The following is a 49,369-nucleotide window of genomic DNA, read 5'->3' as shown; positions in this document are numbered from 1 at the left end:
AACACGGCAAAGGTCGAGCAAGGCGCGACCGCGGTGGTCTTCGGCCTCGGCGGCATCGGGCTGAATGTCATCCAGGGCCTGAGGCTTGCCGGCGCCGACATGATCATCGGCGTCGATCTCAACAATGACAGGCGAGCCTGGGGCGAAAAATTCGGCATGACGCATTTCGTCAATCCGAAGGAGATCGACGGCGACATCGTGCCTTACCTGGTCAACATGACCAAGCGCGGCGCCGACCAGATCGGCGGCGCCGACTACACGTTCGACTGCACCGGCAACACCAAGGTGATGCGCCAGGCGCTGGAGGCTTCGCATCGCGGCTGGGGCAAGTCGGTGGTCATCGGCGTCGCCGGCGCCGGCCAGGAGATTGCGACCCGGCCGTTCCAGCTGGTCACCGGCCGGACCTGGATGGGCACCGCCTTCGGCGGCGCGCGCGGCCGCACCGACGTGCCCAGGATCGTCGACTGGTACATGGACGGCAAGATCGAGATCGACCCGATGATCACCCACACGCTCAAGCTCGAGGACATCAACAAGGGTTTCGACCTCATGCATGAGGGCAAGTCGATCAGGAGTGTCGCGGTGTATTGATGGCACTTACGGCACCTTACAAACGAACAATTCGGCCCTTTTTGAATGGAGGATACAAGCCGAATAACGGAGCAATGTCGTTCGTTCGGATGGAGAACTATGCGCGGAAACCGAGAGCGTATGTTCGAGGATTCGAGATTCTTCAGCGGGAAATCCGAGATATATTTGAATATATTGAACCCTCGGATAACAATTTAAAAACCCATTCCGAAATTATTGGCAAACTTTTAACGAGCGCCTGCTTCGAAGTCGAAAGCAATCTGAAAGCAATTCTAAAAGAAAATTCATATCCAAAACCTGAAAAATCGATGACTATGGCCGACTACAATAAAGTAGAGGCATCCCATCATTTGTCTAAGTACGAAATTATGCTTCCAGAATGGACCGGCACTAAAAACATTATCAAGCCGTTCGAGGCATGGGCGAGCGGAGGATCGCTGAGATGGTATCAAGACTACAACAAATATAAACACGACCGCGTAACAAATTTCGAACTAGCGAATTTCGAAAATCTGATAAATTCTTGGTGCGGTAATTGCGTTTTATTAAGCAGCCAGTTTTTTGATACAGAATTCTCCGTCGATGCGGAGATCAACGGATTTTCCTCTTATTTCGACGAGAATGACTACAACCATGGGATCGGTGGATATCTAAAAATAAGATATCCGAATGATTGGTTAGATAGCGAAAAATACGAATTTTCTCTTAGCAAAGCGAACTGGGACGACAGTAATTTTTGTCAAACGTACAGTTACTGAGCGCTTCCAAAAAAAATGTTATAGAAGCTAGCAGATGACAACATGGGAGGAATGACAATGCCTGAAAAACTGCATCCGAAAATCGACAATGGGTTGCCCAAGGAGAGCGCGAGCTTTACCGGCGGCACGCTGGTCTGCGCCTGTACCAGCAATCCGGTCAAGGTGAAGGTAAAGGGTCAGATCGCCCATAACCACGCTTGCGGCTGCACCAAGTGCTGGAAGCCCGAAGGGGCGATCTTCTCGGTGGTGGCGGTAGCCGGCACCGGCGACGTCACCGTAACCGAGAACGGCGACAAGCTGAAGGTGGTGGACCCGAGCGCGTTGATCCAGCGCCATGCCTGCACCGGCTGCGGCGTCCACATGCATGGACCCGTCGAGCGCGACCATCCGTTCAAGGGCCTGTCCTTCATCCATCCCGAGCGCTTCGAGGAGGATGGCTGGTCGCCGCCGGGCTTTACCGCCTTTGTCTCGTCGATCATCGAATCCGGCGTCGACCCAAGCCGCATGGACGGCATTCGCGGCCAGCTGAAGTCGATCGGGCTCGAACCTTACGACTGCCTCAACCCCGGCCTGATGGACTATATCGCCACGTGGACGGCGAAGAGGTCGGGAGCGCTTCCGGCCTGACGATCATGAGATTTGAGGCATGGGGCCGGACGGGTTACCGGCCCCATGCTCATTTGGAGAGACAATGCCCGCACCCGCCATCCTCGTCGACGCAGACGCTTGCCCGGTCAAAGCCGAAGTGGAAAGGGTTGCCGAGCGCCACGGCGTCGTCGTCACCTACGTTTCCAATGGTGGCCTGCGCCCTTCCCGCGACCCGATGATCCGCAATGTCGTCGTCTCCAAGGGCGCCGACGCCGCCGACGACTGGATCGTCGAAAACGCAAAACCCAACGACATCGTAGTGACCGCGGACATTCCACTGGCCGCACGCACGGTGGCGCTCGGCGCCCATGTATTGGGGCCGACCGGACGTCCCTTCACGCCGGAAACGATCGGCATGGCGGTGGCGATGCGCGACCTGAAGCAGCATTTGCGCGAGACCGGCGAAAGCAAGGGCTACAATGCGAGCTTCGCACCGCAAGACCGCTCGCGGTTTCTCGGTGAACTCGACCGTATCTTGCGGCGGGCGCTGAAATCCGCCACACCGCAGTAGAAGCCCAGCGCCATTCGGAACCATCATGGCCGCCGAAATCCCGTCAAGGAAACCCATGCACCGGCACATGCTGTTCGCGGTGTCGGCTTGTGTCGGCGTCTTTGCGCTTCTGATGGCGCTGCTGCTTCATGCGCCGCTCGCCTATTCGATCGGCGCCAACGCCTTTTTTGCCGCCTATGTCACGCTGGTTGTCGCCCAGATGCCCAAATTCACCGGCACTTATCTCAGCAAGAATGCGCGGGCCGCCGATCAGCCCGTGCTGGTCATCTTCGCCGTAACGCTGGTCGTCGTTGGCGTTGCCCTTGTCTCATTGTTCCTGCTGATCAACCAGAAGGACAAGGGCCATCCCATCGAACTCACCTTCGCGCTGCTGTCGATACCCCTCGGCTGGTTCACAATCCACGCCATGGCGGCGTTGCACTATGCGCATGTGTACTGGATGGACGGCGACCTGGTCGATGCCGGAACCAAGAAGAAAATCCCGGTCGGCGGGCTGCTGTTCCCCGGCGACAAGCGGCCGGAAGGCTGGGACTTTCTGTACTTCTCGACGGTCATCGGCATGACGGCGCAGACCGCCGACACCAACATCTCGACGACCCACATGCGCCGGGTCGTCCTTGTTCATTCGATCCTGTCGTTCTTCTTCAACACGGTCATCGTCGCCGCCGCCGTCAATCTCGCCGTGAGCCTGGGCGGGCCTTGAGCGCCGATCTGATATTTTCGTGATCGATGAAACATCGGCTTGGCTGGCGACGTATCAGGAGGAGAATGATGCGAATAGCGGCCGCGCCGGATGGGCGGCCAGGAAGCGAGACCAGATGGAATCGATTGCCATGAACCAACCCGCCGCCAGCGCGGACAGTGACGCTCCGAAGGCCACGACATTGATCTACCGGCAATCGGCCTGGACGCGGCTGACGCACTGGCTGTGGGCCATCTCGCTGTTCTTCATGCTGCTTTCCGGCCTCCAGATCTTCAACGCCCGTCCGCAGCTCTATCTCGGCAAGCAGTCCGGCTTCGACTACAACAACACCGTCTTCGCCATCGGCGCGGAGAACATGAATGCCGGGCCGCGCGGCTATACAGAAATCCTCGGTCACCGCTTCGACACCACCGGCGTGCTCGGCTGGTCCGGGCCGGCGGGACAAGAGACGCCCCGCGCCTTCCCATCCTGGGCGACCATCCCCTCCTATTACGATCTGGGCACGGCCCGCGTGGTGCATTTCTTCTTCGCCTGGGTGCTGACGACGACGCTGCTTGTGTGGCTGGTCGCCAGCCTGGTCAACGGCCACATCAGACGCGATCTCGCCCCACGCCTGGACGATCTCAGGCGCCTGCCGCAGGATATCGCCAATCACGCTAGGTTGAAGTTCCACCACACGCGCGAATACAACACGCTGCAGAAAATGGCCTATGGCGGCGTGCTGTTCGTGCTGCTGCCGCTGATGATCCTCACCGGGCTCGCAATGTCGCCCAGCATGAACGCGGTGCTGCCGTTCCTCAACGACCTGCTCGGCGGCCGGCAGACTGCGCGCACCATCCATTTCACCGTCATGGTGCTGCTCGTCGGTTTCTTCATCATCCATATTCTGATGATCGTGGCCGCCGGCCCGATCAACGAACTGCGCTCGATCGTCACCGGATGGTATCGGACCGATCCGCCACATGACGCAAAATCCTCCGAAAGGAGCGCCTGACATGGCAAAATTCGAGATCAACCGCAGGAAATTCCTGACCGCGGCCAGCCTTGGCCTTTCCGGTATCGCGCTTTCAGGCTGCGACGCCTTCGACAGCCAGCTCGGCGTGGGCGGCGGGCTGCGCAGCTTCCTCGAAAATGCCAACGATCTCACACACCGCGCGCAACGCCTGCTCGCGGGCCGCGATTCGCTGGCGCCGGAGTTCACTGAAGCCGATATCCGTCAGCCGATGCGCCCCAACGGGGTGACGTCACCCGACGACGATACCTACAAGACCCTGCTCGCCAACAACTTCGCCGACTGGCGGCTGGAGGTCTCGGGCCTGGTCGAAAAGCCGCTGTCGCTGACCCGCGAGCAGCTCATGAACATGCCGAGCCGAACGCAGGTCACCCGCCATGATTGTGTCGAAGGCTGGAGCTGCATCGCCAAATGGACCGGCACGCCGCTGTCGCTGGTCCTCGACCAGGCGGTGGTGAAACCCGAGGCGCGCTACGTCATGTTCCATTGCCTGGACACGATCGACCGCAGCCTGTCGGGCGACATCAAATATTACGGCAGCATCGACCTCATCGACGCCCGCCACCCCCAGACGATCCTGGCCTACGGCGTCAACGGCAAGCCGCTGCCGGTCGAGAACGGCGCGCCGCTGCGTGTCCGGGTCGAGCGCCAGCTCGGCTACAAGATGCCGAAATATCTCTACAAGATCGAGCTGGTCGACGGCTTCGCCGCCGTAGGAGGCGGACGTGGCGGTTATTGGGAAGACAATGGCTACGACTGGTATGGCGGGATCTGATCGCAATCGGCACGATGCCGCCATTTTATTTTGCACGTCGCATGCAGGTGACAATCCGTCGTTGACGGGCTATGGATGACGAGTCGAGGGCTTTTGCGAGCCCTACCTGTTTGCGGGAGAGAGCAGCGAGAGCTGCCGCCGAAGGGGAAATCGCCCGAAATCTCTCAGGCAAAAGAACCGTAGACGGGAAAGACACTCTGGAAAGTCGGGGCCTGCCCCCGCGCCGAAGGTGTAAGCGCTGCCGACAGAGTTACGGGGCGCGAGTCTCTCAGGCTTCAGACAGAGGGGCACGGACTGGTCGCCATTCGCGGCCGATTGCGTGCGACTCTGGAGAACACATGACGGGCGACACCAAACACCTTCCTCTCGAAGACGTCAACGCAGCTGCCGGTGCGCGCTTTGGCGCCTTTGCCGGCTGGTCGATGCCGCTGACCTACCCGGCCGGCGTCATGAAGGAGCATCTTCACACCCGCGAACATGCGGGCCTGTTCGACATTTCGCACATGAAACTGTTCAGGGTCAGCGGGCCGGGCGCGATTCCCCTGCTCAACCGTGCCTGTCCGCTCGATGCGGGCGCGCTCGAAATTTCACAGTCGAAGCTGACGTTTTTCCTGAACGAGGCCGCGGGCATCCTGGACGATCTGATCGTCACCCGGCTGGGCGATACCGACTTCATGGTCGTCGCCAATGCCGGCAACGCGGTCGCCGACGAGAAGCATTTGCGCGATCTTGCGACCGACTTCGATGCCAAGGTCGAACCGCTCGATCGGGTCTTCCTCGCCATCCAGGGTCCCGAGGCCTGGGCGGCGCTTTCGCGCGCCGGTATCGAGACCGGGTCGCTGCTGTTCATGCATGGCATCGAACCGCGAGAGAACTGGTTCATGAGCCGGTCCGGCTATACCGGCGAGGACGGCTTCGAGATCGGCCTGCCGGAGGCAGACGCGCGCGGTCTCGTCGCGAAACTGCTCGAAGACGAGCGCGTGCTATGGATCGGCCTTGCCGCCCGTGACAGCCTGCGGCTGGAAGCCGGCCTGTGCCTGCACGGCCAGGACATCACCGCGCAAACCGATCCCGCAAGCGCGGCGCTGATGTGGGCCATCCCGAAGGACATCCGCGCCAACGGCACTTTCATCGGTGCCGGTGCGCTGCGCGCCGCCGTCGAGCGCGGCTCCGCCCAGAAGCGCGTCGGCCTGAGGCCGGATTCCCGCCAGCCGGTGCGCGCCGGCGCCACGCTCTTCGATGCCGACGGCAATCCCGCCGGCCACGTCACCTCGGGCGGCTTCGGTCCGTCTGCCGGCCATCCCGTCGCCATGGGTTACGTCCCGACACCGCTGGCAAAACCCGGAACTCGGGTTTTCGCCGACGTGCGCGGAACGAAGATACCTGTCGACGTCTCTTCCCTGCCCTTCGTCCCGCACCGCTATCGCAAAGGATAATTTTCAGATGGCAAAGACCTATTTCACCGCCGATCACGAGTGGCTCAGTGTCGAAGGCGGCATCGCCACCGTCGGCATCACCGACTACGCGCAGGAGCAGCTGGGCGACCTCGTTTTCGTCGAACTGCCCGAAACAGGCAAGAAGCTCGCCAAGGGCGACACCGCCGTCGTGGTCGAATCCGTCAAGGCGGCCTCCGACGTCTACGCGCCGGCCGACGGCGAGATCACCGAGGCCAACGCAACGCTGTCGTCCGATCCGTCGCTGGTCAATTCGGCGGCGACCGGCGCCGGATGGCTGTGGAAAATGAAGCTTGCCGACGAAAGCCAGCTCGCCAGCCTCATGGATGAGGCCGCCTACAAAGCCCATATCGGCTGAAATCAGGACGCATTGACATGACCGCAGCACCCTACCCCTTCTCGGCCCGCCATATCGGACCCGGCATTGCCGATGTGAGAGCCATGCTGGCCGTCATCGGCGTGCCCTCGGTCGAGACGCTGATCAGCCAGGCCGTGCCGAGATCGATCCGCCTCGACCAGCCGCTGTCCCTGCCCGCGCCGGCCAGCGAAGCCGAAGCGCTGGCCGAATTGTCGGCGACCATGGCCCGGAATACGGTGCTGAAGAGCTTCATCGGCGCCGGATATCACGGCGTCCACGTGCCGCCGGTCATCCAGCGCAATCTGTTCGAGAACCCGGCCTGGTACACGGCCTATACGCCCTACCAGGCGGAGATCAGCCAGGGCCGCCTGGAAATGCTGTTCAATTTCCAGACCTTGGTCGCGGAATTGACCGGCCTGCCTGTGGCGTCGGCTTCGTTGCTCGACGAGGCGACAGCGGTCGCCGAAGCGATCGGCATCGCATTGCGCCATCACCGCGACAAGCGCAGCAAGGTGGCTCTCGCCGGCACGCCGCATCCGCAGACGCTGGATGTGGCGCGCACCCGCGCCGAGCCGCTCGGCATCGAGATCGACGGCGAGACGATCGACGACAACACCGCTGCCCTGCTCGTCTCCTGGCCGGACACTTTCGGCGTCTATGGTGATCACAAGGCGGCCATCGACAAGGCGCGCGCGGCCGGCGCGCTGGTCGTCTTCATCGCCGACCCGCTCGGCCTGGCGCTGACCGACGCGCCTGCGAAACTCGGCGCCGACATTGCCGTCGGTCCGATGCAGCGCTTTGGCGTGCCGATGGGCTTTGGCGGCCCGCACGCCGCCTACTGCGCCGTTGCCGACAAATTGACCCGATTGATGCCCGGCCGCCTGGTCGGCCAGTCGACCGACAGCAAGGGCCGTCCCGGCTACAGGCTTGCCCTACAGACGCGCGAGCAGCACATCCGCCGCGACAAGGCGACGTCCAACATCTGCACCGCCCAGGCGCTGCTTGCCAATATGGCGACAGCCTACGCCATCTGGCACGGCCCCGCCGGCCTGCAGGCGATCGCCGGGCGCATCCACGCGCTGGCCAACCGCCTGGCGGCCGGTCTCAAGGCGGCCGGCTTGCCGGTCATCGGCACGAGCCGCTTCGACACGGTGACGGTGGAGACGAAGGGCAAGGCCGCACAGATCGCCGCCGCCGCCGAAAAGGGCGGCCGGCTTCTGCGCGTCATCGATGCCGACCGTGTCGGCGTCGCCTTCGACGAGACCTCTGACGAAGCCGACCTGGAGGCCATTGCCGCCCTGTTTGGGGCCAAGCCGAGCGCGGAGGCCACCGCCACCATGGCAGGCAAGCCGCGCGGCAAGGAGTTTCTCACCCAGCCCGTCTTCCACGAGAACAAGTCGGAAACCGAGATGATGCGCTTCCTGCGCCGGCTGGCCGACAAGGACCTGGCGCTCGACCGCGCCATGATCCCGCTGGGATCCTGCACGATGAAGCTCAATGCCGCGGCCGAGATGATGCCGGTGAGTTGGCCTGAAATCGCCAACATGCATCCATTCGCACCGGCCGCGCACTCGGCAGGCTACCGCGCCATGATCGATGACCTCGAAGGCTGGCTTTCGGAGATTACCGGCTTCGATGCGGTAAGCCTCCAGCCGAATGCCGGCAGCCAGGGTGAATATGCTGGATTGCTGGCCATCCGCGCCTATCACCGCTCGCGCGGCGAGGGCCATCGCACGGTCTGCCTGATCCCGTCCTCAGCGCACGGCACCAATCCGGCGAGCGCGGCGATGGCCGGCATGAGCGTGGTCGTCGTTCGCTGCCTGGAGGACGGCAATATCGACATGGACGACATGAGGGCCAAGGCCAACGAGCACTCCAGGAACCTCGCGGCGCTGATGTTCACCTATCCCTCGACCCATGGCGTCTATGAAGAGGGCGCGCGACATCTCTGCGCCCTCATCCATCAGCATGGCGGGCAGGTCTATTTCGACGGCGCCAACCTGAACGCCCTGGTCGGCCTTGCCCGCCCGGGCGACATCGGCGCCGACGTCTGCCACATGAACCTGCACAAGACCTTCTGCATCCCCCATGGCGGCGGCGGCCCGGGTGTCGGCCCGATCGGCGTCAGGGCGCATCTGAAGCCCTATCTGCCGGGCCATGTCACCGAAGGCTCCGCGCATGCCGTGGCCGCCGCCCCTTTCGGCAGCGCCTCCATCCTGCCCATCACCTGGATGTACATCCGCATGATGGGCGCTTCGGGCCTGAAGCAGGCGACCGAGACGGCGATCGTCTCGGCCAACTACGTCGCGACACGGCTCGCCCCACACTTCCCGCTCCTTTACAAGGGCAGGAGCGACCGCGTTGCCCATGAGTGCATCCTCGACACCCGCGTGCTCAAGGAGAGCGCCGGCATCAGTGTCGAGGACATCGCCAAACGCCTGATCGACTATGGTTTCCATGCGCCGACCATGTCGTTCCCGGTCGCCGGCACGCTGATGGTGGAGCCGACCGAATCCGAGCCCAAGCGCGAGCTCGACCGTTTCTGCGAGGCGATGATCGCCATCGCGGGCGAAGCGGCCAAGGTTGCGAGGGGCGAGTGGCCCCTGGCTGACAATCCGCTGGTCAATGCGCCGCACACCGCCGCGGAGGCGCTGGCCGGCCAGTGGAGCCATCCCTATTCGCGCCTGGAAGCGGCCTACCCCGCCGGAGACATGGCGGCGAAATACTGGCCACCGGTATCGCGCATCGACAATGTCGCCGGCGACCGCAACCTGGTCTGTTCCTGCCCACCGCTGTCGGACTATTTGGGGGCCGCCGAATAGTCTCGCAAACTATGCTGAGCGCAAGGCCGGCTTGATCGGCTCGGCCTTGCCCATCCTTTTGTGGCTGACGACGCAATTGCGGCCCGCGCGCTTGGCCGCATAGAGCGCTGCGTCCGCCTCGGCCAGCACCTCGCCGAGGCTGTTGCCGTTGGCGCCGCCAAAGCCGATGCCTCCGCTGACGGTGCTGCGCAATGGGCCGTGAGGGGTGGCGACGATCTCGGTGCCGAAGGCGACGCCGATCTTGCTTGCGAGCTCGTAAGCCCTCTCTTCGGTCACCCGGGACATGACGATCGCGAATTCCTCGCCGCCGAGACGAAAGGCGTCGACGCCCGTTCTGGCGTATTTTCTGATGACGGCGGCGAACCGGCACAGAACCTGATCCCCAACCGGGTGACCATAGATGTCGTTCGTTCTCTTGAAATGATCGAGGTCGAACATGACGACCGCCATGAAAGGACCGAAGGTCCGTTCGCCATGGAGCGACATCAATCCCCGGCGGTTCATCAGCCCGGTCAACGGATCGGTCATCGTCTCGGCCTTCAGCTCGATCTGCGCCTGCAAATGATGCAGGGAAAGCGTCAATGCGCCGAGGCCGGTCATGCAGGCCACGGCCACGACCGAGTTCAGGCGTTCGGCCCAATTATCGGGGGCTGCCCCGAGCGTCCATTGCCCCTTGGCTATCAGGACGACCGCGCAAAGCGCAAACGACACCGCACAGGTGCCGCCCAGGAACGAAACCACCAGCAGGATTTTGCGATCGTGACTGCCGTTGAGCCAGAACATGGTTCCGATCGCCGAGAGCAGCACAGTCACCGTCGCATAGGTAACGATGAAGCCTACCCCGTCGAGACCGAGGGAAGTCACCGCCGCGCAGACCGTCATGGCGGCTAATGTCGGCAAAATGGCACGCCGGTAATCCGGCACGCCGAGATACTGCATGGCCGACAGGCAGATGACCAGGAAACCGAGGCTGAGCAGCGCCAGCGCGATCTGGCAAAGCAGCGGATCAGGCTCCTTCGTGTATCGCCAGAACAGGATGACATGCACAACGAGCACGAGAATGCCGCACCCCACCGTCAGCACGAAGCTGGCCCGGGGCGCGGCGAACCAGATCGCGAACATGGTGATGCTGAGGCAGATGCCCGACAGCGCGGCTGCGAGCAGGAGCGAACTGAAATCCAGCATATTGGGCGGGGGTTCCCTGAGCGTCGGCCTTACCGCTGCATTCTAGGTCAGCGGCAGCCATCGGACATGTTTTTAAGCCGACCTTTCGGCCGAGACTGCGGATAGGGTTTATAAAGCGTCGACGCCGGGTGTTCCAAAATCGTCCTCGCGAGGATCATGGCCGCCGGACAGCCGTCAGCCCTTGTTCAGGAGGGCAAGATTGGCATCGACGACCGTGGGGTCGGCCATGCCGGCCTTGGCTTCGAGCAGCAGCGCCCTTGCCTTTTTCCTGTTACCGCGCAGCAATTGCGAATAGCCCATATTGTTGACGATCTGCGGCTTGCGCCCGGCGACCTTGAGCAACTGGTCGTAGGCACGATCGGCGAAGTCGAAGCGGCCGAGTTCGTCATAGGAAGCGGCGAGCCCCATCCAGGCTTCCGCATTGTCGGCTTTTAACTCGACGGCCTTACGGAAATGCTGTTCGGCAAGACCGTAATTCGCGTCGCGAAACTGGGCCTTGCCTTCCGCCAGATCGGATGTGCTGACGTCCTTCGCGGCCGGTTGAATGGCGGTGGTTTTGGTGGTGTCGACGCCACTCGTCGTGCAACCAGACATCATCAAGATGGCCGCCATCGCGGCCATTGCCGTGAAATTACTGTGATGCATGTCCCTGCCCCATCGCCCGATTTTGCCGGGTCGTTCTTCAGGAAACACACTATACGAGAGCAATTAAACTTGGGTGCCGAAACGCCGCCAAAATTAGGCCTCGGGTACACCAGCTGTTAACCACCAGGCCGCAACGCCTCAATCACGGCCAGCGGCGTTCTCACGGTTCCAGAGCCTTGAGCTCCGCCGGCACCGTATACCGGCTGCCGTCATAGCGCAGCCGGTAGGTTTGGCTCACGGACTTGCCGGGATGGGACTGGCACTCGCCATTGCTGTCGGGCAACGGATTGTCGGTATCCATCCGTTCGAGCACCGTGATGTCGTGGTAGCCATGATGTTTGGCCGGGCTCATCGCCAGGCTCACCTGACTGGTGTGGAAGGATCCGGCGCAATTGGTATCGCCCTCGCCGCCATTGCCCGCCACGGCCAGGCCATCGAGCACCATCCGCAGGGCATCGCCGTCGACGGCATAGAGCCTCAGGTCGGTTTCACTGAAGGGGTTAGGCAGCGAATTGTTTGCCATTTCGATGCGCAGGCCGAAGGCGGAGACATCGGGCGCCAGCGCATACCGGCCGGTATCGAGTTCGACCTTGCGGATGGCGATGGCATCATCATTCATCAGCCCGGGCTGCAGCAGACGCTGGCGCACCTGCCGGCTCTTCCGGTCGATGACCAGAAGCTCGATATCGCCGGCATGCGCGTAGTCGCTGGGCTGGGAACTGTCCATCAGCGGCACGGCGACCAACAGCAGGTCGTCATGGGCCGGCCAGATCTTGCAGACCAGCCCCGGCGGGTCGCCATATGCAGACGTCAGGGCGATGCTGGTGTGGGGTTCGAGCGTGAACGAGGCGCCGTCAGCGTTCTTGCGGGCCCTGGGGTAGGCCTGCTGCACCAGGGCAGCGGCATCGCCGCAATCGTCGGCCGCAGCCCAGGCGGGCGACAGACTGGCCGCGGCAAGACCGAGGACGAGGACGCGCGACAGCATTCGCATGGGGTTCTCATTCATTTCGCGGACTTTGCAGATCGACTCAGGCCGGCTTCACTGAATATCAGCAAATACTAATGGCCGGTCATTTTGACTATGATCGGAATGACCGCGATCATCAGCACCACCGGCAGGATGCAAACCACGACCGGCACCGACATCTTGGCCGGCAAGGCATGCGCCTTTTCCTCGGCCAGCGACATGCGCTTGTGGCGCATCTCGTCGGAAAAGACGCGCAGCGCCCCCGACAGGCTGGTGCCAAGCTCCTTGGACTGTTGCAGCAGCGTAGCGAAGGAACGCACCTCGTCCAGGCTCAGGCGGTCGGCGAGCGCCTTCAGCGCATCGTCGAGGCTGCGCCCGGCCCGCAGCTCCAGCGACACGAGCTGCAAGTTCTGGCTGAGCGACGGATAGGTCCTGGCGAGTTCCTTCGAAACGCGCTCGACGCCCGCTTCCATGCTCATGCCGGCATCCGAACAGACGATCATCAGGTCCATGAAATCGGGGAAGCCGTTGCGGTATTCGCGCATCTTTTCCCGTATCTTCTGGGTCAGCACCAGCCCAGGCAGGAAATAGCCGGCCACGCCCGACAGCACGACGAAGGCCCAGCGGCTGGCCATCGTGGCGTCGGGGCTGGCCATCCAGCGGTTGAGCACGAAGACGGCGAGCGCGATGCCCACCATCGCCGTGAAACGGATGAGGAAGAACATGCCGACGGCGCGCGGCTCCATGTAGCCCGCCTGGATGAGTTTCAAGCGCAGGCGGGCGACATTTTCGGGATCGCTTTTGGCGTAGAATTCCTGCGCCTTCTTCACCGCCTTCTCGCGAACGACACCGGTATTCTTCTTCTGGGCCGGTTCCGGCCTGGCGGCCACTGGACCGTCGTCGACCTTGAGCCTGCGCCTGACTTCGTTGCGATCGCCCTTGGCCACCACCATCGGCCAGGCAAAAGCGGCAGCGCCCACGGCCAGCAGCAGGACAGCCACCGGCATCAGCGAGGTTGGCGCGAGCGAGGCGAGGAATTCGACGACCTTCTGCATGTCAGAATTTGAAGTTCGACATTTTGAACATGATCAGATTGCCCAGCATCAGCCAGGTTACCGAGCCGCCAACCATGTACCACGTCTTCGGCACGCCCCAGACGTCGCTGTAATATCCAGGCATGAATGCCATGATGGTCGTGAACAGCAGCGCCGGCACGGCCGTCAGGATATAGGCCGACAGGCGGCCTTCGGTTGAAATGGCGCGTACCTTGCGGCGCAGCTTGCCGCGCTCGCGGATCGTCGTCGACAGCCCGTCGAGGATTTCGCGCAGATTGCCGCCAGAACTCGTCTGGATTGACACGGCGGTGACGAACAGCGGCAGATCCTCATGGCCGACCCTGTCGAACAGCGAATTCAGCGCCGAAACCAGATCCGAACCAAAGGTCACCTCATCGGCAATCACGCCGAACTCGGTGCCGATCGGGTCGGGCATTTCGCGCGACACCATGGCGATGGCCACCGGCACCGGATGGCCGGCCTTGAGGCCGCGCGTGATCAGTTCCAGGGCTTCCGGCAACTGCATGCCGAACCGTTTCAGCCTGCGCTTGCGCATGGAGCGCATCGCCATCACGGGCAGCACCGGCACCAGCACGACAAACAGAATGGCGCCCATCAGCAGCGGCAAGCCATACCAGATGGCGACAAGGGCCGCCGCCAGCGCCATCCCCGAAGTGATCATCAGGAACTTCGACAGCGGCATGATCATGCCCGACTGGGCGCGGAGCGCGCGAAAACGGTCAGGCGAGAACACCGACGTGCCCGCATCGAGACCACGCTCCTTGCGCAATTGGATCAGCACCTGTTCCTGACTGATCCTGTTTTCCTGCAGCTTCATGCGCCGGTTGATGGCGGTGCGCCTGTCGCTGCGGCCGGCATAGAGCAGGTAAACGGCCTCGGCGATCATGATGCCGGTCAACGCAGCCCCGGCATAGACGACATAGATCGCGCTGAACCCATCCAACACCGGGTTACTCCTGCGGCCGGCCGGGTTCGAAATAGCGCCCGGGAAACTCGATGCCCATGGCGCGCAGGTCCTCCAGGAAGCGCGGCCGGATCCCGGTCGCCTCGAAATGGCCGAGGATTGTGCCATCGGCGTCCATGCCGGTACGCACGAAGCGGAAGATCTCCTGCATCTGGATGACGTCGCCTTCCATGCCCGTCACCTCGGCGACGCTCGTCACCTTGCGCTTGCCGTCGGAGAGCCGGGTCAACTGGACGATGATGTCGATGGCGCTGGCGATCTGGCTGCGGATCGACTGCACCGTCATCGGCATGCCGGTCATGCCCAGCATCTGCTCGAGCCGCGAAATGGCGTCGCGCGGCGTGTTGGCGTGAATGGTTGCCATCGACCCTTCATGGCCGGTGTTCATGGCCTGAAGCATATCGAAGGCCTCTTCGCCGCGGCACTCGCCGAGGATGACGCGATCGGGCCGCATGCGCAGCGCGTTCTTGACGAGATCGCGCTGCTTGAGCTCGCCATGGCCTTCGATGTTGGCCGGCCGGGTTTCCATGCGCGCGACATGCGGCTGCTGCAACTGAAGTTCCGCCGCGTCCTCGATGGTGATCAGCCGCTCGTCTTCGGGAATGAAGGCCGACAGCGCGTTGAGCATGGTCGTCTTGCCGGTGCCGGTGCCGCCCGAAATGATCGTCGTCTTGCGGGCATGTACTGCCGCAGCAAGCACTTCGGCCATGTTCTGGGTGATGGCGCCGAATTCGACCAGCCGGTGCAGGCCGAGCTTGTTCTTGGAGAATTTGCGGATCGATACCAGCGGCCCGTCGACCGCTACCGGACGGATGGCGGCGTTGAAACGCGAGCCGTCCAGCATGCGGGCGTCGACCATCGGCTGCGATTCGTCGACGCGGCGGCCGACAGCGGCAACGATTTTGTTTATGATTCTAAGCAGATGCGCCTCATCCTTGAACGGGATGTGGACCTGCTGCAGCTTGCCCTTCTTTTCGACGAAGCAGTTCTGATGGCCGTTGATCAGTATGTCGTTGATGTCGGGGTCCTTGAGCAGCGGCTCGAGCGGGCCGAGCCCGACCATCTCGTCGACGATGTCGTCGACCAGGGCATCGAGTTCGACGGTGTTGATCGCCATCCGCTCTTCGCGCGTCTTTTCCGACACGAAATCATGCACCTGCCGGCGCATCTCGTCCCTGGGCAGCCGCTCCAGCGCGACAAGATTGATCTCCTCGAGCAGCAACCGGTGGATGCGCACGCGCGCATCGAGCACCTTGTTGGCGCTCTTGCCCGGCACGGCTTCTGCTTTCGCCGGCACTATCTTCCGGCTCGTCGGGATGACGACCGCGTGATGCGCGACCGCCGTCGGCTCGGCGGAGCGCGGCGGACGCGCATCACGGTTCTGCAAGGTGGAAAAGCGGCTGCTCATCCGGCCTTCCTCTTCAAAAGGCTCTTGCCGAAGCCGAACAGCGACTTCGATTTGCCCGGCGCCGCCGCCACTTCCTCCGGAAGGATGATCTTCTTCAGGTCGTTGACGACGTTGGCATTGGCATCGATCTCGTGCAGCGGCACGCCGCGATCGACGGCCTCGCGCACCAGCCGGTAATTGTTGGCGATGCCGCCGACGAAGTGCTCGCCGAGGATTTCCTGGACATCCGCCTGCTTGATGCCGCTGTCGAACATCTTCTGCTCGAAACGGTTGACGATGACGTTCGGCTTCACTTCCTTGCCGGCGGTCTCGTAGACCGCCTGGATCAGCCGTTGCGTGTGGCGCAGGCACGGCACCGTCATTTCGGCGACGATGTAGAGCTTGTTGGAGCCGAGCAGCACCGTCTCCGTCCACGGAAACCAGGTGCGCGGCATGTCGATGACGACATTGTCGAAATAGGCCGAGACGAGGTCCAGCATCCGCACCACGACATCGGTCTTGAACGAGCGCATCTCGGCCGGCTGCGTCGGTGCGGCCAGCACGCACAGCCCGCTGGCATGCTTCGACAGCATCACGTCGAGCAGTTGCCTGTCGAGACGCTCCGGCTGGTTCTCGATTTCGGTGATGTCGAAACGCGGCTCCAGGTCGAGATATTCGGCGCAGGCGCCCTGCTGGAAATTGAGGTCGACCACGCAGGTCGAGGCGCCCCGCGTCACCGAATGATGCAGTTGGAACGCGGTCTGCAAAGCCAGCGTGGTGGTGCCGACGCCGCCTGCCGCGGGCATGAAGGTGTAGATTTGCGACTCGGTGTTTTCCTCGCGCCCCGGCCCTTGCAGCGCACGCACCACCGAACGTACGAGATCGGCCGTGGTGATCGGCTTGACCAGGAAATCCGCGACCTTGAGCTGCACGAGGATGCGCGCGGCGGCGGCGTTGAACTCCTGGGTGACGACCACGACCGGCGCCTTGCCTTCCAGCCGACGCATAACGCGTTGCAGCGCATCGATCTCCTCAAGCTTCGCCGCATCCATATCGACGATGATCGCGCCGAGATCGGCCTCCTGGACCTCCCCGCGCAGTTCGGTGATGTTCTTTTCCACCGTCGAGAGCTGGATGATCTCCGAGGCGGCAAACGCCGTCCGCGTGTCCTGCGCGAAGGTCCTGTCCGTCGATACGAGCAGGATTTTCCTGGTCTTAATGCCGTTTGCCATTTCTTGTCAGCCTGTGATCTCGGATCAATTGTCGGCGCTGGCTTGCGAGGCCTTGGCGCTGGCCGCCTGCTCGGCGGTGACGGCTTCCGTGCTGCCGCGCTCGGCGGGCACGAGGAGCCTGGTGTTCTGGACGCCGTATTTCCAGGGATCGACCATCTGCATCACGGTATTGGCGGCCTGGGCCTCACCGGCGCCACTCGTCACGCCTTCGCTGCGCATATAGTCGTCACTCGTGCAGCCGGCGGTGAAGCCGGCAAGCAGCAAGGCGACGCTCGAGCTCAAGACCAGACGCATGGCTTCAGTCCTTCGGCAGGTCGAGAAAATGCCCGACCTTGGTGGCGGGAGCGGCACGCACGGCGCCGCCATCAGCCAGCGCCAGCGCGCGATTGGTGTCCGACGCCTTCACCTCCTCGGTATTGTTGAGGAAATAGTCGACATTGCTGGCAGGCTGCGTGCCATCGGTCGGCTCGGCCATTTTCTTCGATGGATCCACCGGCTTGACCAGGTAAGGCGTGACGATGATCACCAGGTCCGTCTCGCGCCGCTGGTATGATTTCGACGAGAACAGGGCCCCGAGCACAGGCATCTTGCCGAGGCCCGGTATGCGCGAGGTGGTGATGTCGTTCTGCGACTGCAGCAGCCCCGCGATCATGAAGCTCTGGCCATTCTTCAGATCGACCGACGTCCTGGCGCGGCGCACGATGAAGCCGGGCACCGAGATGCTGCCGATATTGTAGGAAGCCGATGCGTCGATCGAGGAGACTTCCGGCGCGATGTCGAGGCTGACCAGCCCGTCCTTCAGAACCGTGGGCGTGAAATCCAGGCTGACGCCGTACTTCTTATAGCTGACGGAAATCTTGCCGTTGTCTTCGGAAACCGGGATCGGAAACTCGCCGCCGGCCAGGAAGCTCGCCGTCTCGCCGGACCGGGCGATCAGGTTCGGCTCGGCCAGCCGACGAGCCAGGCCGCGCTCTTCCAGTGCCTTGATGGCGATGTCGATGGAAACGCCGTTCGACAGCAGCTTGCCGATGATCTCGCCGGTCCCCGCCGGCTCAATGGTGCCGGGAGCAATCGTAACGTCGCGTCCGCCCATGCCATAAGCGAAATTGGCGCTGTATTTGGCGCCGAGGTCCTGCCCGGCCTGACGGTTGATCTCGACGAAGCGGACATTGAGCTGGACCTGCTGCGAGGACGAGATGTTGACCGAATTGATCACCTCCTCATTGCCGGAGAAGCGGGTGGCGATCTTGTTTGCCTTTTCGGCGGCGACCGCGTCATCCGCCTCGCCCGACAGCACGACACGGCCATTGGCGGAGCCGACCTTGATTTTGGCGTCCGGCACGCTGGCGCGGATGGTGTCGGCCAACTGGTCGGTATCGAGCGTCACTTCGATGTCTACGGTGCCGACGAGTTGCTTGTTCTCGTCGAACAGGGCGATGCCGGTGGTGCCGAGATTGTTGCCCAGCACATAGAAGGATTTGTCGGTCAACGGGTTGACGTTGGCGATCTCCGGATCGCCGATGACGATCTGGTAGAAGGCAGCACTGGTCATGATCGTCTTGGGCTTGCCCTTGGCGACCTTGATCGAGGCGTTCTTGGTCGCCGAGACATAGACGATGTCATTGTCCGCCCTGGCCGGGCCGGCGAAGATGCCGGCCCCCGCCACCGTCATCGCCAACGCCACGGCCCGCGCGACGTGCAACCGGCCTGCCATTCGATATTGAAGTTGCCTGAACATTGTTCCCGTCCCGTCCGGTCCCCACCGGTCCTGCTCTGGTCCCACTCAGGAACCTGATATTCTTATTTCTGGTCCCGCGCAGGAACCTGATATTCCTCGGCCGTCGTTCCACGTGTCACGATGACCGTCTTGAATTTCGGCTGCTCCGGCTCCTTTGCCATGGCGTCGAACAGCGAGCCGGCCGCGGCTTGCGCCTTGCCCGCCACCGATCCGCCAAAGGAGGAGATGGTGGTGACACCGTTCTTGCCGTCGCCGCCTTCGCTGGCGGAGCGAAGCGACAGCGACAGCGTGCCGACAGTGCGGGCCAGCGCCACTTTCTGCGCGCCTTCGGTGGTCACCTCGATGGTTATGGAATTGGCCACCTGCGGGGTCGTTTGGCGCTCGTCGGCGCCCTGCCCGACGCTCAGCACCTTCGCGTCGGCAACGACGATCTCTGAGGTAATCGTCGAACCGGCGGCGCCTTGCGCATTCTTGGCCACTTCCTGGATTTCGCCGGCATCGCGCGTCAGCACGACATCGACCCGGTCGCCCGGCGTGACGAAGCCGCCGACGCCCGCGATCTCGTCGGTGCGGATGGTGACGGCCCGCATGCCGGGCGTCAGCATGTTGGAAAGCGTGGCGCGGCCATTCGGGCCGGACAGCTTGGTAAGCAGCACCGGTTCGTTGACTTCGATCGGCGACAGCACCACGCGGCTGCCGTCCTCGAGCAGTCCATCGATGGTGGCGAAGGCGCCCTGGGGCAGCGAATCCTGCGGCCACGGGATTTCGTTGAGTTTCGCGCGGTCGAGATCCATGCCGTACCGCAATGGCGCATTCGCCACCACGATGGTCTTGAATTCGACCGTGGGCGCTGCGGGCGCCGCGATCGATGCGGTTTTCTCCTCAGCATCGGCCCTGGCCTGGCGCTTGACCCAGAAATCCGCGGCAAAGATCGAGATCGCGCCGAAAACGGCGGCGATGCCGATCATCGTTATGGCCTTGCCCCTCACGCCCAAACCCCTGATGCCCGCAGTTTCTTGTTATGTTGGCTCACGCTAAGCGGCATTGTTAAAGAATCAGGAATCTTCTCGCTGGCTATCCGCCCGATTTCCGCCGGCTTGGTTATCGAATGGTTTTAGGATAAGAGGGAGTTAATCCCCGAACGTAACAGGAACCTCCGTCGCTTGGCGCTGAAAAGCGTGGCAGTATCGGCGAGTGATTCGCAGCTTGGGCTCTATGGCAGGCATGGACGACAACAACGATCTTTTCGGCAATCTGGAGAAGCAGCCGCAACCGGTTCGCACACCGGCGCGTCCGGCCGATCCGCTGGTGCAGGCGGCAACCAAGCGTCCGGCGGCCGCGTCTCGTGACGGCTCAGAGGGTTACAGCGCCGCCGATATCGAGGTGCTCGAAGGCCTGGAGCCGGTGCGGCGCCGTCCGGGCATGTATATTGGCGGCACCGACGACAAGGCCATGCACCATCTGTTCGCCGAGGTCATCGACAACTCGATGGACGAGGCGGTAGCCGGCCATGCCACCTTCATCGATGTCGAGCTTTCGGCCGACGGCTTTCTCACCGTCACCGACAATGGCCGCGGCATTCCCGTCGATCCGCATCCGAAGTTCAAGAAGCCGGCGCTCGAAGTGATCATGACGACGCTGCATTCGGGCGGCAAGTTCGATAGCAAGGTCTATGAAACCTCGGGCGGCCTGCACGGCGTTGGCGTCTCCGTGGTCAACGCGCTGTCGGACCATCTTGAAGTCGAAGTCGCGCGGGGTCGCCAGCTCTACCGCCAGCGCTTCTCGCGCGGCATTCCGGTCAGCGGCCTCGAGCATCTTGGCGAAGTTCACAACCGGCGCGGCACCAGGACCCGCTTCCACCCCGACGAGCAGATCTTCGGCAAGGGCGCGGCGTTCGAGCCGGCGCGGCTCTACCGCATGACGCGCTCGAAGGCCTATCTCTTCGGCGGCGTCGAAATCCGCTGGACCTGCGATCCCTCGCTGATCAAGGAAAAGGACACCACACCGGCCAAGGCCGAATTCCATTTTCCCGGCGGCCTCAAGGATTATCTGAAAGCGTCGCTCGGCGACGAATTCCAGGTGACGCGCGAAATCTTCGCCGGCAAGAGCGACAGGCAAGGAGGCCATGGCTCGCTGGAATGGGCAGTAACCTGGTTCGGTGGCGACGGCTTCATCAACTCCTACTGCAACACCATCCCGACCGGCGAAGGCGGCACCCACGAGGCCGGCTTCCGCAACGTCTTGACGCGCGGCCTGCGCGCCTATGCCGACCTCGTCGGCAACAAGCGTGCCTCGATCGTCACTTCGGAAGACGTCATGATCTCGGCGGCGGGCATGCTGTCGGTGTTCATCCGCGAGCCCGAGTTCGTCGGCCAGACCAAGGACAGGCTGGCGACGATCGAGGCGATCCGCATCGTCGAGACGGCGATCCGCGACCCGTTCGACCATTGGCTGGCCGACAATCCGCAGGAAGCCTCGAAGCTGCTCGATTGGGTGATCGCGCGCGCCGACGAGCGGGTACGACGCCGCCAGGAAAAGGAAGTGTCGCGCAAGAGCGCGGTGCGCAAGCTGCGTCTGCCGGGCAAGCTTGCCGATTGCACCCAGAATGCGGCCGCCGGCGCCGAACTCTTCATCGTCGAAGGCGATTCGGCCGGCGGCTCGGCCAAGCAGGCTCGTGACCGCGCCAGCCAGGCGGTGCTGCCGCTGCGCGGCAAGATTCTCAACGTCGCCAGCGCCGGCAATGACAAGCTGGCCGCCAACCAGCAGATTTCCGACCTGATCCAGGCGCTTGGTTGCGGCACGCGGTCGAAATACCGCGACGAGGATTTGCGCTACGACCGCGTCATCATCATGACCGACGCCGACGTCGACGGCGCTCACATCGCCTCACTGCTGATCACCTTCTTCTACCAGGAGATGCCGAACCTGGTTCGCGGCGGACATCTCTATCTGGCGGTGCCGCCGCTCTATTCGATCCGGCAGGGCGGCAAGGTCGCCTATGCGCGTGACGACGCGCACAAGGACGAATTGCTGCGCACCGAGTTCACCGGGCGCGGCAAGGTGGAGATCGGTCGCTTCAAGGGCCTGGGCGAAATGATGGCCGCGCAGCTCAAGGAGACCACCATGGACCCGAGGAAGCGCACGCTGCTCCGCGTCGATGTGATCGATGCCGAGGCCGCCACCAAGGACGCGGTCGATGCGCTGATGGGCACCAAGCCGGAGGCTCGTTTCCGATTCATCCAGGAACGTGCCGAATTCGCGGAAACGGAAGTGCTGGATATCTGAGCGCAGGCCGGTCGATCAAGGCTTGCGGAGACGCGCGTGTGAGCTGGCAACGGCTGAAAGGCTATTTCGAAGCGGGTCTTGCCGGGCTGACTCAGCCGACCCGGTCGGACTGGATCTTCGCCTTGCGTACGGTCTCGGCCGGCCTGATCGCGCTTATGGCCGCCTACGCCCTCAAGCTCGATCACCCGCAATGGGCGATGATGACGGTGTTCATCGTTGCCCAGCCGGTCGCCGGCATGGTGCTGGCGAAAGGCTTTTATCGGTTGCTCGGCACGCTGGCGGGCGGCGTCGCGGCAATTGCCATCACCACTGTCTTCGGCACGAATCCCTGGGTGCTGGTGACGGTGCTTGCCCTCTGGATCGGCATTTGCACCTTCGTCTCGTCGCTGCTGCGCAACCCGGAAGCCTACGGAGCGGCGCTGGCCGGCTACACCGCCATGATCATCGGCCTGCCGGCGTTTGGACAGCCGCATCTCGTCGTCGATCTGGCGGTGGCGCGCTGTGCCGAGATCGTGCTCGGCATTGTCTGCGCCGGCCTGACCAGTCGGCTGATCCTGCCCAAATTGGCTAGCGAGGCCATCATCTCGCGGCTGAAGCGCTGCATTCTCGACCTTGCCACCTATGCCGGCGGCGCCTTTTCCGGCGGGGACACGGCAATGCTTTCCGGCCTGCATCGGAAGTTGGTCGCCGACACCCAGACGCTCGCCGAGATGCGCGCCTATGCCAGGCTGGAGGCCCCGAGCTTCGCGCCGCGCGCCCATCCGGTCCGGCGCACCATTGGACAACTGCTTTCAGCCCTGTCCGCGGCCCGCGCGCTGCACTCACACGCCGCACCGAAGAACGCGGCGCTCATTCCGGTGCGCTCGGAGCTGCAAGCCCTCGTCACTGAAATGGCGGCGACGCCGGGCGCACTCGACGACACGGCGCCCTGGCTGGCACGGCTCGACGCGATCGGCGCCAAAGCGAAGCATATGCCCGACGCCTTGACCGACCAGGAAGGCGACAGGGTCGGCACCGTCACCCGGCTCACGATCGCCGCCGATTTCGCCGAAGCGCTGAAGCAGGCGCTGCGCGGTCTCGATGCCTTGCGTGCGCCCGTCACGCAGCCTTCACGCGAACGCAGGCCCCCGGCGCTGGTGGTGCATCGCGACTATCACGGCGCGAGCCGCAACGCGGTCCGCGCGGCACTTGCAACGCTGCTGGTCGCCGCTTTCTGGCTGACGACGAGATGGTCGGAAGCCGCCGGCACGGTCATTCTGGTTGCCGTCGTGTCGAGCTTGTTTGCCGCCCGCCCCGATCCGGTGCGGGTAGCCTGGGGCTTCTTCGAGGGAACGCTGTTGGCCCTGCCCTTTGCCTTTCTCGTTGGCCAGATCGCGCTTCCCGTTTTTCCTGGTTTCGGCTGGTTCATGTTGTTCGTCGTACCGATCCTGGTGCCGGCGGCGCTCGCCATGGCAAATCCGCGCTATGTCGGCGTGGCGACGGCCTTCGCCATCAATTTTCTTGCTTTCCTCAGTCCGCACCAGGCGATGTCCTACGACCCCGGCCCGTTCTTCGCCGGCTCGGCCTCGATCCTGGTCGGCATCCTTTTGGCAATCGGCGTCTTCATCGTCGTGCTGCCCGCCGACCCATGGCTCGCGGCGCACCGCATCGTGCGGGCCATGCGCGAGGACCTGGCGCGGCTTTGCCTGCACGAGCGCGTGCCGCGGCGTTCAGCCTTCGAGAGCCTCGCCTATGACCGCATCAACCAGTTGATGCCGCTGGTGCAGACCAGCGGCAGGAAGGGTGAAGCGGTTCTGGGCGGCAGTGTCGCCGCCGTCACCGTCGGTCTGGAGATCCTGCGGCTGCGCGCTGCCCAGCAAGGTTCCGCGATCCCGTCCGAAACCGCGCTTTCCATTACCAATTTCCTCAAGGGGTTGGCGCGCGAACTGCTTTTTCGCCAGCCCGGCGATCCGCAGACATCGACCGTCGCCGTCGCCCGGCAATATGCGGCGGGCATCGCTCAGCGCAACGGCGCCGGCGACATGCTGCAGATCGCAGCGTCACTGCGCATTATCGCCGCGGCAATGGAGGATTTTCCCGAGTTCTTCGCCAGGCAGCGAAGCTAGGCCCGTTCGCCGATCCTATGCGGCGGCGATCGCCAGCGCATGGCCGCGCGCATTTTCACGCAACGCATCGAGATGGATCGACTTGACCAGCGCGGCGAGATCGCCTTCCGCGGACTGTCCGCCCAATTCCTTCAGCATCAGCCAGCTGACTTCCTGCACGCCGGCGACGCGCTTGCCGTTGGCGACCTCCCGCCAGATTTTCAGCGCGCGCAAGATGACCGCGTGCGTGGCGGCAGCCAGGCCGGCACTGCGGAACAGCGCCTGCAAGGCCACGTCGTGTCCGCCGGCCAGCAGCGCCCTCACTCTTTGGGCGGACTGCTGGCTGAGCGCGACCAGCGCCGAGCCGAAAAAATCGACCTTGCCATGCGCGATGGTGCGGATGAGGAAGCTCGCGGTGAGATCGCCGCGCAGCCTGAGATGCTCGATCAGTGCTGCATGTTCTTCCTGGCGCGTGCCCTCGATCAGCGTCACGCAGGCCTTAACGCAGGCGTCGCGCATGACGCGGTCGGCCCGGGCGGCTCCCATCAAGGCCATGACCAGCGGCGAGGTCTTGAGCATCTCACCGAGCTTGACGAGCAGCATGTGCCGGCAGTCGGCAGGCAGGCGTGAATCCGATATAAGCGCCTCGCGCACCAGCGGCAGATGGCCGTGGCGCTCGGCCATGCGGCGGAAACTCAACGAAGCGATATCGGCGCCGCTGTTGGCCAAAAGCACGGCGCAGGCCTCCGCCTCGCCGACCTCTGCGATAGCCGCCGACAGCGCCATCGAGACCAATGGCCGATCGGCGATCAGTTTTTGCGTCGCCTTCGGACCTGAAGCCACGCGATTGATCAGGTCTGCGTCGGTAAGCAGTGGCGATCGCGTCAGCACGACGCCGGCGACTTCCGGCTGGTCGCAGGCAAGCGCGCTGATGATCTGTGGCGGTGCGTGATGACTCATGGACAACGCCTCGGCCATCGCCAGCCGCACCTTCGACGATGCATCGTCGAGCAGCAAGGTCAGCGCCGCTTCGGCGGCGCAGCGGTCTTCGAAAGGCAATTCGGCATCGACATAGGCGCGGGCCAGCGCGCTTGCCGCCGCGGCGCGCTCCGACACCCTGGCCGTGTAAATCCATTTCAGGAAATGCGAAACAACAACCATACCGCCTGCTTACGCCCCTTGCCGGAAGGCTTCCGACCCCGTGCCGGACGTTAGGCTGAATTGGTTTATGAAGCGTTCACCATGTTCGTTAACTGGCTTGCGAGCGCTGGATGCAGCGCCTATCAACCGTCCAGCAGCGGAGGAGAATTAAATGGCTGGGCTTTATCTCGAGGAGTTCGTTGTCGGCCATGTCTTCCAGCACACGCTGCGCAAGACCGTCACCGAGAGCGACAACATGCTGTTCTCAGTGATGACGCTGAACCCGCAGCCGCTGCATATCGACTTCGATTTCGCCGCCAGGAGCGAATGGGGCAAGCCGCTGGTCAATTCGCTGTTCACGCTCGGCCTGATGATCGGCATTTCGGTCAACGACATCACCGTCGGCACCACGGTCGCCAATCTCGGCATGAAGGAAACGGTGTTTCCGCATCCGGTCTTCCATGGCGACACCATCCGCGTCGAGACCACCGTCGTCTCGGTGCGCGAATCCAGGTCGAAGCCCGATCGCGGCATCGTCGAGTTCGAACATCGGGCCTATAACCAGAACGGCGACCTCGTCGCCAAATGCACGAGACAGGCCATGATGCTGAAGAAGGCAGCCTGATGCGTTCGCTGCTGTTCGTTCCAGGCGATTCCGAGAGGAAGCTGGAGAAAGGCTTTGGCGCCGGCGCAGACGTGGTCATTGTCGACCTTGAGGATTCGGTGGCGCCCCACAGCAAGGCATCGGCGCGAAAAATCGCGGCGCGCTTCATCGTCAACCACCGGGCGCAAACAAGATCGGCGATCTACGTCAGGGTCAACGACCTGTCGACCGGACTGACGGACGACGACCTTGCGGCGCTCATCCCGGCAAAGCCGGACGGGGTCATGCTGCCCAAATCGGCCGGCGGCCAGGATGTCCAGCACCTCTCGGCAAAGCTGAGGGTCCGCGAAGCGGAAAGCGGCTTGGCCGACGGCGCGACAAAAATCCTGCCGATCATCACCGAAACACCGGCCGCCGTGCTGGCGGCGGCGAGCTACGCCGGGGCAAGCGCGCGGCTTGCCGGCCTGACCTGGGGCGCAGAAGACCTGTCGGCGGCCATTGGCGCGCGCACCGCCCGCAACGAGCACGGTCGCTATACCGACGTGTTTCGCCACGCTCGCCTGATGACCATCCTCGCAGCGGGCGCGGCGGAAGTCGCGGCGATCGACACCGTCTTCCCGAATTTCCGCGACATGGCGGCCTTCGAGGCCGAATGCAGGGAGGCCGAACGAGACGGCTTCACCGGCAAGATGGCGATCCACCCTGATCAGGTGCCGGTCATAAACGCCGCCTTCACGCCCTCGGTGGAAGCGGTGCAACAGTCGGCGGCAATTGTCGCGGCATTCCAGGCGGCGGGAAATCCCGGCGTCGTCGGCATCGAGGGCAAGATGTATGACCGGCCGCATCTGCGGCTGGCCGAGCGGCTTCTGGCACGCGCCCGGGCAGCCGGAATCTCCGCCTGACCGCTACCAGACCAGCGGGATCAGGCGGTAGCGGACATGGGCCGCATAGTCGTCATAGCCGCGCAGGCCGGTGCGAAGTGTTTTTTCCTCGATGAATGTGCGGATGGCCAGGAGAACGATGAACACGACGACCAGTGCCAGCCCCCACCAGGAGCCGAGCAAAAGAGCCGTGCCGGCAAAGAAGAGGATGGCGCCGGCATACATGGGGTGGCGCACATAGCTATAGGGACCCGTTGTGATCACTTGCTGTCCGCGCTCGGCCTGGATCTTCACGACGGGCGCCGCGAAACTGTTCTCCAACATCGTCAGATAGCTGATCCATAGTCCGACCAGCAGAACCAGCGCACCGATCACCTGTACCCAGACAGGAACCGCGGACCACCCGAAGCGGTGATCGAAACCCATGAAGGCCAGCCAGGCAAAGATGCCGAGCAGGAGTATGCTCAACAGAACCTTGTCGGCCGCGGTCTGGTTCTTCTGGATGGGAGAGCTCAGCCGTTCGTTCATCAGGCCGGGATCGCGCCGGGCCAGCGTCACGCCAAGGGTCAGGCTTAGCCCGATCATTACCGCCAGATATCCCCAGGCTCCCGGCCAGGTCAGCGTGCCCGCTGTCAGGAAAAGCAGCGCGCCCATGGCGCCGAACCACACGAACGTCTGGAGGATCAATCTCGAGACCATGACCAACCTTCCACAATATTTGCCGCAGGCATCTACCAGCAACAGACTGCCGCCGACGCTCAGCGGACTATCGCCGATCACGCGCCTGGACGAAACGGTCCTGGGGTGCAGAAGGTTTCGTCATGCCGTGTCATCAAGCTCAGGGCGCGTCGTGATGACGGCTCGCCGCCAGGAAAGTACAATGACTGGGCGCCCGTCGCGGGCTAATCCTTGCCCCAGCGCGGCCGGCGCATCGAAAACACTTCGTTGACGCTCGCATAGTCCATGTAGCCGAGGCGAGCGACATTGCCGGCCTTGCTGATATCGAACAGGCCGTCCTTCAGGTAGGCATCGTCAATATGCACGCCGATCACCTCGCCGGCCACGACGACGGCGCTGGTCGGCGTTCCGTCCAGGGCCTTTGGCCGGAACACTTCGGTCACCTTACATTCGAGTGCGGCGGGGGCGGCCGCCACGCGCGGCGGCGCGACAAGACGCGACGGCGCCATGGCGAGATCGGCATAGACGAACTCGTTGACGCCGCGCGGCGCGTCGACCGACGTGCGGTTCATTTTCTCGGCGAGACCGCGGCCGACCAGATTGGCGACGAACTCGCCGGTCTCCTGGGCGAAGGAGGCGCTGTCCTTCTCGCCCTCGGAGGAAAACCACACGATAAAAGGCCGTGTCGAAACGGCATTGAAGAAGGAATAGGGCGCGAGGTTGATCTCGCCGGCCCCGTTCAGGGTCGAGATCCAGCCGATCGGGCGCGGCGCCACGATCGCCTTCGACGGATCGTGCGGCAGTCCGTGCCCCTTTGACGGCTCGTAGAACACTTAGCCCGCCCAGGGCCCGGCATAGTCCGCATAAAGCTTTGCCGGATCGGGGCGCGGCCGCTCCGGCGCCGGGCCGCCATAAGAGCCGATATGGACGAAGCCGACGACGCGCTCCTGCGGCGCCAGCCCCAGGATCGCCCTGCCCTCCGGCACGTCCGAATACCAGTTGCTGATCATGTTGGTGCCATAGCCCAGTGCGTTGGCGGCAATCATCAGGTTCATCGCCGCCATGCCGCCGGACAGGAACATCTCCCATTGCGGGATTTTTGGATTTTCCTTCGGCGCCGACACGACGCCGATCACCAGCGGCGCGCGCGAGAAGCGCGCCAGCTCCTGGTTGCGGCGGCCATCCGGTAAAGGTCCCTCCCGCTGTTCGGCAAGGGCCGCCAGCTTTCTGCCGATCTCGATGCGGGCATCACCGCGATAAAGAATGAAGCGCCAGGGCTCGAGCCGACCATGGTCGGGCACGCGCGTGGCCGCGGCGATCATCGTGGCGATCTCGGCGTCGCCGGGCGCAGGCTCCTTCAAGTCTGGAATCGGCGCTGAATTGCGGGTCAGCAGGAAGTCGATGATCGGGGACGCCATGGGCGCAAGTCTCCTAAGTTCAATTTTGAGCTGAAGCGCGCCATGGGGATGCGGGGCGGCTCGGGCATCGACGCGGGCGCGCCAGGCTGGAGAGTCGTATCGGTCGGACTCTTAAGCCTTGAAATTGCCACCGCCATGGGCTTCAACGCAAGGCATGTTTGAGGGGACTTTGCGTCTTTTCCTGATCTGGGTCTGCACCCTGCTGCTCATGGCGCCGGTTTCCTTTGCCGTGGCGCAGAACGTGGATGGCGTCAGCGACCTGAAGCTTCCCGGAATTTCGAGCTACGCGACGCCGAAAGGCGAGACATCGCTGGCGCTGGGCGGCGGCGGCGCCATCACCTTGTCCGCGCAATTGACCGACAAGGGAGGCGACATCACCCGCGGCATCGTCTGGCGTGTCTTCAAGCCGGAGGCCGTAAACGGCAAATTGCCGATGGTGGCTTCCGCCCATGGCGGCACGGCGGTCTTCCAGCTCGAACCCGGCAGCTATCTGGTTCACGCTTCCTACGGCCGGGCCGGTGCCACCAAGCGCATCACCGTCGGCAAGGACGCCAAGCGCGAGAGCCTCGTGCTCGATGCCGGCGGCCTGAAGCTCGACGCCGTCCTTTCCGGAGGGGCGCGCATCCCGCCCAAGAAGCTGCGCTTCTCGATCTATGAAGGCAATGCCGAACCCAATGGCGATCGTGCGCTGATCATTCCCGATGTCGAGCCTAACAGCGTGGTGCGTCTCAATGCCGGCGTCTACCACGTGGTCTCGACCTATGGCGCGGTCAATGCCGTCATCCGCTCCGACATCCGCGTCGAGGCCGGCAAGCTGACCGAAGCCACCGTCGAGCATCACGCCGCCGAGATTACGTTGAAGCTGGTGCGTGAAGCGGGCGGCGAAGCGATCGCCGACACGTCATGGTCGCTGCTCAACGAATCCGGCGATCCGATCAAGGAAACCGTCGGCGCCTTCGCCTCCATGGTGCTGGCCGAAGGCGACTACACCATCATCGCCAAGAACCGCGACCGCATCTACCAGAAGGATTTCACTGTCGTGGCCGGACAGAACCAGGAAATCGAGGTTCTCGCGACGGAAGCCGCCGCGATGGATCCGGAAGAAGGTGCGGATTAGTCAAAATCCCGGGTAAGCCTGAAGCGGTTCCCTTCGGATCGTCGACGAAATGGACCTAGGCCGCCAGCTTGGCCCGTGCCGGCAGGAATGGAATCCGGCGACGAGGCACCGGTGGCGCCAGATCGAAAACGCCTTTATAGAGGCGCTCGAGCAGCGCCTTGCGATCGCGCACGGGCTCCAGTTCGTTCCAGCTCAGCACATCGCCGACACGCACGTCGATCGACTTGCCGGAAAGCCGGGCGAACTCGTGGATAAGCAACGAAATGCGCAGCGTCAGCGATGCCTTGCCGACGAACTTCGCCACGCGCCCGTCGCGCTCGGCCATGTTCATGGGACCGCTGACCAGATGGAACAGCCTGCCGTTCTGGCCGGAGAAATGCATCGGCACTACGGAAGCCTTGGCATCCTGCACCAAACGGGCCGGAAACATCTTCCATGGCAGGTCGCGTGCCTGGCCAAAACCTTTCGGCGCGGTAGCGACGCCGCCGGCCGGAAATACCACGATGGTGACACCTTCTTTCAGGAGCCGCACAGCCTCGTGACGCACCGCCATGTTGTTCTTCAGAGCGTCCTTGGTCTCGGAAAAGTCGATCGGTAGCGAATAGGGCTCCATCTCGCTGATCTTGAGCAGATCCTTGTGGATCATGACCCGGAACGGCCGCCCAAGCTGCTCGGCCAGCGACAGCGCAGCAATGCCGTCGCCGATGCCGAAGGGATGATTGGCGACGATCACCAGCGGCGTGTCGGGCAGGTTCTTCGGGGGCCATTGATCGGGGGTTCGCACCCGCACGTCTATCAATTCGAGCATGCGACTGAACACGCGCTCGCCGGTCGGGACCACCTGGCGGCGCCAAAAATCATAAAGCGCTGCAAAACGGTCGCGTCCGGACAGGCCCTCGATGGAATGGATGACCCACCGCGTCAGCACCGGCTGTCGCGGATTGGCATAGGAAAGCTCGGGAAACGGTTTTTCCCGCAATTTCAGCTTGAGCATAAGGCTTGTTACAAGACTGCCGTGACAAGGATGTGAAAACGGCGGATATGAAAATGGCGGTGGCCTGGTCCACCGCCATTTCGGCTTCAAATACTGTCTGCTCAGGCGGCGCGCTGGCGCCGGCGATCGGGCGTGATCGCTTCTTCGGTCAGCTGCGCGACCGCTTGGGCGAGACCCAGCGACTCCTGGTCGCGCGATCCGAGCCGGCGCATGTTGACCGTCTGCTCCTCCGCCTCGCGCTTGCCGCAGACAAGAATGACCGGAACCTTGGCCAGCGAGTGCTCGCGGACCTTGTAGTTGATCTTCTCGTTGCGCAGATCCGCCTCGGCGGACAAGCCTGCGGCTTTCAGCTTCGCCACCACTTCGTTCGCATAGCCATCGGCGTCCGAAGTGATCGTCGCCACCACCACCTGCAGCGGCGCGAACCACAGCGGGAAATGGCCGGAATAGTTCTCGATCAGGATGCCGAGGAAGCGCTCCATCGAGCCGCAGATGGCACGGTGCACCATAACAGGCTGTTTCTTCTCGGAATCCGAGCCGATGTAGAAGGCGCCGAAACGCTCCGGCAGGTTGAAGTCGACCTGCGTGGTGCCGCATTGCCATTCGCGGCCGATGGCATCCTTCAGCACATATTCGAACTTCGGCCCGTAGAAGGCGCCCTCGCCAGGATTGATCGAGGTCTTGATGCGGTTGCCCGATCGCGTCCTGATCGTCTCCAGCACGCCGCCCATGATCGCTTCGGCGTGATCCCAGGCCTCGTCGGTGCCGACGCGCTTGTCCGGCCGGGTCGACAGCTTCACGCTGATCTCGTCGAAGCCGAAATCAGCGTAGGTCGACAGAATCAGATCATTGATACGCAGACACTCCGACGCCAGCTGCTCCTCGGTGCAGAAGATATGCGCGTCATCCTGCGTGAAACCGCGCACGCGCATCAGCCCGTGCAGCGCACCCGACGGCTCGTAGCGATGCACATTGCCGAATTCTGCAAGCTTTACCGGCAGGTCGCGATAGGATTTCAACCCGTGCTTGAATATCTGTACATGGCCAGGACAGTTCATCGGCTTCAGCGCGAAGACGCGGTCGTCATCGGTATCGTCGCCCGCGACCGTCACCTTGAACATGGCGTCGCGATACCAGCCCCAGTGACCGGAGGTTTCCCACAGGCTCTTGTCGAGCACCTGCGGCGCGTTGACCTCCTGGTAGCCCTGCTCGTCTAGGCGGCGGCGCATGTAGTTGACCAGGTTCTGGAACATCTTCCAGCCCTTGGCATGCCAGAAGACGACACCGGGCCCCTCTTCCTGGAAGTGGAACAAATCCATCTCGCGGCCGAGTTTTCGGTGGTCGCGCTTTTCGGCTTCCTCCAGCATTGTCTGGTAGGCGTCGAGCTGCGCCTGATCGGCCCATGCCGTGCCGTAGATGCGCGTCAGCATCGGGTTGTTCGAATCTCCGCGCCAATAGGCGCCCGCCACCTTCATCAGCTTGAAGGCATTGCCGATCTGCCCGGTCGAGGCCATGTGCGGACCGCGGCAAAGGTCGAACCAGTCGCCTTGCGCATAGATCTTGAGATCCTGATCGTCAGGAATGGCATCGATCAGTTCCAGCTTGTAGCGCTCGCCCTTGTCGGCGAAGACCTTTTTGGCCTTGTCGCGCGACCAGACCTCTTTGGTGAACGGCTTGTTGCGCGCAATGATCTCGCGCATCTTCTTCTCGATCACGGGGAAGTCGTCCGGAGTGAACGGCTCGTTGCGGGCGAAGTCGTAGTAGAATCCGTTCTCGATCACCGGCCCGATGGTCACCTGCGTTCCCGGCCATATCTCCTGCACGGCCTCCGCCAGCACGTGTGCCGCATCATGGCGGATGAGTTCCAGCGCGCGCGGATCGTCGCGGGTGATGATCTCGATCTTGCCGGACTTGCCGAGCGGATCGGAGAGATCGCGCACGGTGCCGTCGATGGCATAGGCAACGGCCTTCTTGGCCAGCGACTTGGAGATCGATTCGGCAAGCCCGGCCCCGGTCATCGCCGCGTCGTAGTCGCGCACGGAGCCATCGGGAAATGTCAGAGAAACGGAATTCAGCATCAGGTATCTCCTATCCAGTCCCGCAAACGAGCGCGGGTGGTGAAATGCAGGTCGTCAGCGGTTCGAAGGCCAAGACATGCGCGGGTAAGCCGGAAGCGTCCGGCGGCGGGCTGTCTTTTATGGGCAGTTTCCGCCGCCGTAAAGCCGGATTGGCACCCAGCGTTTCATTTGATGAGTTGCGGCAGGTCCTTCAGGAAGGCCGCACGCGTCGCGAGCCCCTTCGGCATGTCGCTCCGCTTCGTATCGACGACAAGTCGGGCAAACACGATCTGGCGGCCGTCTTTCTGCGCCCAGCCGACAAACCAGCCGAGCGAACGCCTGTCCTTGCCACCCTCGCCGAGCCTGGTGCTGCCGGTCTTGCCCTGAACGGTCCAGTCGCCGGCCTTGAAGCTCGGTATGATGGCTTTCGTCATGTCGTGAGCCTTGGCCGAGACCGGGATCTTGCCGGCGAGCAGCTTACGCAGGAAATCGACCTGTTCGACCGGCGTGATCTTGAGCGAGGAGTTCACCCAGGAATGGGTTAGGCCGTCATTCTTGCCGGGATCGCCGGAAACATCCGCATTGCCATAGCCGAACTTCGAGACGTAGCCGGCAAAGCTTTCCGGTCCAAGCCGGCGGGTGATCTCGCGTGAATACCAGAGCACCGAGTCCCGCTCCCAGATCGTCGGATCGACGGTCTTGTGGTCCCGCTTGACCGCCTTGAATTCAGGCTTGTAGTCCCAGCTCGGCGTGTGCTCGTCGCTCAGTATGCCGGCATCGTAGCCGATCAGCGACAGCGCCACCTTGAATGTCGAGGCCGGGCTGAACCGCTGGTCGCAGGCGCCGTCCTGGTAAAGCGTCTTGCCGCTCTGCGCGTCGGCGATCAGCGTGCATTGCACATCCCCGAGCGTCGCCGATTGCGCGCGCATCGGAAATCCCAGAAGCCAGGCAAGCAGGAACAGGACTCCGGCAAGGATGAAGGGAAGACGGTCGACGTTGCGCATTGGATGCTCGCTCCAGAGAGGGTTCGGCGAGCGGCTTAGCGGGGTCTCTTGTCTCGATTTTGTCTCAAATTCGCAGTTGTTGTGCAGGCTGCCATTAACCCTACCGGATCGTAAGCGGTCGGCTTGAAAACTGATCGGGAGTCAGCTTCGCGCATCGTCGCGATTGCCGCCGATCCGCCAATATCGCCACGGCGTAAACCAGACATACCGATCCGCCAGAACCTCCGGAACAAGGTCGACGCCGTGGGTGCCGAATGGCCCGCAGCGCAGAACCCTGAAAAACCCCATCCAGCCGCCGGCCCAAAGCCCATGGCGGGCGATCGCCTCATGCGCATATTCCGAACAGGTCGGCAGGTGACGGCAGGAACTGCCGATGAAGCCGGACAGCGTCAGTTGATAGAGGCGCACCAGCGACGTGCCCAACACCCGGCCGGGGGTCTTGCGCCACGGGCCGGACCAGTTGCGGCCGTGCCGCGGCGGCCCGGCTGTATGTGCATGCCCATGCTGGTCGCCCACTGCGATCTCCGTCTTTCCACACGATAGATGTGGGCTTCATCGGGAGAACGCAATCCCGCCCCTGCTTGCTGAGCTTTCACGGGCGGAAGCGGCGGAGTGGCTGCCGATCAACCGGCGGTGCCCACCGGCAGGGGCTGGACTGCTCCTCGTAGTGCTTTCGACAGGTTCTTTCGTCACGCCACTGAAAGGTTGCAATCCGCATCACATCACCAAAAATCTCCAGCAACTGCATCATGGCCGCATCTCCTTGGCGACGAGTAGACCGCCGCTGGCCTTCGCCTTCAAACGAGTATAATTTCCGCTTCGGATAATCCTGGGTTATGTGAATGAAGCGCGGGCGACTGCCGCTGACGGCCTTGAGGAGCTTTGAAGCAGCCGGGCGGCACCTGAGCTTCAGCAGGGCGGCCGAGGAGCTTTTCGTCTCGCAGGCGGCGATCAGCCGGCAGATCCGCGAGCTCGAGATCTTTCTGCGCCGGCCCCTGTTCGAACGTCGCCATCGCCGCGTCGAACTGACCGATGCGGGCCGCCGGCTGCTCAGTCAACTGGTCAGGAGTTTCGACGCCATCGACGCCCTGCTTTCCGAGTTGGTGGCGGCTCCGGCGCAGACAGTGGTTCGTGTCAGCGTCGAGCCGTCGCTGGCATCGGTATGGCTGGTGCCGCGGCTCAACCGTTTTCGCCAATTGCGGCCCGATATCGACGTCGCGCTCGAAGTCGATCCAAGGCTGATCGAGTTTCGCGGCGACCAGCCAGAACTCGCCTTGCGCTTCAGTGCGCATGCTGTCTCATGGCCGCGCAGCGAGGCCGAGCGGCTTGCCTCGACAGTCGATTCACCGGTTCTGTCGCCGGCGCTGCTTGCCGCGGGACCTCCCCTCGACAAGCCGGCCGACCTTGGCCGCTACACGCTGTTGCATGAGGAAAACCGACAGGGTTGGGCGCGCTGGTTCGAGGCGGCCGGCGTGCCTGCCGATGTAGTGCCCGCGCGCGGTCCCATGCTGGCGGATGCCTCGCTTTCGAAGCAGGCCGCCCTGCTCGGACACGGCGTGGCGCTGGGCGATCTCCTGCAGATCGGCGAAGAGCTCGCCTCCGGCACGCTGGTCAAGCCGTTCGACATCGACGTCGCGTCCGGCGCCTATTGGCTGGTGGCCAGAAGCCTGCGTGATCTCCCCGAGCCGGCCGCCGCTTTCGCCGACTGGGTGAGAAGCGAATTCGCCGAAAGCAGACGCCCCCGATAGGCCGCCAAGTGGGCTATCAGGCGGCTTCTTCGGCGCGCTTCTTCTCGATCTGGCCGATCGCGTCGACCACGGCGTCGAAGGTAAGCATCGTCGAGGCATGGCGCGCCTTGTAGTCGCGCACGGGTTCCAGATATTTGAGATCGGCGAAGCGGCCTTCCGGCGGCGCGCCGTTCTCTTTCAGCATTTTCAGCATGGTCTCGCGCACCGCGCGCAATTCGTCGGCCGTAGCGCCAACCACATGTTGCGCCATGACCGACGACGAGGCCTGGCCGAGCGCGCAAGCCTTCACGTCATGGGCGAAATCGGTAACCACGCCGTCCGCCATGTTGAGATCGACGGTAACGGTAGAGCCGCACAATTTGGAATGCGCCCTCGCGCTGGCGTCGGGATGATCGAGCCGGCCGATCCGCGTGATGTTTCCGGCAAAACCGAGAATTTTCGCATTGTAGACGTCGTTGATCATTATTTTCCAGTCCGTCGCCGCCAAGCGAACAGCGTTTGCCGCTGACGCGTCTTCCTTTCGCTCATCATGACCATATATAATGGTGGCAGTCCGGTATCGACAAGGCGACGAAAGCCCGCGTCTTTGCCGCAGTTTGCTCACGCCGCTTACGGGGCTGGAAACGGGGCGAGTTTCCGACACCGAAAGGTCGTGGTCCGTTCAACTCGTTCCTCCTGAGAGAGGGACTACGGGAGACGCCTTTATGGATGCCGTTATCAAGAAGTTCATGCCCCAGTCGGCCTACATGGAAAAGCCTGTCACCGACAGGCCGAGCGAGGCCGAGGTCGAGGCCGCGGTGCGCACGCTTTTGCGCTGGACCGGCGACAACCCCGATCGCGAAGGCCTGGTCGACACCCCCAAGCGCGTGGCCAAGGCCTATCGGGAAATGTTCGGCGGCTATGACATGTGCCCGGCCGAAGAGCTTGGCCGCACCTTTGAGGAAGTGGCCGGCTACGACGACCTTGTCATCGTCAAGGACATCCAGTTCCATTCGCATTGCGAGCATCACATGGTGCCGATCATCGGCAAGGCCCATGTCGGCTATCTGCCGGACGGCAAGGTCGTCGGCCTGTCGAAGATCGCACGCGTGGTCGACATCTTCGCCCATCGCCTGCAGACCCAGGAAGCCATGACCGCGCAGATCGCGGGCGTCATCCAGGACGTGCTCAATCCGCGCGGCGTCGCCGTGATGATCGAGGCCGAGCATATGTGCATGGCCATGCGCGGCATCCGCAAGCAGGGCTCCACCACGCTGACCTCGACCTTCACCGGCGTGTTCAAGGATACTCCAGAAGAACAGGTTCGTTTCGTCACCATGGTGCGCGGCGGTGGGGTGTAAGCCCCCTCGCCCGGCATCGCCGGACCATGATTCCGAAAGGTGGATACCGGTTTTCGGATAGATCATGGTCAAACAGGAAGATAGCCCGGCGATGTCGGCACTGGAATTTCCGAAGGCTCCCTCAGACAAGAAAGCGCTGGAAGAAGGCGCGGTGTTTTCACCGCGTTTCGATGCCGCCGGCTTGGTCACCGTCGTCGTCACCGATGCGGCGGACGGCATGCTTTTGATGGTCGCGCACATGAATGCGCAGGCTCTGGCGTTGACGCTTGAAACAGGTATCGCCCACTACTGGTCGCGTTCGCGCAATGCGCTGTGGAAGAAGGGCGAAACGTCAGGCAATCTCCAGCATGTCGTCGAGGTGCTCACGGATTGTGACCAGGACGCCATATGGTTGCGCGTCAAAGTGCTAGGCCACGACGCAACTTGTCACACGGGCCGGCGTTCCTGCTTCTATCGGACGGTGGGGCTGATCGACGGCAAGGCGACGCTTGCCGACGATGGCAGCGAGCCCTTGTTCGATGCGGAAAAAACGTATCGGAAGCTCCCGTGAATGACCAGCTTGAACCTTCTGCTCGCGGCCAACCACATAGATTCACCATTTCGATACGGCCCGCCTATATATTAGCCGTGGGACAAGGGAGATCATGATGCTCGAGTGGGCGTCATTGCGTAACAGAGCGGACGTACGAGAGGCGAATGGTCCCGCTTCGTCCGGCGGCGCGTCCGAAACAACATCACCAAAGAAAACTGGCATTTCGCTTGCCCTGGGCGGCGGTTGCGCAAGAGGCTGGGCGCACATTGGCGTGCTGCGCGCGCTCGATGAAGCCGGCATCGAGGTTTCGATGATTGCCGGCACCTCGATCGGCGCGCTGGTCGGCGGCTGTTATCTCGCCGGAAAACTGGACGAGCTGGAAGAGTTCGCCCGCAGTCTGACCAGGCGGCGCATCTTCGGCCTGCTCGATCTCAACCTGCGCGGCAGCGGTCTGTTCGGCGGCATGAAGCTGGATGCTCGCCTGCGGGAGCATGTGGCCGGCATTCGCTTTGAGGATTTGTCCAAGCCGTTCGTCGCGGTCGCTTCCGAAATCCGCACCGGCCATGAGATCTGGCTGTCGAACGGCTCGCTGATAACAGCCATGCGCGCTTCCTATGCCTTGCCCGGAGTGTTCGAGCCGGTGACTTGCAATGGTCGCGTGCTGGTCGACGGAGCTTTGGTCAATCCGGTGCCGGTGTCGGTCTGCCGCGCCTATGAGCAGCCGCTGGTTGTCGCGGTCAACCTTCATTACGACCTGTTCGGCCGTGCCGCCGTCATCAAGCATAGCGCCGGCGAACTGGTCGTCGAGAACGATGCGCCGCGCAGTGGCCAATTCGACCCGGAGCACCGGGCGCATCAGACGCGGCTTGGCATCACCGGCGTCATGGTCGAGGCCTTCAACATCATCCAGGATCGAATCTCGCGCGCCAGGCTTGCCGGCGATCCGCCCGACATGTCGCTGCAGCCCAAGCTCAGCCACATCGGTCTGACCGAATTCCACCGCGCCGATGAGGCGATCCAGATCGGCTATCGGGCAACGATGGCACAGATCGGCGAACTGACCCGGCTTCAGACGGTTCTCGCCTGATCAAAGACGCATCAGGCCCGTGCCGCGTCGACGATGCGGAACTGCACGCTGCGATTGCCGTTCCAGTAATTGCCCGACAAAGAGCCGGCGACATGGATCGTCTTGCCGCGGTTCTTGAACAGGAAGTCGCCAAGCACGGTGTCGACGGCACGAAAGGCGATCGCCTGGATGCGGCCGCCGCTGCCCGACTGCAGGTCGGCGCGGATGTGGTTGGTGCCGACCAACCGGGCGTCGGCCAGCCGATGCCGCGGCAGCGCGAAAACAGGCGCGACATGCCCCGCGCCGAACGGGCCGGCCTTTTCCAGCGCATCCAGCAAAGCCAGCGTCGCACCCTCGGCGGCAAACGCGCCGTCGATCGCCAGGCTTTCCTCGCCCTGCAATCGGAACACGTCGGCTGCCGCGCGCTCCTCGAAAAATGCCCTGAGTTCGCCGAGCCGCGTGCGCTCAACGGTAATGCCGGCCGCCATGCCATGGCCGCCGCCCTTGACGATCAGCCCGGCATCTACGGCTTCGCGCACCAGCCGGCCGAGATCGAAGCCCGACACCGAACGGCCCGAACCGGTGCCGGTGCCGGTGGCGTTGAAGGCGATGGCGAAGGCCGGCCGGCGCGCATGATCCTTGAGCCTGGAGGCGAGCAGGCCGACGATGCCGGGATGCCAGTTGGTGCTGGCGGTGACGACGATGGCCGGCCCGCTGCCGCCGGCAAGCTCGGCATCGGCCTCGGCACGCGCCGCGGCCAGCATCTCCTGCTCCATCAACTGCCGCTCCTGGTTGAGCCGGTCGAGCGTCTCGGCGATGGTGCGGGCCTCTACCGGATCGTCGGTCGCAAGCAGCCGGCTTCCGAGGGCGGCGTCGCCGATGCGCCCGCCGGCGTTGATGCGCGGTCCGATCAGGTAGGCCAGATGGAAGGTGCCGATCGGCTCCCCGACGCGTGAGACCCGCGCCAGCGCCGCCAGTCCCTCATTCTTCTGCTGGCGCGCCACCTGCAGGCCCTTGACGACGAAGGCGCGATTGACGCCGGTAAGCGGCACCACATCGCAGACCGTGGCCAGCGCCACGAGATCGAGCAGCGAGAGCAGGTCCGGCGGCGTGGCGTCGGCAAGCCGGCCGCGCAGGACCTTGGCGGTCTGCACCAGCGCGAGAAAAACCACGCCGGCGGCGCAGAGATGGCCCTGCCCGGAAAGGTCGTCGTCGCGGTTGGGGTTCACCACCGCGTGCGCCGCTGGCAAAGCGCCGCCGATCTGGTGATGGTCGAGCACCACGACATCGGCACCGGCGGCATTGGCCGCGTCGATGGAAACCGCGCTGTTGGTGCCGCAATCGACGGTGACGATCAGCGTCGCGCCGCGCGAGACGAGCTCGCGCATGGCTTCCGGATTGGGGCCATAGCCTTCGAAGATACGATCGGGAATGTAGATTTCCGACGATATCGAGAAATGCGCGAGGAAGCGTTTGAGCAAGGCCGACGAGGCGGCCCCATCGACGTCGTAGTCGCCGAAGATCGCCACCTTCTCCCGGGCCATCACCGCGGCGGCTATGCGAATGGCCGCCTTGTCCATGTCGGTCAGCGATGCCGGGTCCGGCAGCAGGTCGCGGATCGTCGGGTCGAGAAAGCGCTCCGCCTGTTCCGCCGTCACGCCTCGTCCGGCAAGCACGCGCGCGACGATATCGGGCACGCCGTGCCCCTGTGCGATGGCAAGCGCGACCATGTCCTGCCGCTCGGTCAGCCGATGTTCCCAGGAAACACCGGTGGCCGACTGCCGGACATCGAGAAAAAGGCGTCTTTCGCCCGTCATGCGAGGCGGCGTTTGCGGATGTTCATTGCCCACAATATGCGACGGCCAGTCAGGAATGCATCAAAACTTTTCCAGGTCCTGATGCCGGGCCTTGATCTCGCGCACGGTGCGCGACGACGAGCGCAGCACGATGGTATGCGTTGTGATGTAGTTGCGGCCGAACTTGACCCCTGCCAGCATGTTGCCGTCGGTGACGCCGGTGGCCGCGAACAACACATCGCCGCGCGCCATGTCCTCGGCCCGGTAAACCCGCTTCGGGTCGGCAATACCCATCTTGCCGGCGCGGGCGACCTTTTCGGGCGTGTCGAGGATCAAGCGGCCCTGCATCTGGCCACCCGTGCAGCGCAGCGCCGCCGCGGCCAGGACGCCCTCCGGCGCGCCGCCAATGCCGAGATAGATGTCGACGCCGGTTTCCTCGGGATCGGTGGTGTGGATGACACCGGCGACGTCGCCATCGCCGATCAGCCGGATCGCTGCCCCGGTGGCGCGCACCGCGTCGATCAGCTTGCCATGGCGCGGGCGGTCGAGGATGCAGGCGGTGACGTCGGACACCGCGACGCCCTTGGCCTTGGCCAGGCTGGCGATGTTTTCGGCCGGCGAGGCATCGATATCGATGACGCCCTCGGCGTAGCCCGGACCGATGGCGATCTTGTCCATGTAGACGTCGGGCGCGAACAGCAGGCTGCCCTTCTCGGCGATGGCGATGACGGCCAGCGCGTTGGGCAGGTTCTTGGCGCAGATCGTGGTGCCTTCGAGCGGGTCGAGCGCGATGTCGACCGCCGGGCCTTTGCCGGTGCCGACCTCCTCGCCGATATAGAGCATCGGCGCCTCGTCCCGCTCGCCCTCGCCGATCACCACCGTGCCTTTGATGGCGAGGCGATTGAGCTCCTGGCGCATGGCGTCCACCGCGACCTGGTCGGCGGCCTTTTCGTCACCGCGTCCGCGCAGCCTGGCGGCCGCGACGGCGGCGCGTTCGGTGACGCGCACCAGTTCCATGGTGAGTATCCGGTCAAGTCCAGCGATAATGTTGTGGGCCACGTTCATCAGGTCGATCCTCGTTCGCACGTCGCCTCCCGCCGGAGGCGCGCCTCTTGTGTCAAACGAGCATGACAACGGCAAGACCTCTCGAAGGTTTTCTCGAAAAGCCTGCAATATCAATCGATTAAACTATGGACAACGCAACTTGCAGCGAACCGGGGCCTTCCCCCACAAGGAACGGGATCTAGAACACGGCCAGATATTTGAGCAGCGAAACGATGCCGATAATGATGACGATGATCTGCGCGATCTGCCGCATCCTGCCCTCCAGCGGCAGCCGCTGGATCAGATAGAGCACGAGAATGATCACCAGGAACGTGATCAGGATGCCGATCAGGACGGAAGAAGCCATGGTGCTCCCCTGGAAATTGCGGGACGGACGAGTAAGCCGGCCAAACCGGCTCCGTCGTTACCGGATCAATACCAGCGGCGCTGGGTGTCATTCATCGACTGGCCAACGACGAGGCCGGCCAGAAAGCCCAAGAGGCCGATGACGCCGACCACTGCCGTCGTGGTGCCCGGATTTTCGCGCGCGACCTCCGAGACCGCCTGGGCCTGGCTGCGCAACTGCTGAGCTGTCCGCGACGCACGGCTCGTCGCGCTGTCGTACACATCCGATGCCCGCGCCGAGGCGTCGTCAACCAGTTCCGCGGCTCGTTCCGAAAGGCTCTTGTTGATCTTGGTGATTTCCTTGCGCAGGTCGGCGATCTGCTTTTCGAGCGCCTTCTGGATATCGTCGATCTGGGGAGTATCCCGGGATGTCTCGGATTTCGATGTTTCGGCCATTGGCATTCCCTCGGTTTGCACCTCGGGAGAACGACGCTAGCCGGGATTGGTTCCGGCGAGCCAGACAGCGGCATCCCCTGACCACTATCAGGTTGCGGCAATGCAGTGGCACGCGACCGAAAGAAATCTATCCTGCCCGTTCGATCCGGATGACCTGCGGCTTGTCGGTCAGGTGACCATCCTTGGTGATGCCGTCAACAGCCTTGCGCACGGCAGCCTCGGTGGTCTCGTGGGTGACCAGGATCACCGTCTTTTGCGCCGCCGCTTCGCCGCTGATCGCGTGCTGGACGATCGATTCCAGCGAGATATCGTTGTCAGCCATGCGCTTGGCGATGGCCGCGAACACGCCGATGCGGTCATGCACGGTCAGCCGGATGAAATAGCCGCCGGCATGGCTGCGCATCTGTGCCTTCTTGTAAGGCTTCAACTCTTTCGCCGGCCTTCCGAAGACCGGGCCGTGCTGGAAGCCGGGCCGGCTCTTGGCGATATCGGCGATGTCGCCGATCACGGCGGAGGCAGTAGCGTTGCCGCCGGCGCCGGGGCCGGAGAGCAGGAGTTCGCCCAATATGTCGGTCTCGATGGCCACCGCATTGACGACGCCGTGGACCTGCGCGATCACCGAGGCCGTCGGCACCATGGTCGGATGCACGCGCTGCTCGATGCCGCTCTCGGTGCGCTGGGCAACGCCAAGCAGCTTGATCCGGTAGCCGAGATCGCCGGCCGCACGGATATCGGCCTGGGTGATGTTCGAGATGCCTTCCATGTAGATGTCGTTGGCGGCGATCTTGGTGCCGAAGGCCAGGCTGGTCAGGATCGACAGCTTGTGCGCGGTGTCATGGCCCTCGATGTCGAAGGTCGGGTCGGCCTCGGCATAGCCCAGCCGCTGCGCGTCCTTGAGGCAGGCGTCGAACGAGATGCCTTCGGCCTCCATACGGGTCAGGATATAGTTGCAGGTGCCGTTGAGAATACCGAAGACGCGGGTGACCGAGTTGCCGGCCATCGCCTCGCGCATCGTCTTGATAACGGGAATGCCGCCCGCCACCGCGGCCTCGTAGTTGAGCAGCACGCCCTTCTTCTCGGCGATCTCGGCCAGTGCGACACCATGTTTGGCCAGCAGCGCCTTGTTCGCGGTGACGACATGACGGCCGGCCTCGAGCGCCGTCTTCACCGCCGCGAACGCCGGTCCCTCGTCGCCGCCGATCAGCTCGACGAAGACGTCGATCTCGGCGGCCTGCGCCATCTTGGCCGGATCGTCGAACCATTTCGCGGCATTGAGATCGACGCCTCGGTCGCGCTTGGGATCACGCGCCGAAACCGCCGCCACGACGATGTCGCGCCCGCACTGCCGTGTCAGCTCCGCCGCCTTGTCGTGCAGCACGCGCGCCACCGACGCGCCGACCGTGCCGAGGCCGGCAATCCCAACACGCAGAGCTTCAGCCATGGCCGGCGATGTCCCCCGAAAGATCAAACGAAATTGTGTGCGGAAAGCTTACCGATGGGCGGAAAGCGGCACGACATTGTTGGGTTGCTTGGCGCTGGTCGCCAGGAAGCGCTTGATGTTGCGCGCTGCCTGCCGGATCCGGTGCTCGTTCTCGACCAGCGCGACACGCACGAAATCATCGCCATGTTCACCGAAGCCGACGCCTGGCGCCACCGCAACGTCGGCATGTTCGATGAGCAGCTTGGAGAATTCGAGCGAGCCGAGATGGCGGAACGGCTCGGGAATCGGCGCCCAGGCGAACATGGACGCAGCCGGAGCCGGAATGGTCCAGCCCGCGCGGCCGAAGGCGTCGACCATCACATCGCGCCGCTTGTGGTAGATGTCGCGCACTTCGGCGATGTCGGCGCCGTCGCCGTTGAGCGCGTGTGCGGCCGCCACCTGGATCGGCGTGAAGGCGCCGTAGTCGAGATAGGATTTCACCCGGGTCAGCGCCGAGATCAGCCGCTCGTTGCCGACGGCAAAGCCCATGCGCCAGCCGGGCATGGAAAAGGTCTTCGACATGGAGGTGAACTCGACGCAGACGTCGATCGCGCCCGGGACCTGCAGCACAGAGGGCGGCGGATTGCCGTCGAAATAGATCTCGGAATAGGCAAGGTCCGACAGGATGATGATGTCGTTTTTCTTGGCGAACGCCACCACGTCCTTGTAGAAATCGAGCGAGGCGACCAGCGCCGTCGGGTTCGACGGATAGTTGAGGATCAGCGCCAGCGGCTTCGGAATCGAATGGCGGATGCCGCGCTCGACCGCCGGGATGAAACCGTCATCGGGCTCCACCTGCAGCGAGCGGATGACGCCGCCCGACATGATGAAGCCGAAAGCATGGATCGGGTATGTTGGATTCGGGCACAGGATCACGTCGCCCGGCGCGGTGATCGCCTGCGCCATGTTGGCGAAGCCCTCTTTCGAACCCAGAGTTGCCACCACTTGCGTATCGGGATTGAGCTTCACGCCGAAGCGACGCTGATAGTAAGCGGCCTGGGCGCGGCGCAGGCCCGGAATGCCGCGCGAGGAGGAATAGCGATGGGTGCGCGGATCGCGCACCACTTCGCACAATTTGTCGACGATTGCCTTGGGCGTCGGCAGGTCCGGATTGCCCATGCCGAGGTCGATGATGTCGGCTCCGCGCGAACGGGCGCTGGCCTTCAGCCGGTTGACCTGCTCGAAAACATAGGGCGGAAGCCGGCGGACCTTGTGAAACTCTTCCATGGCAGTTCCAGACATCACTTGGCGTTTGGCAAGGCGCGCCGTGTCGGCAAGCGCCTTGGGCGCGCGCTATATACTTATTTGCAGGTGGGGTCGAGGGCAGGGTCGCATTTGCCTTCGATCTGCTTCAGCGTCTGCGCGCCATGCTTGCTGGCCAGGTCCGTCAGCGCCGCCTGGTTGGTGACTTTGGGGGCGCCGCCATTGGCTGCCTGCGCGCTCTCGTCCCCCTTCAATTCCGCGAGCTTGGCGTTCCTCTCGGCATCGGTGAACTGTTTGGCCGCCACTTTCGGCGGGATGTTCAGGTTCGGAAAGGTTCCGGTATCCTTCGGTCCCGCTGATGTGGCGATGGGCACCGGGCCGCTGGTATCGGTGCTCGAGCAGGCCCCCAGGCACAACAGGGCCATTGCCGCACCGATGCGGCAAAAACGACCGGCGCCGAAAAAAACAGTCTCGCCAATGTTAATCGTCATATTGTTTCCTTGGCAGCCGGGGTAGAGCGAGGTTGGACCCGTTCGGATGTCCCATGGTAATATGTCAAGAAAACGCTTCGGGAGGAACCCCGCGCACCATGTCCAAGACACCCGATTCGGGCAAAGCGGAAGATGGCGGACCTTCGACGGTCGAGCAATATCTGGTGAAGGACCCGGAACGCTTCGCCCTGAACATGGCGCGCATGATCGAGCAGGCCGGCAAGGCGGCTTCCGCCTGGGCCGAGCCGCGCGAGAAGGGCGAAGTGCGCGACCATGTCGCCGAACCGGTCGTCGACATGGTGAAGACCTTCTCCAAGCTCAGCGAATACTGGCTTGCCGACCCGCAACGCGCGCTCGAAGCTCAGACGCGGCTGTTCGCCGGCTATATGACGGTATGGGCGAACGCCATCCAGCGCGTCAGCCCCGATGCCGAGCGAACCGAGGACGCGGTCAAGCCGGAGCGCGGCGACAAGCGTTTCCAGGATCCGGAATGGGGCCGCAACGCCTTCTTCGATTTCTTGAAACAGGCCTATCTCGTCACCTCGCGCTGGGCGGCTGATCTCGTCGAGCACGCCGAAGGCCTGGACGACCACACCCGCCACAAGGCGAGCTTCTACGTCAAGCAGGTGTCCAACGCCATCTCGCCGTCGAATTTCATCCTGACCAATCCGGAACTGTTTCGCGAAACCATCGCCTCGAACGGCGAAAACCTTGTGCGCGGCATGAAGATGCTGGCCGAGGACATCGCCGCCGGCAAGGGCGAGCTGAAGCTGCGTCAGGCCGACTACTCGCCTTTCGAGATCGGCCGCAACATCGCCACCACCCCCGGCAAGGTGGTCGGCCGCAGCGACGTCGCCGAGATCATCCAATACGATCCCACCACCGAGACGGTGCTGAAACGGCCGCTGCTGATCTGCCCGCCCTGGATCAACAAGTTCTACATACTCGACCTCAACCCGCAGAAATCCTTCATCCGCTGGGCGATCGAACAGGGCCACACCGTGTTCGTCATCTCCTGGATCAACCCTGATGAACGCCACGGCATGAAGAACTGGGAAGCTTATACAAGGGAGGGGCTGCAATACGGCCTCGACACTATCGAGAAGGCCACAGGCGAGAAGGAGGTCAACGCTATCGGCTACTGCGTCGGCGGCACGTTGCTGGCCGCGGCACTTGCCCTGCTGGCGCAGGAGGGTGACGATCGCATCAAATCGGCGACCTTCTTCACCACCCAAGTCGATTTCACCCATGCCGGCGACCTCAAGGTGTTCGTCGACGAGGAACAGGTCGCGGCGGTGGAAAAGGCCATGAACGAAAAGGGCTATCTCGACGGCACCAAGATGGCGACCGCCTTCAACATGCTGCGCTCGGGTGACCTGATCTGGCCCTATGTCGTCAACAACTACATGCGCGGCAAGGATCCCCTACCCTTCGACCTGCTTTACTGGAATGCCGATTCGACACGCATGGCGGCGGCCAACCACTCCTTCTATTTGCGCAACTGCTATCTCGAGAACAACCTCTCGCGCGGCAGGATGGAACTTGCCGGCCGCACCGTTTCGCTCGCCGACATCAAGATCCCCGTCTACAACCTCGCCTCCAGGGAAGACCACATCGCTCCCGCGCTGTCCGTCTTCCTCGGCTCGAAATATTTCGGTGGCGAGGTCGAATACGTGATGGCGGGCTCCGGTCATATCGCCGGCGTCGTCAACCCGCCCGCATCGGGCAAGTACCAGTACTGGACCGGCGGCAAGCCGGAGGGCGACTTCGGCGAGTGGATCGCCAAGGCCACCGACCATCCTGGTTCCTGGTGGCCGCACTGGCAGAGCTGGATAGAGGCCAAGGACAACAATCGCGTGCCTGCCCGCAAAGCAGGCAAGCATATGAAAACCTTTGGTGATGCCCCCGGCACCTATGTCAAGGTGCGTGTGTAACCGACTGTAATGTCTGGTGAGTTGACGGACCCGTAAAAGCGGGCGAAATGGTGTCGTCAACCATCTTGCCGCCTAAATTCGGCAATTGCCGCAAAAATACTTCCAGGCTTGCTGATTTGACACAGGTCTCGTTTCCGGATCGGAGACAAGGGGCACCTCGACGCAGCCGTTCGGACGCCGCGCCAAGGATATACCGATCGGATATCGAGGGGGAATTTGACTTTGAAACCAGCAGGGTGGAGCCTCGCGAAGGGAGAACGCCGCATCATTGCGGCGGCGCTCTGCTCCGTGCTCCTGGCCTCCTGCACCTCGGCCGGCGACCCCACAATGTCGGTTGGCATGCCCGGCTACAATGCCTCCGCATCGGACATCAACGCAGCCTCGACAAACAAGCCGATCGTGGCCGGCGATTCGTCGTCGCAGACGGCGGCCACGCAGACCACCGTGATGGCGGAAGGCGACACAGCGCTGCCCGAGACGGTCGCCTACGTGCCGATAGCAAACCCGCAAGCGGCCTTCCCGCTCACCGCGCCGGCTGGAGCCGAAACGATTGCCGGGAACACGCCGCAATCGCTGCAGCAACCGGCGCAGACGGCTCAACAGACTGAGGCGGCGGCGCAGAAGATTGCTGCCGCCGACGCGGCCGTGACGGCACCGAAGCCGGCCTCGGCACAGGCGATGAACAATCCCGTCTATGTGACCGCTGGCGAGGCACCGCAAGCGGAGGCGCCGAAGAAAAGAGGGTTCCTGGCCTCGATGTTTGGCGCCACGCCGGCTTCGGCGAAGCCTGCTCCACTGGTCAACACGCGCGCAGGAGAACCGCCGGCCGTGCAGGCCAAGCCCGCCCCGGCGGCAAAGCCGATCATTACACTGGCCTCGGCCGATTCCGCGGCGAAACCGGTGCAACTGGCTTCGCTCGGCGACGACTCAGGTCACATCACCGGTGGCGATGCCCTGCCGGGCGTCCGCCAGACGGCCCTGTTCGAGATCAAGCGCAAATCCGGCCTCGACGACGAAAGCGACGTCGACCTCAACGAGGATGAAGGATCGGGCGGCCTCTACCAGGTAGCCTCCGCCGCGGGCATGGCGCGCCTCGCGCCCAACGGGCTCTTGAAGCAGAACGAGAGCGTCGACGTGGCGTGCCTCAAGCCCTCGCTGGTGCGCGTGCTCAAGACGATCGAAGGCCATTACGGCCGCAAGATGGTCGTCACCTCCGGCTATCGCGACCCCGCCCGCAACCGCCGTGCCAACGGCGCCAAGAATTCGCTGCACATGTATTGCGCCGCCGCCGACATCCAGGTGCCGGGCGTCTCGAAATGGGAGCTGGCGAGTTACGTCAGGACGATGCCCGGCCGCGGCGGTGTCGGCACCTACTGCCACACCGAATCGGTCCACGTCGACGTCGGCCCCGAGCGCGACTGGAACTGGCGCTGCCGCCGGCGCAGCGGTGGCGAAGGCTGACCAGCGCCGGTTCGGCTGGGACCTCCTGACCTCAAGTCACTTCCCGCAATCGTCTGAAAAGTGCCCGGAAATCCACGCAGCGGCTGGTGACGGCCGCCAGAAAAATTGCCGCCGGCGCTGCGTCAATCATTCGCTTCGGCAGGCAGGAAAAAAGTTGTCCCAGCCGGCACCTGACGGGTTGCCGGTTGCGCACAACGCCAGTATAAGCCGCTTTCATCTGAGCGCGCCCATCGTCTAGCGGTCAGGACACCGCCCTTTCACGGCGGTAACAGGGGTTCGATTCCCCTTGGGCGTACCAGCTTCACTCGTGTACAACCCGGAGACATAGGTAACGTATTGTACCTAAGACATGGGTGACAATCTCGTGCCGAACGGATTGTCGATG

48 protein-coding genes, 1 tRNA gene and 1 riboswitch are annotated in these 49,369 nt (G+C 63.3%); of the genes, 22 read left to right on the top strand and 27 right to left on the bottom strand.

Translation table 11 applies throughout. The features are described 5' to 3' along the window. The 10 genes from LB551_RS29185 to gcvP all read left to right on the top strand — a co-directional run. Positions 1-591, top strand: a 591-nt coding sequence (locus LB551_RS29185) for a zinc-binding dehydrogenase (protein ID WP_224661341.1), incomplete at its 5' end; no start/stop codon positions are given. Then, entirely contained in the window at positions 591-1,349 is a 759-nt protein-coding gene (locus LB551_RS29180; protein WP_224661340.1) for a hypothetical protein, read from the top strand. The genes LB551_RS29185 and LB551_RS29180, both read left to right, overlap by 1 nt. A gap of 57 nt (positions 1,350-1,406) precedes the next feature. Continuing rightward, a complete protein-coding gene (gene gfa, locus LB551_RS29175; protein WP_224661339.1) occupies positions 1,407-1,976 on the top strand; it encodes an S-(hydroxymethyl)glutathione synthase in 570 nt (189 codons plus the stop codon). Between the two features lie 64 nt (positions 1,977-2,040). Continuing rightward, on the top strand, positions 2,041-2,508 hold the full coding sequence (locus tag LB551_RS29170) for a YaiI/YqxD family protein (protein ID WP_140551534.1): 468 nt from the start codon (positions 2,041-2,043) through the stop codon (positions 2,506-2,508). A gap of 25 nt (positions 2,509-2,533) precedes the next feature. Beyond that, on the top strand, positions 2,534-3,211 hold the full coding sequence (locus tag LB551_RS29165) for a DUF1345 domain-containing protein (RefSeq protein ID WP_140551533.1): 678 nt from the start codon (positions 2,534-2,536) through the stop codon (positions 3,209-3,211). Positions 3,212-3,326: 115 nt separating this feature from the next. Beyond that, entirely contained in the window at positions 3,327-4,205 is an 879-nt protein-coding gene (locus LB551_RS29160; RefSeq protein ID WP_224661338.1) for a cytochrome b/b6 domain-containing protein, read from the top strand. Between the two features lies 1 nt (position 4,206). Next, complete coding sequence (locus LB551_RS29155) at positions 4,207-4,998, top strand: molybdopterin-binding protein (RefSeq protein WP_224661337.1); 792 nt, start codon at positions 4,207-4,209, stop codon at positions 4,996-4,998. A 103-nt stretch (positions 4,999-5,101) separates the two neighbouring features. Further along, positions 5,102-5,188: riboswitch (glycine riboswitch) on the top strand. 148 nt (positions 5,189-5,336) lie between these two features. Further along, positions 5,337-6,434, top strand: a complete 1,098-nt coding sequence (gcvT, locus tag LB551_RS29150; RefSeq protein ID WP_224661336.1) for a glycine cleavage system aminomethyltransferase GcvT — start codon at positions 5,337-5,339, stop codon at positions 6,432-6,434. Positions 6,435-6,441: 7 nt separating this feature from the next. After that, the gene (gene gcvH, locus LB551_RS29145; RefSeq protein WP_224661335.1) at positions 6,442-6,810 is read left to right on the top strand and encodes a glycine cleavage system protein GcvH; all 369 of its coding nucleotides are present in this window, start codon (positions 6,442-6,444) and stop codon (positions 6,808-6,810) included. A 17-nt stretch (positions 6,811-6,827) separates the two neighbouring features. After that, entirely contained in the window at positions 6,828-9,632 is a 2,805-nt protein-coding gene (gene gcvP, locus LB551_RS29140; RefSeq protein WP_224661334.1) for an aminomethyl-transferring glycine dehydrogenase, read from the top strand. A gap of 9 nt (positions 9,633-9,641) precedes the next feature. On the opposite strand, the gene LB551_RS29135 is transcribed toward gcvP, so the two are convergent. The 10 genes from LB551_RS29135 to cpaB form a co-directional block, all read right to left on the bottom strand. Beyond that, positions 9,642-10,817, bottom strand: coding sequence for a GGDEF domain-containing protein (locus LB551_RS29135; protein ID WP_140551528.1), 1,176 nt, complete (start codon positions 10,815-10,817; stop codon positions 9,642-9,644). A 174-nt stretch (positions 10,818-10,991) separates the two neighbouring features. Continuing rightward, positions 10,992-11,462, bottom strand: coding sequence for a tetratricopeptide repeat protein (locus tag LB551_RS29130; RefSeq protein WP_224625536.1), 471 nt, complete (start codon positions 11,460-11,462; stop codon positions 10,992-10,994). Positions 11,463-11,622: 160 nt separating this feature from the next. After that, positions 11,623-12,453, bottom strand: a complete 831-nt coding sequence (locus LB551_RS29125) for a hypothetical protein (protein WP_224661333.1) — start codon at positions 12,451-12,453, stop codon at positions 11,623-11,625. A 68-nt stretch (positions 12,454-12,521) separates the two neighbouring features. Then, entirely contained in the window at positions 12,522-13,484 is a 963-nt protein-coding gene (locus tag LB551_RS29120) for a type II secretion system F family protein (RefSeq protein WP_140551526.1), read from the bottom strand. Position 13,485: 1 nt separating this feature from the next. After that, the gene (locus LB551_RS29115) at positions 13,486-14,451 is read right to left on the bottom strand and encodes a type II secretion system F family protein (protein ID WP_224661332.1); all 966 of its coding nucleotides are present in this window, start codon (positions 14,449-14,451) and stop codon (positions 13,486-13,488) included. Between the two features lie 4 nt (positions 14,452-14,455). After that, positions 14,456-15,877 carry a CpaF family protein gene (locus tag LB551_RS29110; RefSeq protein ID WP_140551524.1) on the bottom strand — a complete coding sequence of 474 codons (1,422 nt, stop codon included), beginning with the start codon at positions 15,875-15,877 and terminating at the stop codon, positions 14,456-14,458. Further along, on the bottom strand, positions 15,874-17,088 hold the full coding sequence (locus tag LB551_RS29105) for a CpaE family protein (RefSeq protein WP_224625531.1): 1,215 nt from the start codon (positions 17,086-17,088) through the stop codon (positions 15,874-15,876). Before LB551_RS29105 ends, LB551_RS29110 begins: the two co-directional genes overlap by 4 nt. 24 nt (positions 17,089-17,112) lie before the next feature. Continuing rightward, on the bottom strand, positions 17,113-17,382 hold the full coding sequence (locus LB551_RS29100) for a hypothetical protein (protein ID WP_224661331.1): 270 nt from the start codon (positions 17,380-17,382) through the stop codon (positions 17,113-17,115). A 4-nt stretch (positions 17,383-17,386) separates the two neighbouring features. After that, positions 17,387-18,826, bottom strand: coding sequence for a type II and III secretion system protein family protein (locus tag LB551_RS29095; RefSeq protein ID WP_411970972.1), 1,440 nt, complete (start codon positions 18,824-18,826; stop codon positions 17,387-17,389). A 62-nt stretch (positions 18,827-18,888) separates the two neighbouring features. Then, positions 18,889-19,815: a Flp pilus assembly protein CpaB gene (cpaB, locus tag LB551_RS29090; RefSeq protein WP_318012775.1), complete on the bottom strand. Its 927-nt coding sequence runs from the start codon at positions 19,813-19,815 to the stop codon at positions 18,889-18,891. 235 nt (positions 19,816-20,050) lie between these two features. Between cpaB and parE the strand changes: the two genes are divergently transcribed. Beyond that, positions 20,051-22,111, top strand: coding sequence for a DNA topoisomerase IV subunit B (parE, locus tag LB551_RS29085; RefSeq protein ID WP_224625530.1), 2,061 nt, complete (start codon positions 20,051-20,053; stop codon positions 22,109-22,111). 38 nt (positions 22,112-22,149) lie between these two features. Further along, a complete protein-coding gene (locus LB551_RS29080; RefSeq protein ID WP_224661329.1) occupies positions 22,150-24,216 on the top strand; it encodes an FUSC family protein in 2,067 nt (688 codons plus the stop codon). A 15-nt stretch (positions 24,217-24,231) separates the two neighbouring features. Here the strand turns inward: LB551_RS29080 and LB551_RS29075 are convergent, their stop codons facing one another. Next, entirely contained in the window at positions 24,232-25,356 is a 1,125-nt protein-coding gene (locus tag LB551_RS29075) for a DUF2336 domain-containing protein (protein ID WP_224661328.1), read from the bottom strand. Between the two features lie 151 nt (positions 25,357-25,507). On the opposite strand from LB551_RS29075, the gene LB551_RS29070 reads away from it, so the two are divergent. Both LB551_RS29070 and LB551_RS29065 read left to right on the top strand, forming a co-directional pair. After that, complete coding sequence (locus LB551_RS29070; RefSeq protein WP_140551514.1) at positions 25,508-25,960, top strand: MaoC family dehydratase; 453 nt, start codon at positions 25,508-25,510, stop codon at positions 25,958-25,960. Further along, entirely contained in the window at positions 25,960-26,841 is an 882-nt protein-coding gene (locus LB551_RS29065) for an HpcH/HpaI aldolase/citrate lyase family protein (RefSeq protein WP_224625526.1), read from the top strand. The genes LB551_RS29070 and LB551_RS29065 overlap by 1 nt, the downstream gene beginning before the upstream one ends. Before the next feature lie 3 nt (positions 26,842-26,844). Here the strand turns inward: LB551_RS29065 and LB551_RS29060 are convergent, their stop codons facing one another. The 3 genes from LB551_RS29060 to LB551_RS29050 form a co-directional block, all read right to left on the bottom strand. Continuing rightward, the gene (locus LB551_RS29060) at positions 26,845-27,519 is read right to left on the bottom strand and encodes a methyltransferase family protein (protein WP_224661327.1); all 675 of its coding nucleotides are present in this window, start codon (positions 27,517-27,519) and stop codon (positions 26,845-26,847) included. Between the two features lie 203 nt (positions 27,520-27,722). Beyond that, positions 27,723-28,331: a flavin reductase family protein gene (locus LB551_RS29055; RefSeq protein WP_224661326.1), complete on the bottom strand. Its 609-nt coding sequence runs from the start codon at positions 28,329-28,331 to the stop codon at positions 27,723-27,725. Continuing rightward, positions 28,332-28,916 (bottom strand): nitroreductase, encoded by a 585-nt coding sequence (locus LB551_RS29050; RefSeq protein WP_140551511.1) that lies wholly within the window; start codon positions 28,914-28,916, stop codon positions 28,332-28,334. Between the two features lie 154 nt (positions 28,917-29,070). Here LB551_RS29050 and LB551_RS29045 point away from each other — a divergent pair, with 154 nt between their 5' ends. Next, entirely contained in the window at positions 29,071-30,033 is a 963-nt protein-coding gene (locus LB551_RS29045; protein ID WP_140551510.1) for a hypothetical protein, read from the top strand. Positions 30,034-30,088: 55 nt separating this feature from the next. Here LB551_RS29045 and LB551_RS29040 read toward each other — a convergent pair whose 3' ends face one another. From LB551_RS29040 to LB551_RS29020, 5 genes are all read right to left on the bottom strand, one after another. Then, positions 30,089-31,027, bottom strand: a complete 939-nt coding sequence (locus LB551_RS29040; protein ID WP_224661325.1) for a lysophospholipid acyltransferase family protein — start codon at positions 31,025-31,027, stop codon at positions 30,089-30,091. Between the two features lie 101 nt (positions 31,028-31,128). Continuing rightward, on the bottom strand, positions 31,129-33,105 hold the full coding sequence (gene thrS, locus LB551_RS29035) for a threonine--tRNA ligase (RefSeq protein WP_224625521.1): 1,977 nt from the start codon (positions 33,103-33,105) through the stop codon (positions 31,129-31,131). Positions 33,106-33,269: 164 nt separating this feature from the next. Beyond that, positions 33,270-34,088 (bottom strand): class D beta-lactamase, encoded by an 819-nt coding sequence (gene blaOXA, locus LB551_RS29030; protein WP_224661324.1) that lies wholly within the window; start codon positions 34,086-34,088, stop codon positions 33,270-33,272. 141 nt (positions 34,089-34,229) lie between these two features. Then, positions 34,230-34,604, bottom strand: coding sequence for a membrane protein insertion efficiency factor YidD (yidD, locus tag LB551_RS29025; protein ID WP_224625519.1), 375 nt, complete (start codon positions 34,602-34,604; stop codon positions 34,230-34,232). A 76-nt stretch (positions 34,605-34,680) separates the two neighbouring features. Then, a complete protein-coding gene (locus LB551_RS29020; RefSeq protein WP_224661323.1) occupies positions 34,681-34,839 on the bottom strand; it encodes a hypothetical protein in 159 nt (52 codons plus the stop codon). 91 nt (positions 34,840-34,930) lie between these two features. On the opposite strand from LB551_RS29020, the gene LB551_RS29015 reads away from it, so the two are divergent. Further along, positions 34,931-35,836 (top strand): LysR substrate-binding domain-containing protein, encoded by a 906-nt coding sequence (locus tag LB551_RS29015; protein WP_224661322.1) that lies wholly within the window; start codon positions 34,931-34,933, stop codon positions 35,834-35,836. Between the two features lie 16 nt (positions 35,837-35,852). On the opposite strand, the gene LB551_RS29010 is transcribed toward LB551_RS29015, so the two are convergent. Next, a complete protein-coding gene (locus tag LB551_RS29010) occupies positions 35,853-36,299 on the bottom strand; it encodes an iron-sulfur cluster assembly scaffold protein (protein ID WP_224661321.1) in 447 nt (148 codons plus the stop codon). A 241-nt stretch (positions 36,300-36,540) separates the two neighbouring features. Between LB551_RS29010 and folE the strand changes: the two genes are divergently transcribed. The 3 genes from folE (at position 36,541) to LB551_RS28995 (ending at position 38,795) form a co-directional block, all read left to right on the top strand. Next, positions 36,541-37,176 (top strand): GTP cyclohydrolase I FolE, encoded by a 636-nt coding sequence (folE, locus tag LB551_RS29005; protein ID WP_140517057.1) that lies wholly within the window; start codon positions 36,541-36,543, stop codon positions 37,174-37,176. 91 nt (positions 37,177-37,267) lie between these two features. Further along, complete coding sequence (hisI, locus tag LB551_RS29000; protein ID WP_140551552.1) at positions 37,268-37,726, top strand: phosphoribosyl-AMP cyclohydrolase; 459 nt, start codon at positions 37,268-37,270, stop codon at positions 37,724-37,726. A gap of 97 nt (positions 37,727-37,823) precedes the next feature. Continuing rightward, the gene (locus LB551_RS28995) at positions 37,824-38,795 is read left to right on the top strand and encodes a patatin family protein (RefSeq protein WP_140517059.1); all 972 of its coding nucleotides are present in this window, start codon (positions 37,824-37,826) and stop codon (positions 38,793-38,795) included. 11 nt (positions 38,796-38,806) lie between these two features. Here the strand turns inward: LB551_RS28995 and recJ are convergent, their stop codons facing one another. The 7 genes from recJ to LB551_RS28960 all read right to left on the bottom strand — a co-directional run bounded on the left by recJ (position 38,807) and on the right by LB551_RS28960 (position 45,589). Continuing rightward, positions 38,807-40,591 carry a single-stranded-DNA-specific exonuclease RecJ gene (gene recJ / locus LB551_RS28990; protein ID WP_224661320.1) on the bottom strand — a complete coding sequence of 595 codons (1,785 nt, stop codon included), beginning with the start codon at positions 40,589-40,591 and terminating at the stop codon, positions 38,807-38,809. A 60-nt stretch (positions 40,592-40,651) separates the two neighbouring features. After that, positions 40,652-41,635 carry a class II fructose-bisphosphatase gene (gene glpX / locus LB551_RS28985; protein WP_224661319.1) on the bottom strand — a complete coding sequence of 328 codons (984 nt, stop codon included), beginning with the start codon at positions 41,633-41,635 and terminating at the stop codon, positions 40,652-40,654. A gap of 178 nt (positions 41,636-41,813) precedes the next feature. Next, entirely contained in the window at positions 41,814-41,981 is a 168-nt protein-coding gene (locus tag LB551_RS28980; protein WP_224661318.1) for a Thivi_2564 family membrane protein, read from the bottom strand. A 65-nt stretch (positions 41,982-42,046) separates the two neighbouring features. After that, complete coding sequence (locus LB551_RS28975) at positions 42,047-42,415, bottom strand: hypothetical protein (RefSeq protein ID WP_140551502.1); 369 nt, start codon at positions 42,413-42,415, stop codon at positions 42,047-42,049. A 127-nt stretch (positions 42,416-42,542) separates the two neighbouring features. After that, positions 42,543-43,856, bottom strand: a complete 1,314-nt coding sequence (locus LB551_RS28970; protein ID WP_224661317.1) for a homoserine dehydrogenase — start codon at positions 43,854-43,856, stop codon at positions 42,543-42,545. Between the two features lie 48 nt (positions 43,857-43,904). Further along, complete coding sequence (locus LB551_RS28965; protein ID WP_140633551.1) at positions 43,905-45,122, bottom strand: LL-diaminopimelate aminotransferase; 1,218 nt, start codon at positions 45,120-45,122, stop codon at positions 43,905-43,907. Positions 45,123-45,196: 74 nt separating this feature from the next. After that, on the bottom strand, positions 45,197-45,589 hold the full coding sequence (locus LB551_RS28960) for a hypothetical protein (RefSeq protein ID WP_140551499.1): 393 nt from the start codon (positions 45,587-45,589) through the stop codon (positions 45,197-45,199). Positions 45,590-45,687: 98 nt separating this feature from the next. On the opposite strand from LB551_RS28960, the gene phaC reads away from it, so the two are divergent. The 3 genes from phaC (at position 45,688) to LB551_RS28945 (ending at position 49,282) form a co-directional block, all read left to right on the top strand. Then, a complete protein-coding gene (gene phaC / locus LB551_RS28955; protein WP_224661316.1) occupies positions 45,688-47,523 on the top strand; it encodes a class I poly(R)-hydroxyalkanoic acid synthase in 1,836 nt (611 codons plus the stop codon). A gap of 216 nt (positions 47,524-47,739) precedes the next feature. Further along, entirely contained in the window at positions 47,740-48,984 is a 1,245-nt protein-coding gene (locus tag LB551_RS28950) for a D-Ala-D-Ala carboxypeptidase family metallohydrolase (protein WP_224661315.1), read from the top strand. Positions 48,985-49,207: 223 nt separating this feature from the next. Continuing rightward, positions 49,208-49,282, top strand: a tRNA-Glu gene (locus LB551_RS28945). Positions 49,283-49,369: the final 87 nt, after the last annotated feature.

Source organism: Mesorhizobium sp. BR1-1-2 (assembly GCF_020165435.1).
Classification (GTDB): domain Bacteria; phylum Pseudomonadota; class Alphaproteobacteria; order Rhizobiales; family Rhizobiaceae; genus Mesorhizobium.
This window is presented reverse-complemented; position numbering and strand designations above follow the sequence as displayed.

Coding starts and splice junctions, on each gene's coding strand:
- LB551_RS29160 (WP_224661338.1), top strand. CDS start 3,327: ATGGAATCGATTGCCATGAACCAACCCGCCGCCAGCGCGGACAGTGAC.
- hisI (WP_140551552.1), top strand. CDS start 37,268: ATGTCGGCACTGGAATTTCCGAAGGCTCCCTCAGACAAGAAAGCGCTG.
- gcvH (WP_224661335.1), top strand. CDS start 6,442: ATGGCAAAGACCTATTTCACCGCCGATCACGAGTGGCTCAGTGTCGAA.
- LB551_RS29165 (WP_140551533.1), top strand. CDS start 2,534: ATGGCCGCCGAAATCCCGTCAAGGAAACCCATGCACCGGCACATGCTG.
- LB551_RS28980 (WP_224661318.1), bottom strand. CDS start 41,981: ATGGCTTCTTCCGTCCTGATCGGCATCCTGATCACGTTCCTGGTGATC.
- LB551_RS28970 (WP_224661317.1), bottom strand. CDS start 43,856: ATGGCTGAAGCTCTGCGTGTTGGGATTGCCGGCCTCGGCACGGTCGGC.
- LB551_RS29170 (WP_140551534.1), top strand. CDS start 2,041: ATGCCCGCACCCGCCATCCTCGTCGACGCAGACGCTTGCCCGGTCAAA.
- gfa (WP_224661339.1), top strand. CDS start 1,407: ATGCCTGAAAAACTGCATCCGAAAATCGACAATGGGTTGCCCAAGGAG.
- LB551_RS29095 (WP_411970972.1), bottom strand. CDS start 18,826: ATGTTCAGGCAACTTCAATATCGAATGGCAGGCCGGTTGCACGTCGCG.
- LB551_RS29135 (WP_140551528.1), bottom strand. CDS start 10,817: ATGCTGGATTTCAGTTCGCTCCTGCTCGCAGCCGCGCTGTCGGGCATC.
- LB551_RS29060 (WP_224661327.1), bottom strand. CDS start 27,519: ATGGTCTCGAGATTGATCCTCCAGACGTTCGTGTGGTTCGGCGCCATG.
- gcvT (WP_224661336.1), top strand. CDS start 5,337: ATGACGGGCGACACCAAACACCTTCCTCTCGAAGACGTCAACGCAGCT.
- LB551_RS28975 (WP_140551502.1), bottom strand. CDS start 42,415: ATGGCCGAAACATCGAAATCCGAGACATCCCGGGATACTCCCCAGATC.
- LB551_RS29010 (WP_224661321.1), bottom strand. CDS start 36,299: ATGATCAACGACGTCTACAATGCGAAAATTCTCGGTTTTGCCGGAAAC.
- LB551_RS29125 (WP_224661333.1), bottom strand. CDS start 12,453: ATGCGAATGCTGTCGCGCGTCCTCGTCCTCGGTCTTGCCGCGGCCAGT.
- LB551_RS29015 (WP_224661322.1), top strand. CDS start 34,931: ATGAAGCGCGGGCGACTGCCGCTGACGGCCTTGAGGAGCTTTGAAGCA.
- LB551_RS29045 (WP_140551510.1), top strand. CDS start 29,071: ATGTTTGAGGGGACTTTGCGTCTTTTCCTGATCTGGGTCTGCACCCTG.
- LB551_RS29180 (WP_224661340.1), top strand. CDS start 591: ATGGCACTTACGGCACCTTACAAACGAACAATTCGGCCCTTTTTGAAT.
- LB551_RS29040 (WP_224661325.1), bottom strand. CDS start 31,027: ATGCTCAAGCTGAAATTGCGGGAAAAACCGTTTCCCGAGCTTTCCTAT.
- glpX (WP_224661319.1), bottom strand. CDS start 41,635: ATGAACGTGGCCCACAACATTATCGCTGGACTTGACCGGATACTCACC.
- thrS (WP_224625521.1), bottom strand. CDS start 33,105: ATGCTGAATTCCGTTTCTCTGACATTTCCCGATGGCTCCGTGCGCGAC.
- LB551_RS29050 (WP_140551511.1), bottom strand. CDS start 28,916: ATGGCGTCCCCGATCATCGACTTCCTGCTGACCCGCAATTCAGCGCCG.
- LB551_RS29020 (WP_224661323.1), bottom strand. CDS start 34,839: ATGATGCAGTTGCTGGAGATTTTTGGTGATGTGATGCGGATTGCAACC.
- LB551_RS29100 (WP_224661331.1), bottom strand. CDS start 17,382: ATGCGTCTGGTCTTGAGCTCGAGCGTCGCCTTGCTGCTTGCCGGCTTC.
- LB551_RS29130 (WP_224625536.1), bottom strand. CDS start 11,462: ATGCATCACAGTAATTTCACGGCAATGGCCGCGATGGCGGCCATCTTG.
- LB551_RS28960 (WP_140551499.1), bottom strand. CDS start 45,589: ATGACGATTAACATTGGCGAGACTGTTTTTTTCGGCGCCGGTCGTTTT.
- folE (WP_140517057.1), top strand. CDS start 36,541: ATGGATGCCGTTATCAAGAAGTTCATGCCCCAGTCGGCCTACATGGAA.
- LB551_RS29120 (WP_140551526.1), bottom strand. CDS start 13,484: ATGCAGAAGGTCGTCGAATTCCTCGCCTCGCTCGCGCCAACCTCGCTG.
- gcvP (WP_224661334.1), top strand. CDS start 6,828: ATGACCGCAGCACCCTACCCCTTCTCGGCCCGCCATATCGGACCCGGC.
- LB551_RS28995 (WP_140517059.1), top strand. CDS start 37,824: ATGCTCGAGTGGGCGTCATTGCGTAACAGAGCGGACGTACGAGAGGCG.
- LB551_RS29110 (WP_140551524.1), bottom strand. CDS start 15,877: ATGAGCAGCCGCTTTTCCACCTTGCAGAACCGTGATGCGCGTCCGCCG.
- LB551_RS29105 (WP_224625531.1), bottom strand. CDS start 17,088: ATGGCAAACGGCATTAAGACCAGGAAAATCCTGCTCGTATCGACGGAC.
- parE (WP_224625530.1), top strand. CDS start 20,051: ATGGACGACAACAACGATCTTTTCGGCAATCTGGAGAAGCAGCCGCAA.
- LB551_RS29075 (WP_224661328.1), bottom strand. CDS start 25,356: ATGGTTGTTGTTTCGCATTTCCTGAAATGGATTTACACGGCCAGGGTG.
- phaC (WP_224661316.1), top strand. CDS start 45,688: ATGTCCAAGACACCCGATTCGGGCAAAGCGGAAGATGGCGGACCTTCG.
- blaOXA (WP_224661324.1), bottom strand. CDS start 34,088: ATGCGCAACGTCGACCGTCTTCCCTTCATCCTTGCCGGAGTCCTGTTC.
- recJ (WP_224661320.1), bottom strand. CDS start 40,591: ATGACGGGCGAAAGACGCCTTTTTCTCGATGTCCGGCAGTCGGCCACC.
- LB551_RS29065 (WP_224625526.1), top strand. CDS start 25,960: ATGCGTTCGCTGCTGTTCGTTCCAGGCGATTCCGAGAGGAAGCTGGAG.
- LB551_RS29070 (WP_140551514.1), top strand. CDS start 25,508: ATGGCTGGGCTTTATCTCGAGGAGTTCGTTGTCGGCCATGTCTTCCAG.
- LB551_RS29155 (WP_224661337.1), top strand. CDS start 4,207: ATGGCAAAATTCGAGATCAACCGCAGGAAATTCCTGACCGCGGCCAGC.
- LB551_RS28965 (WP_140633551.1), bottom strand. CDS start 45,122: ATGGAAGAGTTTCACAAGGTCCGCCGGCTTCCGCCCTATGTTTTCGAG.